Source organism: Paenibacillus taichungensis, assembly GCF_013359905.1.
Lineage (GTDB): Bacteria > Bacillota > Bacilli > Paenibacillales > Paenibacillaceae > Paenibacillus > Paenibacillus taichungensis.
Genome location: NZ_JABMCC010000112.1, coordinates 173015 through 230685, shown reverse-complemented (window position 1 = coordinate 230685; position 57671 = coordinate 173015). Strand labels below are relative to the sequence as shown.

Genomic DNA, 57671 nt, shown 5'->3' with positions numbered 1-57671 from the left:
TCGCAAATCACTTGTGAAGGAAGCGGTTAAATCCGTTTCCTTCGATATCGGCCCTGGAGAGTGCGTTGGATTTCTGGGTCCAAACGGAGCAGGTAAAACCACAACGCTCAAAATGTTGTCGGGCATTTTATATCCCACAAGCGGAGAAGCCGACGTACTTGGCTATGTGCCTTGGGAGCGAAAGAACGAATTCAAACGGCTGTTCTCCATTGTAATGGGTCAGAAAAATCAACTTTGGTGGGACCTTCCCGCGAGCGATTCGATTTATTTGAACAAATGTATTTATGACGTTGAGGATGATCTCTATCGTCGAAGTCTTGCCGAGCTATCGGAAATGCTTGATGTGAAAGACCTGCTGGATGTACAGGTTCGCCGGCTGTCCTTGGGCGAACGTATGAAAATGGAGCTAATCGCCGCTCTGATCCACCGACCAAAACTGCTTTATCTTGACGAGCCAACGATCGGCCTGGATTTCCCTTCTCAGAAGAGGGTGCGGGAATTTCTGAAATACTATAATGAGCAGTTTGGTGCCACGATCCTGCTGACGAGCCACTACATGAAGGACGTGGAGGACCTGTGCAAGCGGACAATCATTATTAACGAAGGAAGTCTTCTGTATGACGGAGATCTTCATAAGATTAACGATCTGTTTGGCGAGCACAAAATTGTAAAGTTGCAGTTCTCTGAACCGGTTGCCGAGCAGCGGCTGGCCAAATTCGGGAAAATGATCAGCGCAGACGACTACAGTGTTGTTCTGGAGTTGCCCAAACACCGTCTAAAAGAAGTGTCGCGCGCTGTGCTCGATTCGTTTCCAATCGTTGACTGGACGATTGAGGATGTGCCAATCGAGGAGAGTATCTCAATGCTCTACCAAAAGGAATCCGTCGGATGAATGGACGCAAATTGTATACAGCTGTTTTTTCGATGGGTGTGCAGCAATCGATGGAATACCGTTTTCACTTCTTTCTCGGTCTTCTCGGAGCCGCGTTTCCGATTCTTGTTCAGTATTTTATATGGACAGCGGTGTACCAACATTCTGGGGAAACGGCACTATTCTCGTATTCATATAATCAAATAATTTTGTATACGATCTTGGCGGGCTTGGTATCCAAACTAATCGCTACCCAGTTCGAGCACCAGATCGTCGACGATATCAAGAACGGTGGTCTAAACAAGTATTTAATCAAACCGGTTAGTTACTTTGGATATCGGCTAGTATCTTTTTTCGGACAGAAGGCGATCTATTACGGCGTTACAGCTGTGCTGCTTGTCGGGATTATCTGGATATCATCTGTCGGTGGTGTGCTTGAGTTCCAGGTCATACGGCTGATCTTGTTCGTCGTTACGTTATCGGGGGCGCTATTGCTCAATTTCTTGATCTCTTACTGCATCTGTGCAAGTGCTTTTTATCTGAACGAAATCTCTTATTTTTTCGTCATTACGAGTCTGCTCGTGAATATTCTGAGCGGAGGTATGTTCCCATTGGAGATTTTCGGGGATTCGATTGTGGAGGCACTTCAGTACACGCCGTTTCCGTATACCATTTATTTTCCGGTCAATGTGCTCAGCGGCAAAACGGAAGTGGCGGCGATGTATCAAGGATTGCTTATCCAGTGCGGGTGGATACTTCTGTTTTTATGGTTATCTCGTCTCACATGGCGCATATCCATGAAGAAATATTCAGCGGTTGGGGGGTAGCGGAGATCCCATATGTTTAGAGCCATGAGAAAATACGCACATTTGTACGGTATGTTCATCAAAAATTGTCTCATTGCCCAGATGGAGTTTCGGGGTAATTTCATGATGAGCCTGCTAGTGGAATCCGTCTACCTGCTTGCTAAACTGTTATATGTGCTCGTTGTGTTCCGCACCGATCTTCACGTCGACGGCATACCGCCCGAAGGGCTGCTTCTATTTATAGGCATGCACACCGTGGTGACAGGAATGTACGTTGGGTTGTTTTTCACCAATTTTACGAAAATTCCGGAATATATTAAGGACGGCTCACTTGATCTAATGTTAACGAAGCCGGTTTCTCTTCAATTTATGGCTTCTTTGCGTTATGTCGATCTGGCGCTTCCAATCCCCGATATTTTAGTTGGTTTCGTCATGATTGGTATTGGCTGGCATGCCATGGACATCCCCCTGACGTTTCTCCAGCTAGCCGGGTTTATGTTGTTGTTATTTGTCTCCGTTATCATCACATATTGTCTAATGATTATCCCTGCATTGCTGTCATTTCGGTTCGTTCAGACGGGCTCTGCATCGGAGATTGCTCATTCCGCCTGGGACGCCAACAATTTTCCAATGGCCATATACCCAACTTGGGTCCGGCGGATCGGTACCTTTGTCATTCCGCTGTTCCTGATTACCAATTTCGGACCAATGTTTCTGCTAGGACAGCTCAGCTGGCTCTATACAGGACTGGCGCTGGTCGCTTCAATTATACTCTTCACAGTAATACGATTGCTCTGGAAACAGGCTGTGAAGGGATATAGTAGTGCAAGTAGTTAAGGGGGGGAAAGAATGAATGCTGTTCAGCTGCCCGTGTTAAATCCGCCGCTTAAAGGATTTCTGCGGTGGGCTTACACGCTTTCGATTACCAGTGCACATGAGGAAACGATTCCTTGGTATTACAGCAATTTCATTCAGTTGTCCTGCAAGAAAACCTTTCTGGAGGATGGCAGACAGTTTTATATCGATTTTTTTCGGGGCAAACCCAACGAACTGAATTTCAATAATCCATTTCTACTCACTTGCTCTGTGAATTATACGATTCTGGAGCATTTGGCGCTGGACGCCTGGCCCCATTTTTTCGCGGATCAGATTCGCAGCGGCTATTATTGCGTCGTGTTTTTGGACGAAGCCAAGCTACCGCCAGCGGCGGCTTATCAGCAGGAACCGTTTCCTCATCATCTTTTTCTGTACGGTTTCGATTGGGACAAACGTTTCTTTGATGCTTCTATGTTCGACCATACGGGAGTTTACCGCAATGTACAGATTCCGTTCACGGAGTTCCTGGATGCTGTCCATTCCATGAGATATCTGCTCAGAGAGGGGCTCACCGCGGATCATCACACTTATTTTTACAAATACGAGCCGCATTCTCCTTATCCTTTCGATAGAATCGTAGCACTCGACCAACTGCATGATTACCTGAACGGAGACACTCATCTGAATCGCATTAATTACATTCCTGATGACGAACAGGCTTTCGGAATTGACGTCTACGACTATTTGCAAATGTACTATGATGCAGTAGAGAGCAACGATCCTCGTCTCGGTGACCGTAACGATGTGAGGCATCTTCATGTGCTCTGGGAGCACAAAAAAATGATGAGTGAACGGATTACCTACTTGATAGATGAGGGGATAATCCCTTACGACGAAGAACTTGTGAATGGTTATCAGGATATAGCCACTAGGGCAATGAAGCTAAGGGATCAATACATCCGTCATGAAATTCGTGAAGACAAGGCCGTGTTTGCGAAGGTAAGACTTCGGTTGGAGCAATTCCGCAAGGAAGAGCCTGTTCTGCTGCAAAGACTGATTTCATTGCTCGAAAAGTAAATCAAGAAGGCTATTCCTCTGGGAGGAACAGCCTTCTTGATTTATATTCATAGGCTAGACGTTAGCAGCCTTACTATGATTCTTTATGACTTATTCAAACTTGAAATCATCATCCGTCAGAGGTTCTACATTCAGAGTACGGATATACCCGTTGCCTTTTTTAGAGAAAAAGTCATGCTGTTTGGTATGTGTACTGATTCCATTTAATACAATCGGGTTGACTTCCTCGTCATCAAATAATGGTTCAAACCCGAGGTTCATCATCGCTTTGTTTGCGTTATAACGCAGGAAGGTTTCCACTTCTTCTGTCAAATGAATGGGCGTATATAATTCCTTCGTATATTGCAATTCATTCTGATGAAGAAGCTGTACTAGATCAACCAAACCTTGATACACATCGTTCCGCTGCGTTTCATCAAAGCTTGCGTATATTTCCTGGGCCAACACCCCCACATATACACCGTGAATACTTTCATCCCGCAGAATCAGATCAATGATCTCACCACTGCATGTAAGTTTGCCTTGTCCGGCTAAATAGAGTGGATAGAAAAATCCACTGTAGAACAAATAACTTTCCAAAAGAACGGATGCAGCCATTGCCATATACAGATCTTTTGAAGTTTCAATATTCATGTAATACTGACGTATAATCGTCGCTTTGGTTTGCAGATATGGATTTTCTTCCACCCATTTAAATACACTGTCAATTTCTTCGGTTGATGCCAATGTGGTGAAAATACTACTGTATGATTTCGCATGAATTTGTTCCATCATCGCCATAAAACTAAGTACGGCTTTGCGTTGCAGTCCATCGACATGCTCCATAATCTGCGGCATACCTACACCACCCTGGATCGTATCCAGAAGGGTTAAGCCGCCCAAGACTTTCATATAAGCGTCTTTTTCTATATCACTGAGCATGCCCCAGGTCATTTTATCATCGGATAAAGGAATCTCATCATCGGTCCAAAATTGCATAATATTCTGATTCCAGAACATCAGTGTGAAATCATCATCCGCTCGATTCCAGTTCACAGCTTGAATTGCCGGCATGGTATATCAAACTCCAATCGTAATACCCTAAAGGGAAATTATTTATATTGAACAAGCAATGCATTCTTCCATCGTCAGCTTGTTAGTTCTTGTATAATATAGAGATTTCAACCCTTTATGAGCAGCATACAGGTAGCAACGAGCCAATTCTCGCGTGGATACATCACTGTTTACATGAAGAATGGTTGAGATGCCTTGGTCCACATGTGGCTGAATCTCCGCAATCAAATCAATCACCTTGAATTGATCCATTTGATACGCTGATTTGTAATAGAAGACATTATCCTTTTGCAAATAGGGCATTGGATAATACGTCGTTGAATTGGCATAGGTCCGAGTCTCAATCTGTTCTACGATCGGCATCACACTGGAAGTTGCGTTTTGGATATAAGAGATGCTGGCTGTTGGAGCAATAGCCATGCGATAGGCATGATAGAGACCATTTTTCATCACTTTAGACTTAAGCTGGTTCCAATCCTCGGGAGACGGAACAGCAATGCCGTTAAACAATTCTTGTACTTTCGATGTCGTGGGACGGTAATCCGTAGTCACATAACGATCAAAATATACGCCAGTCGCATAATCTGATTGCTCAAATCCATAGAACCGTTGACCCGTTTGCTCTGCAAACTCCATACTTTTCTCCAGAGAATGATAATTCATGGTCATAAAGAAGGTACGTACAAAATCCTTGGCCTCCGAGCTTTCATAAGCAATCCTGTTTTTGGCTAAGTAACCGTGCAGGTTCATGGCACCCAAACCAACGGAATGCATTTCGGAATTGGCTTTTGCCACACCAGGAGCATTAGCAACATGCGTCATGTCGCTGACGGAGGTCAGTGCGATCATGCCCTCATGAACGGATTCCTTGATCTTGCCACTCTCCATAACATTAACAATATTGAGGGAGGCCAGGTTGCAGCTGATATCTTTGCGGATAATATCCGGTTGACCATAATCTGTAATTTCAGAAGTTTCCTGGAGTTGGAAAATCTCTGTGCAGAGGTTGGACATTTTGACTTGTCCTACGTTTTTCAAGGCATGTGCTTGATTGGCATTGGTTTTATTAATGATGTAGGGATAGCCGGATTCAAGTTGAGTCATTGCTATTTTGGTCAGCATATCTCTTGCGCTGAGGGATTTTTTCTTCTTCACCCTGTCGTCAGCCAGCAAGGTATCATACATTACGTCCAGATCCATATCATCCAAATGTGTTCCATACGCCTTATAGACACTATAAGGTGCGAAAAGGTACAGGGGTTCATTATCTTGAGCCAGCTTATAGAAACGATTAGGGACAATAAGTCCGATAGAGAGAGTTTTCAGCCGGATTTTCTCATCCGCATTAATCTTTTTGCTATCCAGCAGTTCCATAACGTCCCAACCGAAAATATTATAGTATGCTGCACCAGAACCTTTACGTTGACCCATCTGATCGGCGTAGGAGAAGCCGTCTTCCATCAGCTTGAGAACAGGAGTAATGCCTTTTGCAGCACCTTCAACACCTTTAATGACTTCACCACGAGCACGTAACTTCGACAGGTTGACAGCCACTCCACCACCGATTTTGGATAACTGCATACAAGTGTTTAGTACATAGTTTATGGAGTTCAGTGAATCGTCCATTTCAAGCAGGAAGCAAGAAACCAGTTCTCCGCGCCGACTTTTTCCTGCATTTAGAAAAGTAGGGGTTGCGGGCTGAAGGCGCTGCTCCATCATAGAACGAGACAGCAAACAAGCCGTATCAAAGTGTCCTCGACCCAGATGAAGAGCTACGGCTGCTACCCGATCCGAATATTGCTCAAGGTATGTTTTACGGTCATATGTTCTCAATGCATAATCAGTATAGAACTTGGACGCTGCCATATAGGAAGGAAAGTTATATTCATAGCCACGCGTAATTTCAAATACGGTTCTAACTTGGTCAACTGTATAGGAAGCATAGAAATCTTCGTAATAATCATGATCAATCATGAATTTGACTTGATCATCAATGTTGGCAAACGCCATGCTTTTATTTTTGATTTCTTTCATAAACTCCTCTACAGCCTCTTTATCCTTATGTAACTGGAAGAAGCCATCAGAGTCACGCTTTAGCAGCATGTTATTTAATTCAATATGTCGCAATGCGGCTCACCTCCTGTTCAAAATACTCCACGTCTTTCTTGGAACCTGATAATTCAAATTTACTGATAACCGGGACGTTATAAGATGCAGAGATCAAATCTGCACTTTTGGCAAAACGCTCACCCCAGTTACGGTTACCGCTGGCGGCCACGCCAATCAGGTATTTAGAATTTTTTTGCAAAAAAGAAGACACCTTATCAGGTATCTGTCCAAAACCTGTTGTATATGTCACAAGTACGTACGGTTCATCAATCGTCATTTGATTCTGAATCTGAACAGCCGGCAGTTGAAGCTTGGAAATAAACCTCTTAACATTCCCGGTTATCGAATCATACACAATTAGCACTATCATATCCTCCTTGACAAATGAAAGGTGATCAAAAACAAACACTATATATAGATTTATTTCTTAATTTTATATCAATATATAGCTTTGTCAAATGCATATTGGTATCAATTTTGTGAAAAACCTGATGAATGGGCTCTATTACTAGGTTTAAAAAATTTGTGGCTTAGTAGATATCCATATTCGAATACACGATATTTGGTGCATGAGAGAATTATGATTGACAGCCGTCACCGGAAAGAAATAAACCTGAACATCATCGTTCATACATTGTCTACAATTCAGAGATAGATTATTAAAGGCATGGCTCTATGGAGTCATGCCTTTTGAGTACGTTGAAGGTATGCTGATTACATCAAGTTCACTCACTGGCTTGAGGTTTTATAAAAAGAGAAACTAAGCAAACGACCCGAATATCGCAAAGATTTGGAGGTAAGACATGAGCGGGATCCTGCAGCAAAATAGAATATTGATTGTAGATGATGATAAACGGGTCCGTGGACTTCTTCGAAAGTATTTGGAGAAAGAACAATTTATCGTTGAGGAGGCTTCGCTGGGCTGGCAAGCCTTAAGCAAGCTTCATCATGACTCGTATGCCATGATCATTCTGGATTGGATTCTCCCTGATATTAAGGGGATTGAAATATGCCAATATCTACGGACCAACTTAAGCATACCCGTCATGTTTCTGACAGCCAAGTCAGAAGAGGGAAATCGGCTTGAAGCTTTCAAAGCCGGGGCGGATGACTTTGTCATGAAACCGTTCAGTCCGAGGGAAGTTGTGCTGCGCATCAAAACCATGATGGCTCGTTATAACGGATTAATCAAACCTGCGCCTAAGGACCATTCAGCAAGCGAGGTGTTGATCTCCTCTATTTTAATCAATCCTACTTCCCGAAGAGTCACAGTAGAAGACGAGGAGATTCATATGACTCCCAAAGAATTTGATTTGCTATATCATCTGGCGACACACGCGGAAATCGCATTCTCCAGGCAGGATTTGCTGAGAATTGTTTGGAAAGTGGAGCATGAGGAAGATCTGGATTATCGAACCGTAGATACCCATGTGAAACGGTTGCGTGACAAACTATCCGAGCATGTGCCGAATCGGGAAGATCTGATTCACACCCTGTGGGGGTTCGGTTATATTCTTCGTTTACCTCACTGATTCTTATCTTGCAGTTCAGGAGGGGAATATGTCTTATAAACAAATCAAGTGGATGATCTTGCTCATTCCCACCTTAACGGTTGGTCTCTGGGAATATGTACGACATCAGTTTCTACTCCCCTATATATCAATGAATTTGGGCAACTGGCTTACGCCTGTCATTGTATATGTTGTGAGTATAACGTTGTTAACTCGGCTGTTTCTTATCCTGGAACGTATTCAAAAAGAACTGGAGCATGAGCGTGCTGCCAAAATTGCGCTTGAATCCCGTGAAAAGCTGGCCAAGGAACTTCATGATGGAATCGCCCAATCTCTTTTCTTGTTATCGGTGAAAGTGGGGCGTTTGGAGGAACAAGCCAAGCAGGATCAACAGCTGGACGATGTGTATTCGATCAAGAAAACGGTCCATGAAGTCAATCGTTATGTGCGTCAGGCCATTGCCGATTTACGTTATGATCCTAACGTTGACAATACCTTCACTATGAACGAATCGGTCACACTACTTGGCCAAATTCGAAGAATTGCCAAAGATGTCCCCGTCCAAATCGAACTGGATTGGAGCATCCCGGATGATGCATTTACTGACAAAGAGAAAGTAGAACTGCTCGCTTGTATTCGGGAAGCTCTCTTTAATATTCAAAAGCATGCATCTGCTTCACAAGGATGGATTCAGGGGAACGGGCACAAGAAGTGCTGGAATATCACGATTCGAGATAATGGAAAAGGATTTGAGATGAATCCCTTTGAACGAAAGGATCGATATGGACTGAAAATCATGAGAGAGCGGATGAATGAACTGAACTTTAACATGCAATTCCGAAGGGAGCAGCAGCTTACTGTTGTCGAATTTTCAAAGGATGGTGAGATGTTATGAGCCATACTCGCGTACTTGTGGTAGACGATCACGCTCATGCAAGAGAAGCCATATGTGAAATTTTATCCATGGATCCCGGCTTCGAAGTGATTGGCGTCGTATCGGACGGTCAACAAGCGGTTGATTATACAGAACAGTGGCTTCCCGATCTAATCCTCATGGACATTCAAATGCCCATTATGAACGGTCTTGAAGCAACACAGCGGATCAAACTGGCCTTTCCTTATGTGAAAATTGTTATGATTACCGTCTCGGATGATGTACTCCACCTACTGGAAGCGTTGAAGCGGGGAGCTCAGGGTTACTTGCTCAAAAATCTGGAACCGTCCATGTGGCTGGAATATCTTCATTCCATTGTTACAGAAGAGGCTCCATTGAGCCGCGAGGTGGCTTACCAAATCCTGAAGGACGTCTCACTCACGGAGAAAAAAGAACCTGACGTTCCGCTAACGACAAGAGAAAAGGATATTCTGTATGGCGTGGCTGCAGGATGGACCAACAAAGAAATCGCTGTGAATTATACAATTTCAGAGTATACGGTCAAGAATCATTTGAAAAACATTTTGCAAAAACTGCAGGTTCAAAATCGTGTTCAACTGACACGTTATGCATTGGAGCAAGGGCTTATTACAGACCACAATCGTCTGTAATAAGCTCTTTTTACTATATCGGAGCGTTCTTTCTGTTTTTATGTATAAGTGGATGTCACTTTATTTGCTTTTCACCACAATGAACTCACAATTTGGACACAAAAGGTCCAACTCTATAGCCAGCTTGAGCTATATGGTAAAAATTTGTTTTTATGTACACTATGAGCAGTGTGTTTCATGAAGGAGGTTATGATGTTTCGCGAACGGATTGTCCTGAGCATGTTGCTGTTTATTGGGATACTGTCGATCCCGCTATCTTACCCGTTTGACACTGCAAACGCTGCTCCTGAAACCAAAGATGCTATTCCACTCCAGTCCATCATTGATGGTTCTAGCCCTGGAGAAGTGCTTGTGCTTGAGCCGGGTATTTATTCTGGTCCCGTAAGTATAGACAAGAATATATCTATTCGGGGGGACTCCTCCGTAACGCTATTGAATACGGAAGCTGAATCCACGATCACCATTCGTTCAGATGGAGTGACATTGCAGGGGTTCACGGTTCAACACTTAACAAACGAACCAACTGCAGCGATTCAGGTTGAAGGAGATCGTGTAGAGATCACGGGCCTGGATATTCAGAGTCAAAGTTTTGGAATCGTGCTGCGGGGTTCTGTCGATGGGCTCATACATAGCAATACCATTTCATGGGCTGGTCCGGAGTCTGCTTCCAGTGGTCAAAAGGGGAATGGCATTGATCTCTACAATTCCCATCGTACCCACATCGAAGACAACAAAATTACGGGCATGCGGGATGGTATCTATCTGGAGAACAGTCGCAATCTTATGGTGAAGGCTAACACGCTGTTACATACCAGGTATGGCATTCATTGTATGTATATCGATGGCTCCTCTGTTGTGGACAATGTGGGAGAGAACAACAGTACCGGAGCCATGGTCATGGGCGTCAAGAATACGGTTGTATCGGGAAATTCCTTTCGCAAACAGAACGAAAATGTGCATTCACAAGGGATTTTGTTGTATGACGTACAGCAATCCTCGGTTCATAACAATGTCGTGGAAGGTAATCGTGTTGGCATGAACATTGCTGAATCCTCAGGAAATGAAATTCGCGGCAATGTGGTGCTCCGGAATTTCATTGGAATTCAGCTCGTGCTTGCGGAGGATAATCAGTTTACCAGAAACCAATTTGTTTCGAATGTGATCGAAGCTTCAGCGATGGACAGCCGGAACAATGAGATGATGGAAAACTACTGGGATTCCTTTCAGGGTCTTGACCTGAACAATGATGGGATCAGTGAACTGTCCTATGGGATTAATCCTTTTTATGAGCAAGTGGTCAACCGAAATTCAGCCTATCAGCTTTTCTTTCAATCTCCAGGCATGATCTTTATGAGCAACTTGTTTACGGAAGGTAAGGCAGAGTGGACAAGCGACAGATCGCCATTAATGAGTATGGAAGCGGAATCACAGACGACGAAGTCAGGTACACAAGGTTCACAAGCGATCAAAGAGACAACTGGGGTTTGGATCGTCGGATGCATTCTGCTGGGCATGGCCACTTTTATTATGATCAATATGGGGGTATTACGAAAATGAGAATGAAAACACATTTGAAAACAGTCATGGTACTTCTCTTTGGGGTGCTGTTATTAACAGCTTGCGGAAAAAAATACGAGGCATTGCCTATTAATGAAGACGTGGATATCTGTGCCATTTGCAAAATGCAGGTGAAAGATGATGCTTATGCCACGCAGCTTACCACGAAAGACGGTAAAAATTATAAATTTGATGACATTGGTTGTATGCACCAGTGGAAAGAAGAGAACGGAACAGATAACATCGGGATGGATTTCGTTCGTGATTATAATGACAAGGAATGGATTGAGTACAGCAAAGCCACGTATGTATATGACGCTTCACTGCGTACACCGATGGCTTACGGGATCCTCAATTTCAAGGATAAACCATCTGCCGAAGCATTTGTTGCCGAGCAGGGTGTAGGAACGATCATGACCGCTGAAGATCTCGCCTACCACGACTGGAAACAAAACACAGAGACGATGGATATGATGGGTGAGCATGGGCATTCCGAAGAGGGAATGAGTGAAGGCGTACATGAAGAAACACATGGGGAAAGTGAATCAACGGAAGATTCAGGCCATAAGTAAATGTCCAATGAAGATGGTGATGCATGATGGGAGATATGTTACAAGTCGTTCGACGAGAAATGAAAATGGGATTTCGCAACCCCTGGTCATATTCATTTTTGATTCTTTTCTGCATATTTAGTCTGAGTTTGCTAATCATTAATTCTCAGAATTTTGTAACAGGCTACTCTGGCACGACAGGTTCCATGTTAAATCTTATTCTTTATCTGTTGCCGCTGATGACGCTCTTTCTGGGCTCGTTCTCGTTGACTTCTGAAAAGGAAGAGGGCAGCTGGCAACTGTTGTCCACATATCCCATCGGTACGATGTCTTTTATTGTTGGAAAATATCTGGGTCTGTCGGTTGTATTAGTGACTATAGTAACATTCGGTTACGGCCTCATGGGACTTCTTAGCGGATGGGTGGGCAGCCCTTTAGATGTTATGACGTACTTATTGTTTCTGGTATTCTCCTGTGGACTGGTGCTGCTATTTCTGATTATTGCACTGTTCATTGGTTCGTTATCCAAAAATCGGTGGCAAGCGTTAACAATATCCGTATCCGTTTGGTTTTTTGCTGTGATCGGATGGCCTACACTTCTAATCTCCGTGCTAGGACTTATGCCTTATCAGTGGATAAAACCCTTACTCACCGTTCTAACCTTCATCAATCCGGCTGAGCTGGTACGTTTGTTTGTTGTGATCAAACTTGGCGGGGGCTCTATACTGGGACCTGAATATTATCAGTGGGTAGATTGGGTGCAACCATCCAGTGGAAGCTGGATTTTTACAGGGATATGTCTGCTGTGGATTGCATGTTCTATCGTGGTAGTCTACGGGATCTGGGAAAGGGGGCGTTCCCATGGATAACGTGGAAGCAGAGATTATTGGACTGTATAAATCCGTAAAAAAACAACAGATCGTTGAAGATATATCCTTTCGCGTTTCTTCCGGTCATGTGCTTGCCTTATGTGGCGGAAATGGGGCCGGAAAAAGCACTGTTCTGCGTATGCTCGCAGGTATTCTTCAACCTACCTCCGGAGAAATCATTGTAAACAAGATGCGCTGGTCCAAAGAACGAAAGCGATATTCGGAACAGATCGGATATATGCCGGATGATTATCATTTCAACCAGGGTCTGACGGCAGAGGAAGTGCTCCAGTTCTGGGCGGCGCTTAGGAAAGTGTCCAAAGAGAGAGTAACGGAAGTACTGACTATGGTAGGCTTGGCCGATCAAAAAAAGAAGCGGGTCACGACCTTTTCCAAAGGTATGCGGCAGCGTGTGTTATTTGCCCAGGCTCTGCTGTCCAAGCCTCCGCTGCTGATCATGGATGAGCCGACGAATGGACTGGACCCCTTCTGGATGCAAGAGTTTACAAATCTGATAAAACAGATCAAGGAGGAGGGACATATGGTCGTGTTCTCCACCCACCAGCTTGAAATCGCAGATGATGTTGCGGATCAGATTGTTTTTATGAACCAAGGACGTAATGTGGGAGATGGCTCTACTGAGGAGTTTCGAGAGCAGTTCGGGTCGCTTCATGCTGCATTTCATCATAGTCTTGGCTTAAAATGAAGGTGAATCGATTGGAAATAAACAGTAAAAAAATGAGTGCGAAAATGAGACGTTTGCTTACTATCCTGATTGGAATGGCTGCTGTGCTGGCCGCTGTGTGGGCAATTTACCAGGGGACTTCATCATCCGACTCCAAAAGAACTGGTGCTATTAAAGCCGGTGCAACTGCTCCTGAATTCACTGCGATTAATTCAGCCGGAGAACAGGTGAAGCTCTCCGATTATCGGGGCAAAGTCGTCATGATTAACTTCTGGGCTTCATGGTGTACGCCCTGTGTGAGGGAAATGCCAATGATTAATCAGATTGCTCAGACGTATCAAAACGATGTAGAGACTCTGTTTGTCAACGTGGGAGAAGCGAAGGGCACCATTCGTGAATTTATGGAGAAACAGCAATTCGATTTCCCTGTTATCATTGATGTGACCGGAAAGGTCTCCGGCCTGTATCGTATCACCGGGTTGCCAGCGACCATAATCATCAATCAGGAAGGTATATTCAGTCACATTCTGCTCGGTGAGTTGACCAAAGATATTCCCTTGCAGCAATGGCTGGAGCAGACCGTACAGCAAAAGAATCGAAGCTCTGTTACACTTATGAACAAAAAAAGTCGAGAAGTCGCTCGCTATACGAGCGGCTTCTTTAGTTTTATTTTTCCCGAACATCTTGCACGCATAGTAGAATTGAAAATCGCAATACCACGGTTGTGTCCAAAGAATCAATAGCTCCTTTGGGTATTTTTTACGCTTTTCACCGAGTTGTCAGAAAGAGTTGATCCTTTCTTGAACATTTAGGGACGAAGACGTGTCAGTGATTGAATTGCTAATTCACAAAGATATAATAATTTTAACTATTAGGTCCTGTTAAGTACTTTGGCCCTTTAGTATCAGGTAAAACACAGCTCGCCAACCCATGCTCAGTCCAGTAACTATGTGTAGCAATGCACAATGATGGTGTTGTAAAGCTTCCTTCGTCTCTTACTTTGTGAAAAAATTCTCTTTGTACATACAACGATGGAGGAACCGCTTTATAGACAAACTCTGAACCTATTTCGTGGGACTTCTCTAAACCTGATATTAAACCAGCCCAAGGGATGACTGACCTAATAATTAGAAGTTTCAAATCAGCACGAAAATCGAACAGAGTTTGAAAGGAGGCAGTAAACAATGGCAATCGATACAGTGATGTGGAGCAAGCTGGTGACAGGCATGACGCTGGGCTTCCATGCTATTTTTGCGACGCTTGGCGTCGGTATACCTCTAATGATCGCAATTGCAGAGTTCATGGGGATTCGCAAGAGAGACCCCCATTACACACTGATGGCGAAGAGGTGGTCAAGAGGGTTTGTCATTTCTGTGGCGGTTGGTGTGGTGACCGGTACAGCGATTTCACTGCAACTGGCCCTGGTGTGGCCAAATTTTATGAAACTGGCAGGCAATGTCATAGCACTCCCGCTATTCATGGAAGTGTTTGCGTTCTTTTTTGAAGCCATCTTCTTGGGCATTTATTTGTATACGTGGGATCGATTCAAAAATCCATACATCCACTGGCTGCTGACGATTCCCATCGTCACCGGTGCAGGTATGTCGGCTGTGTTTATTACGACGGTGAACGGCTTCATGAACCAGCCTGGAGGCTTTGTCATGGAAGCAGGTCAATTCACTGCGGTTAACCCGGTGGAGGCGATGCTGAATACGGCGACATTCTCCAAGGTGTTCCATGTGTTAAGCTCGGCCTATTTGACAGGAGCTGCCCTGTTAGCCGGAATTGCAGCCTTTGCGCTACTGAGAAAAGGGGCATCCGCCTACCACAAAAAAGCCTTGAATCTCATGATGGCGGTGGTTCTGCTGTTCGGCTTACTGAACACATTAGCGGGAGATGTGTCCGCCAAATTTCTGGCCGATCATCAGCCGGAGAAACTTGCAGCAGCAGAATGGCATTTTGAGACAGAAAGTGGCGCAGATTTGATTTTATTGGGATGGCTGAATGCGGAGCATGAAATTATAGGAGCCCTTCACCTTCCGAAACTGCTTAGCTTCCTGGCCTTTAGTGACTTTAATGCCGAAGTAACCGGACTGGAGGAGTTTCCGGAGGACGAATGGCCGCCGCTGCTCGTTCACTACCTGTTTGATTTAATGGCGGGAATCGGATTTACGCTACTGGCTATCTCGGTTCTGTACTTCCTGTTTGTGTTCTGGAAAAAGCGCAATGAGCTGAACAAGTGGCTGCTTGGGATTATAGCACTAGGCGCACCCATGGCTTTTCTCGGAGTTGAACTGGGCTGGTTCTATGCTGAACTGGGGCGACAGCCGTGGATTATCCGGGGATATATGCGTGTTGAGGAAGCCGCCACTTCATCACCCAACATCAGAATGATCTTTTTCTTCTTCCTGCTTCTCTACATCGTTCTGGGAGTCATGTGTGTTCTCGTACTAAGACGTTTGTTCAACAATAATCCGGCAGAAGTCGAGATGGAGAAATGGATGAAGGAGAAGCGTAATCCGTCTACAGAAAAGGGTGAGCGTACATGAGTTACGAACTGATTGGCATCTCGGTGCTCTGGTTGTTCCTGTATGGCTATTTAATTGTAGCCTCCATTGATTTCGGGGCGGGTTTCTTTGCCTTTTATGCACGCTTGACGAAACAGGATCACCTGATTAATCGTCTGATTTCCCGTTATTTATCACCGGTATGGGAGATTACGAATGTATTTTTTGTCTTTTTCTATATTGGCATCGTTGGATTCTTTCCGGACACGGCTTATTATTACGGATCAGCTCTGCTCGTACCGGGCAGTATTGCGGTCATTTTGCTCGCCATTCGTGGGTCGTTTTATGCCTTTGAGAACTATGGTTCCAAAAATAATATCGTGTATCTGTTTCTATATGGAGCTTCGGGATTGCTTATTCCCGCTTCGCTATCAGTGGCGCTAACGCTGTCTGAAGGTGGTTTTATCGTGAAGCAGGGTTCGACGGTTTCGCTGGATTACTGGACACTGTTTACCAATCCGTTATCATGGAGCATCGTTGGACTCGCGATTGTGTCCGTATTGTTCATTAGCAGCTCATTTCTGACCTTCTATGCGTCGCGGGCAGAGGATCACTCTGCATTGAAGCTGGTGCGTAACTATGCCCTGTTCTGGAGCACACCGACGATTATCATCGCACTGACTGCATTTATTTATTTGGGACAGCACAATGAGCGACATTTTCAAAATATGATGGATTTATGGTGGCTACTTGCGCTTTCCGTTGCCTTCTTCATGATTGCGATGTGGCTGATCTATAACGGACGCCGCTACGGATTAGCGTTTATATGTATCATGCTGCAATTTTTCTGTGCCTTTTTCGCTTACGGAATTGGTCAATATCCTTATATCCTTGATCCGTTCATTACAATTCAAAACAGTGTAACCTCACCAGCGATGGGCTTCGCACTGGTTGTTGTGTTTATCGGTGGCATGTGCATGTTGATTCCTTCCTTAATTCTGGTTTTCAAACTGTTTCTGTTTGATGCGGATTATGTTAAGGGAAAAAAATAAATTGAATTTAATATGTGATGTAAGGGAGTAATCTCACAGGTTCATAGAAAGGAGGAGAGCTTACATGAAGAGGAAAACAAGCCTGATCTCTCAACAAATGTCTGGGCAACGAAAACGTCTCATGCTTCTTGCAGTGATTTCACTTGCGCTGGGTGCAGCGATTGTAAGTCAGGCTGCGCTGCTTGCTGAAGCAGTACAACGGATTTTCGTGGAGAAGGCTTCCCTTTCGTCGGTCATCATGCTGCTCGGGATACTCCTGGCTGTCATGGTCGTACGTACAGGGTTGTCTTATGGGAACGGAAAAGTTGGTTTGCATATGGCTTCCAGTGCGAAGACGAATATGCGAGCAGCCGTGCTGCAACATTTGACCCATGCCTCGATGCCATCAACCCTTCGTGGACAAACAGGCGGAAAGGTCAGTGTTGCTCTGGATGCTGTGGATGAGGCTGACAGTTATTTCAGTCAGTACATGCCGCGTATGATGGAGGCTGCCATCATTCCGATTCTAATTTTGGTGGTAACGTTTATGCAACATGTCAATTCAGGCTTTATTATGCTGTTTACGGCCCCGTTTATCCCCTTGTTCATGATTTTGGTGGGACTGAAAACAAAGAACAAATCAGAGGAGAAATATGCGCAGCTGGCCGAGTTCTCCGGTACGTTTCTGGATTCTCTTCAAGGGCTTGTTTCGTTGAAAATATTTGGACGGGCTCACCGTCAGCAGCAGGAGATTGAACGCGCTAGCCTCGGTTACCGCGATGCCACGATGGGCATTTTGCGGATTGCGTTTACCAATACGTTCATGCTGGAATCGATCGTAATGCTAAGCATCGGTATCGTGGCTCTTGAGCTTGCAATCCAGCTGCTTGTATTCAAATCGATAGCGTTCCATACCGCGTTTCTCGTGCTGCTGCTCGTTCCCGAGTTTTACAGTCTGTTGAAAAATACGGGAACGGCTTTTCACAGCGGGCGAACAAGTATGGGAGCGGTTCGTAAGGTAGAGCAGATGCTTGAGGAAACGGCTGGGGAGAGTATATCGGTAGATGGCAAAGAAGAATCCGGTATATCTGATGGAATTGACGAGGTCGATAACATGGATTGGATGGAAAGGGGAAACGGGATAGGGACATTGCAAATGGACCGTTCCAATGGCAGTTCCATACCGCCGACCATCATATTGAACCATCTCCGATTTCGGTATGCGCCCGAATCATTCGAGCTTGAGACTGGTCGAGCACAGCTTGATCCGGGAGAATACATTGCCATTGTCGGCAAAAGTGGTTCAGGGAAAACGACGTTACTCCATCTCATTGCGGGTTTGCTGAAACCAGCATCAGGAGAGGTTCTGGTAAATGGACAGCCGCTATTCAAATATGATGAGACTTCATGGTTCGAACAGGTTAGCTACATTACACAGCATCCCTATATTTTTGCAGGTACATTTGCTGAGAACATTGCGATTGGTGCTGGGCGAAATGTATCCAGGACTGAAATCGAGCAGGCGGCAGAGGATGCCGGGCTTGCCGAACTTGCTGCCCAATTGGAGCATGGCTTCGATACCTTGGTTGGTGAAGGAGGAAGGGGGTTGTCTGGTGGGGAAAAGCAGCGACTTGCCTTGGCACGTGCTTTTTTGAAGCGCCCATCCATCATATTGTTTGATGAACCCACGGTAGGACTGGATCTGCGCACAGAGCAGATATTGCAACATTCCATTGCCACATTGGCAGAAACCGCGACGATGATTACGGTGGCTCACCGGTTATATACGATTCAACATGCTGATCGTATATTGTTTATGGACGACGGTGTGCTAGTAGATTCGGGACGCCATGAAGAGCTTATGGCGCGCCTACCCCAGTATGCCGAGATGATTGATGTTCAACGAAAGGTGGCTTATCATGAATGAGCTAGCGATTTTGTCCAAAGCCATGATTCAGGAGCGCAAGGATATCATTCTTTCTATTCTAGGTGGGTTTATTGCCGGGATAGCAGGAGTGGCCCTCTTCTCGGCTAGCGGATATCTGATTTCGCAAACGGTCTTCGCGCCACCGCTTTACACCTTAATTGTACTCACCTCGCTGGTCAAGCTGCTTGGACTGCTTCGGGCGGCGAGTCGTTACGGAGAGCGCTTGTATTCACACCGGGCGACATTTTCCATGCTTAGCCGTTTGCGTACATCCTTTTTTGCCCGACTCATTCCTTTGACGCCGGGTATATTGAACAAAAAACGAAGCGGGGACCTGCTTGCGCGCATTGTTGGGGATGTGGAGAGTCTGCAACATTATTTTTTGCGCGTCGCTTATCCACCGATTATTGTTGTTATGGTCTTTTTGGCTACAGTGTTGTTTACTTCTGCTTTTTCATTCTGGATTGCGGTTTTGTTTGTAGTAGGTATGCTCACAACGACATTGGTTGTACCGGGAATAGTTTTGCTTGGGCAGCGAAAAATACATGGACATGTTCGCGAACAACGGGCGCTGCTTTCCACAGAAGTCACCGAAGTATTGTATGGGTTCCGGGATTTGAAAGTATACGGACAACTGGCTCAACGGGAGCAGCAGATGCAGAAGGCTTCTGTTGCGTTGACGGTCCAGCAGCAACGGGCTGCCGGACACCTACTGCGCGGGCAATCCATGCATGCTTTGGTTACGTTCCTTATTTCCTGGGGCGTGCTGACACTTGGTGCTTATCTGATTATCGATGGAGCGCTGGCTGGCGTGTTTCTTGCAATGCTGGTTATGGCCTCGCTAACCGTATTCGAAGAGGCTGCGGCAATGGCGACATTACCTTTGTATAAGCAGGATAGCGAATACGCAGCCAAACGTCTGACGGAAACCATACGGACCTCCGACAGGCAGTCTGTGTCTACACATCCAGAAGGAGTGTTATCTGCCAATCAGGCTGTTTCGCTTGATCTCTCCGATGTTACGTTTCAATATGAAGGGGAGTGGAGACCAGCGTTAAAGGACATTTCGCTGCATATTTTACCCGGCTCCAAAACGGCGATTGTCGGACCGAGCGGATCAGGCAAATCAACGATTATTGAACTGCTGCTTAAACTGCGTACACCTACAACTGGGGAGATTCAATTAAATGACATTTCGTTGAAGGAACTGGATGAGGCAAGCATTTGGCAGACGGCTAATGTTGTCTTGCAGCAAAGTCATTTCTTCCGGGGAACGATCCGGGATAACCTATTGTTGAATGATGAAGAACATTCGGATGAACAACTGGTAGATGTGCTGGGAAAAGTACAGCTGCCGAATACAGCTTTAACCGATGTAGTATATGAAAAAGGGGAAAACCTGTCGGATGGTGAGAAGCAGAGACTGGCTTTGGCACGGGCCATGCTTCGTAAGGGACGGTTATGGCTTCTCGATGAACCTACTTCCTCAATGGATTACGTTACAGAAGAACGTGTGATGAAACATCTCTACGCACAAGCAGCTGAGGATACGCTTCTCTTGATCTGTCATCGGCTTACCGGTCTGGAAGAGATGGACCGAATTGTAGTGCTGGAACAGGGAATGGTAGTGGAAGCAGGCTCCTATGCGGAGTTAATGGAGCAAAAAGGTTATTTTTATGAGTTGAAAAAGATAGAGTGGCAAATGATCGGAGAAATTGGAGTATAGAGAGCAAGATACACACAGATACGAATGAAAGAGTATGCGTCAATGCAGCTTAAACATTCACCTTACAAAAAAATACACTCGCACACGTTTATACTGTGTGGAGTGTATTTGTATTACCGTAAAGAAATGAGGGTAAGCATCAGTCAATTGAAGCTTCGATTAACAGCTTGTACTCCAGTACAATAGACCTTAATGGCCTCCTGTATTGGAAGCCCAGACAGGATACCAGCCTGCACTCGGTGTTTCTGTATTGTATAGCACCAAATTGCCGTCGTTTTGAACGATGAGCACGTTACCCCTGAGGTTGGGTGGCAGATTGTCCGCTCCATAGTACGAAGTAGACCATGCCTTGTTGTCTGACGTCCAGTAAGGTGTGTTTTGGGGATCCTGGAGCACTAGTTTTCCACTCCAATAATCAATCTTGAAATGATTTATTCTCGTGTCATTGGTCTTGGTGTTCCATAACATCGTGTGTGTGCGGTTATCCCAGAGCTGTAGGTCGCCGTAGACGCTGTATTGCAGAGAAAACCTGACGTTGTTGGATACGAGTGGAATCGAATTGTTATACATGATGTCATAAATGAGGCGGTCTCCAGCTGCAGATGCTGATGGAGCGCTGGAAAGCAAAAACATGAAAATTGCAGCAAATAGCAAAACAGCTTTTTTCATAAGATCCTCTTTTCTGGGATATATTTTAAATTACATACCAAATATATCATATCTCTCTATCAAAAATGTATAAAATTTCAAGTGGAAAGAAAATATTTTTGGGAGTTTTATATTTTTTCTTAACTTCGCGTAATAACTTATATTCGACATAGAAAACTAAAGGATTATTCTACCTAAATCAATCTATTTTAGGATAATACAACTTCCATGTTACACATCGTTATCGTTGACATGTCAGTTTGAAAATTGAGAAAGAGCTGGATACATTAGGCAGTAACTATTTAAAGATTTGCCATTATTATCAGATATGCCTAAGAGCGAAATGTGTGTTCCAAAATGATGAATAAATAAATTTTTAGAGATCGCTTGATTTTTTTTAATGTATCTGATATTGTAAGACCTGTGATTTTGGAAAGCAGATATATCAACATGAATCAGGTCTTTCCAGCAGATAATTTTTGACCACTTCTCTTAAGGAAGTTAAGGCCATACGGACAGCCGGGTCAAACGCCGATTGGCAACTTATGTTGCCTTATTGATTGAGTTAAAAGCTCAAATTTTATAAGTTGGTTACTTTACAACCAGTGCATCTGCACATCAACTTGTGAAACGGTCAATAAGAGTGGTAAAGGCGAATTATTTGCTATATAGACTCTGATCTGATATTGATATACATGAAGAAGCTTTCCGCTAGAGGAGTTCTTTTGAACTTTTTTAGTTATGGAAACTTTGCGTCTTTTTAATGATGTATATCGACAAGCAAGTGTGATGATGCGCGTTTGGGGCATTTTTCACCTTGCTTTTTTTGTTGGTTCAGAACGGGCGAAAAGTTGGAAAATGAGAAAAATAATGAAGTTAATTTAAAAAAAATTCATATTGGGTTAGGAGAATGGAAAATGGGAAAAGCACTAATCATCGGCGCCGGCGGCGTAGCTTCAGTAGCAGTTCATAAATGCGTTCAAAACAGCGAAGTATTTGAGGAAATCTGCATCGCAAGTCGTACGAAATCCAAATGTGACGATCTTAAAGCGAAGTTGGACGGCGGTAAAACAAAAATTACGACAGCTCAAGTGGATGCCGACAACGTTGACGAACTGATCGCACTGATCAACGAAGTTAAACCGGATATCGTCATGAACCTGGCATTGCCTTACCAAGACCTGACAATCATGGATGCTTGCCTTGCAACGAAAACGAACTACATGGATACAGCGAACTATGAGCCGGAAGATACGGCAAAATTCGAATATAAATGGCAATGGGATTACAAAGAGCGCTTTGAAAAAGCGGGAATTACAGCTTTGCTTGGCAGTGGATTTGACCCAGGTGTTACTGGTGTATTCTCTGCTTATGCCCTGAAACATTACTTTGACGAGATTGAATATATTGACATTCTGGATTGCAACGGTGGGGATCACGGCTATCCGTTCGCAACCAACTTCAACCCTGAAATCAACATCCGCGAAGTTTCGGCTAACGGAAGATACTGGGAAAAAGGTGAATGGATCGAAACGAAACCAATGGAAATCAAACGTGTCTATGACTTCAAAGAAGTTGGCGAGAAAGACATGTACCTGCTTTATCATGAAGAGCTGGAGTCCTTGGCTAAAAACATGCCTGGTCTGAAACGCATTCGTTTCTTCATGACATTTGGTCAAAGCTACCTTACGCACTTGAAAGCACTTGAAAATGTGGGCATGACTTCGATTGAACCTATTGAATACGAAGGCAAACAAATCATTCCGCTGCAATTCCTGAAGGCGGTACTGCCAGATCCGGCGTCCCTTGGACTACGTACTGTGGGCAAAACGAACATCGGTTGCATTTTCAAAGGTAAAAAAGACGGCAAAGACAAAACGTACTACGTTTACAACATTTGTGATCACCAAGAATGCTACAAAGAAGTTGGTTCCCAAGCCATCTCTTACACAACAGGTGTTCCAGCTATGATTGGTGCAGCAATGGTGATGACAGGCAAATGGAACAAACCAGGCGTTTACAACGTTGAAGAGTTCAACCCAGATCCATTCATGGAAGAGTTGAACAAATGGGGTCTCCCATGGGTTGAAGATTTCAACCCAGTACTCGTTGACGAATTGCCAGAAGAAGTCAAAGAATCGGAGCTTGTTCGTTAAGATGCGGTTTGAGCAATTACCGACGCCATGTTTTGTTGTTGACGAAGGACTTATCGAAAGAAATCTCAAAATCCTGAACGGTGTCATGCAACGTACAGGAGCCAAAATCGTGCTGGCTCAGAAAGCATTTTCCATGACCACGATGTATCCGCTCATTGGAGAATATCTGAGCGGTGCAACGGCAAGCGGGCTGTATGAAGCCCGCCTGGGTCATGAGGAGATGGGTAAAGAGAACCACGTCTTTGCCCCGGCTTATCGCGAAGATGAGATCGATGAAATCCTTTCGATTACTGATCATATTATCTTCAATTCATTCTCCCAATTGGAGAAATTCAAGGGCAAAGCGCTTCAGGCTGGTCGAAAAGTAGGCCTGCGTATTAACCCTGAATGCTCGACTCAGGAGGGGCATGAGATTTACGATCCATGTTCTCCTGGTTCAAGGTTCGGTGCAAAGCAAGAAGATTTCCGTGCTGAGCTGTTGGAAGGAGTCTCCGGACTGCATTTCCATACCTTGTGCCAGCAAAATTCAGATGATCTGGAAACTACGCTGAATGCGGTAGAAGAGAAGTTTGGACAATGGCTGCCACAAATGGAATGGATCAACTTCGGCGGTGGACACCACATCACACGCGAGGATTACGACATTCCTAGACTGGAAGCCTGCATTAAACGCATGCAGGAAAAATATGGCCTGGAAGTATATCTGGAGCCGGGCGAAGCGGTTGCGCTGAACGCGGGCTTCCTGGTGACTTCTGTGCTCGATTTCCACAAGAACGGTATGGACATTGCCATTCTGGATACCTCGGCAACATGCCACATGCCGGACGTGCTGGAAATGCCCTATCGCCCGCCGCTTATCGGTTCGGGAGAAGCAGGGGAGAAAGCCCACCTGTATCGTCTGGGTGGACAAACTTGCCTGTCAGGTGATGTGATCGGCGATTATTCGTTTGACCAACCGCTCAAAACGGGTGACAGACTGGTATTTGAGGACATGGCGATCTACTCCATGGTCAAAACCAATACATTTAACGGTATGCCGCTGCCAGCCATCGCAGTGAAAAGAAAAGATGGCGATTGCGAAGTGGTTCGCGAGTTCGGCTATCAGGACTTCAAAATGAGATTGGCTTAACTTCATTATTCCTTACTTTATACTGCGTTTTCAGACAGAATGGTCTATTTTATAATAAATCCGTTTCTGTTAGGAAATGATCCAATATAAGACGCTCCTAGTACCAATCCAATTGGGTACTAGGAGCGTCTTTTTTGTGTTTGACTTGAGGTATATTATTCCCGACTAAAAGAGCCAACGGTTACATTTTTATTTACATAAAATAAGTTTTGTGGACTAACTTTGAAGTAGATTTCAGTGATATGCATATCGTCTCCAATAATCGTCATAATAAGGAAAAGTTGCTGGAAGAAGGGAGGCTAGGGTAGTGGATGAACAATCTGCCATGATCAGGAAAGATGAAAGCATCACCAAAAGTTTAGACGAATCCATCCTTAGAATTGAAGAAATTTTCACAGATACTCCCGATCTGATCATTCGAAAGCTATATATAAAACAAACTGGAGAACAAGCTACCATCATCTATATGGAAGCATTGACTGACAAAACGTCGCTTAATCATGATGTTCTTGCTCCGCTTCAGCTCGAAACCGGAAACCCCTCCGAAGACTTCATAACAACGGTTGGATATATGAAGCCGTATACCAAGTGGGATGATCTCAAACTTTCCATTATCCTCGGCTATAGCGTACTGTTTATCGAAGGAAGAAGTATCGCCTATGCACTAGATACAAAAGGTTTGCCGCAGCGAGCGATTGAGGATCCTCAGCAGGAGCCATCACTGAAAGGAGCTCATCAAGGATTTACTGAGACCGGTTCTCAAAATATAGCCATGATCCGCCGTTATATCGCGGACAAAGAGTTAAAGCTCAAACGGTATATCGTTGGGAAGCGAGGCCAAACGGAAGTATCCTTGCTTTATTTGGAAGATGTGGCGAAACCGGAGATGATTAAAGTACTCGAAGAACGGATTCAATCCATAGATGTGGATGCCATTATTAACACTGGAGAATTAGCAGAATTTATTGAAGACCAACCCCTTGCTTTACTACCCCAAATCATTACGACAGAAAGACCGGATACAGCTGCTTCTCAAATACTGCAAGGACGATGTGTCGTTGTGGTCGATGGTTCGCCCAGTGTGTTGGTAGCGCCTGTTACCTTCATGTCCTTTTTTCAGACGGTTGATGATTACAGTTCCAGATGGTCCATTTCGTCGTTTCTTAGAGTTTTACGTATGTTTGCCTTTTTCATCGCCATTTTTTTGCCTGGATTTTTTATATCAGTCATTTCATTTCATTTTGAGATAATACCGATGAAACTGTTGTTAACGCTTGGTGAATCAAGGGGCCAAGTTCCATTCCCTCCATTCGTTGAGGCAATCATTATGGAAATCACACTTGAGATGCTAAGGGAAGCGGGGGTTCGGCTTCCAGCTCCGGTAGGGCAGACCGTAGGGATCGTGGGAGGTATTGTCATTGGACAGGCGGTTGTTCAGGCTGGGCTGATCAGCAATGTGATGGTTATCGTCGTCGCTTTTACAGCTATCTCATCTTTTATTATTCCTAATCCAGATATGATGGCAGCTGTACGCCTCATGCGTTTCATGATGATGATACTTGCTAACTGGTTTGGGTTCATCGGACTAGTCGTGGGTATGATGACCATCATCGGCCGATTAATAACATTAAACTCGCTCAATACCTCCTATAGCACACCTATAGCTCCATTTAGAGCTGCGGATTGGAAGGATACCTTATTACGGGTACCGTTGTGGATGATGAACAACCGTCCAGTAAGCACGCAATCACGTCAGTCAAGACGCCAGGGGAAAAGTAGAGGATGGAAGGAGAAAAACTAGCAAATGAAGACTTTTCGTCCGGTAACTATGCTTCAATTCATTCTTATTATTTCTACTTTCCAAATCAGCGTTGCTTTTTTGTCTCTTCCAAGAGAACTCGCAAGACATGCGGGGACGGATGGTTGGCTAGTGATTTTCTTGGGCTGGGGACTGGCGACGTTGGCCTCCATAGCGATCGTCAAGGTGATGAGATATAATCCAAACAGCTCAATACTAGAATTGATTCAGCGTTATATTGGCGTGTGGGCAGCAAAAATGGCTGCTTTTATATTTATGGCCTATTATTTGCTTCTGGCATATGACGGTTATATGGTTGCTTCACTTGTCATTAAATTATGGTTATTGCCGAGCACATATATCTATATTCTAGTCCTGCTGCTGCTCATACCCACATTTCAGATTGCGCAACATGGTTTCCAGGCGATTGGCCGGTATAGTGAAATTGTCACGATGCTCTCCGTTTGGATTCCGTTCATTTATGTATCTACGCTGAGTCATGCCCATTGGCTCTATTTACTGCCCATCTTTAAAGAGGGATGGTTTCCGGTTCTTTCATCCATAAAATTTATGATCTATCCGATGCTTGGCATCGGTTTAGTTTTGTTTCTCTATCCCCATCTAGTTAACAAAGAAAAGGCATTGCCTGCCATGATGATATCAAACACGCTTACTTGCATGGTTTACTTGGGAATCACGCTGATTTGTTACGTGTATTTTAGCCCAGATGAGATCGGGGAGTATAACGACCCGGTGATTAGCATTATGAAGTCCATTGAATTCCAGTTTATAGAGCGGGTGGAAGTGCTATTTATTGCATTTTATCTGTTTGTGTTCTCATGCATATGGATTCCCTCCATGTATCTGGTGTCGAAGTGCTCTGCATCGCTGGTGGGAAAGGGTCAGGAAAGATACCACCTTGCAGTGTGGTGTGTTGTCATTGAACTTAGCTTTTTCCTCTATCGGCCTAGCTTTATTGAATCAGCCCAAATAAACTATTCACTTAATTACATTGGATTTATGATGGAGTTTGCTCTGCCTGCGGGCATTCTTCTGTATGTAGCGATCCGCAAAAAGATGGGACGGGGGCGAGACTTATGAAATGGGGCGTAAAATTCATGATCTCGAGTCTGTTTTGTATTTTATTGGCTGCGCTCACAGGTTGCTCCAACGACAAAACCAATTTAGAAGATGCAACGGTTCCATTGGCTCTTGGTTTGGATGTCGTAGATAAAAAGCTCCATTATTATATATCTGCACCTGTATTCAGTAAAGACATTCAAAAGAAAAGCCGGGAAGGGGGAGGAATAGCAGAAGGTTTAAGGCAGTCGAGGAATCAGCAGGATGCCCAATTTCCGGGTTCGCTTGCGGGACGTAATTATCAAGTAATTATTATAGGAAACCAATTGCTTCAATATAAGGATTGGTTTAAAGTCCTTGATGTTACATTCCGTGATCCTCGGAATACGATTACCGATCGCATCGTTGCTTTTGATGGTTCTATTGCGGATATTTTTCAGTTTCAAGCAAAAGACCAACCGCCGTTACCTTTATTTGTAAAAGCGATTGTGGATTCAGGCAGTAGAAGTTCAGCTACTGTGAAAACAACCGCGCAGGAGCTGCATAGACAATTGAATGACCGAGCGATGACGCCTTCCATCTCGGAGATCAAGATCGAAAATAACAAGATTATGCTAAAAGGAACGACTCTTTTATCCCAAAAAGGGCAATACAGAACTTCTCTGTCTTATCAGGAAACGTCACTTCTTCATATTTTGAAAAATCAAGCTGAGCCAGGGGTCAGTTTAACTTTTCAGGTTGATGACCTACAACAAACATTGCCCTTTAACATCGACAAGGTGAGTTTTTCTTTAGGCGATATTTCCGTAAAAACTAAATCCTTTTATGAAAATGGCAGATTTCAATACAAAATTAAAGTAAAGTCGATCATTATTATAACTGAAAAGTTTCTTGAATTTGAACTTTTGGAAAATTCTGAGAAAATGGAAAATAAATTGAGTAAGGAAATGAAAAAAAACATTGAGGCGCTCATCAAAAAGTGCCAGGACTATGAAATTGATCCTTTCGGGTTTGGATTTTATGCCAGGGCATATCAATACCCCTTATATAAGGAAGCGCAGTCTAACTGGGGGCAAGAACTATCCCGAGCTGATTTTGATGTGGAAGTTGATCTTCGAATCGGCGCCACTGGAGCTGTGGAGTAATTGATACAATCAACAGAAGCAGTCCTGCTAATAAAGATTATTAATTTGCCAAAATAGTGATATTTATTATAGACTATTTTTTATCGGTTAATTGTCCAAGGGGGAAAAGGAATGAATCAAAGGAACGTGCAAAAATCGAACAAACTGAAAATCATCTCCAAAGTATTATTGATTATGATCGGGGCTTTTATCACCTCGTATGGACTGGAAGCCGTATTAATTCCAAACAATGTATCAGACGGTGGTGTGACAGGTCTTAGTATCGTTGGCTCACAACTGTTTGGTTTACCGTTAGGGATGCTGATTGGTATCATCAACATTCCATTTGTATGGTTAGGCTACAAACAAATAGGTAAGAGCTTTGCTATTTACTCCATTATCGGTATTGCCTCGCTAGCTGTGGGTACAAGCCTTATGCACCATGTACCCACGATTATTCAAGGGGATACACTATTAATTACCGTTGTGGGCGGGATTATCATCGGTTTTGGTATGGGTTTGGCGCTTCGTAATGGTGGGGCATTGGATGGAATCGATATGTTGGCTGTCCTGCTTTCACGCAAATTACCTTTTGGAACCAGTGATCTAATCTTATTCTTGAACATGTTTGTCTTTATTGTCGTATCAACTGTATTTGGTCTGCAAGGGGCGATCTTGTCCGCACTTGCATATTACATCGCTTCCAAAGTGATACATATCGTTGAAGAAGGTTTGAGCGGCTCCAAAACCTTTAAAATTATCACCAATCAACCAGAAATCATGGTCGAAACCATTCGTGACCGATTAGGTCGTGGAGCAACTTATACCGATGCTTACGGTGGTTATTCCAATGAACAATTCAAAGAGATTACCTGTGTAATCAACCGTATGGAAGAAAGCAAAATCAAGGATATCATTCACGAAATTGATCCCAACGCGTTTATTGTAGTGTATGACGTAGCCGAAGTGAAGGGCGGCAATTTCAAAAAGAAAGATATTCACTAATCACTACAATGAGCTGGAGTTACTGTCGCAGAGAAAAGGATTTAACATACTAACATAAAAAAGTCGCTAATAATTTAGCGGCTTTTTTTGTTATAAAGGTAGAAGTTATAGTATCAAGTCGTCGTATCCAATAACTTCTACCTTAAGGAGTTTATCATTCTTTGACAATCCGCAACTGTATTTCGGTCAGAAATTGCGCGGTAATGATCGTATCACGATTATCAATTTCATAGATTTCAAAAGGATCCCCCATTACACAGAGCCCTTTTTCATTCGCATAAGCAACGACCTCAAGCATTTTTTCATAACTTTGACGGTAGTTACCCCGATAAAAAAGGGAAAGATACTCACCAGCTGGCAGCATGTAATCGTAATCGATCGTTCTGGCTTCGTCAGGATCGAAGATAAAGAAGACGGAGTTAAAAACATCCTTCACGCCATGTTTTAGTTCCTCAAGCGACACGGATGCACCATATAATTGGTTTCCAAAGTCCGGAATATGACTTTTATGTTTTTGATGCAGCTTTTTAATGGCATAATCCATCTCCTCATCCCGAGTTATGCGTGTATTGAGCTGCAGACACGGCCGGTCAGGATACGTTTTGATACAGAAAACTCCTGTCTGAATTTTGCTGGTATCAGTTAACACCTTGATTCTGCCTTGAATAATACGCTGGGTAGTTTCGAGTTTGGCTATTTGTTCCTTAATCAGTTCCTGTTCAGTTAATAACAGTTCAAGTGTATTTTCGACACTTTGCTGATCTAAATAGGCTTTGATCTGTTGCATGGTAAAATTCAACTGGCGCAGGTCCCGGATGATGTTCAGCTTATACATATCTTGAAGGCTGTACAGACGATATCCGTTTCCGTCTCGCCGAGGCACGAGCAATCCTAATTTTTCGTAATAACGCAGCGCGTCAACACCTATTCCGTAAAGCTTCGAGATTTCATTGATTTTATAATCGTTTTTCATCGGTTTTCTTCCTCGTTTGCATTTAGCTATTATATGCGTGCGCGTATGCTGAAGTCGCGCCATACACTTCCTTATACAGCAATTTTCTCACCATTTCAAATTGTGTCGGGGTCAACTTTGCCGGATAACTCATGATCTGTAAAGGTAAGGTTTGCTGACTTACAGCACGAAGGGGTGGCTGAACATAAGAATGATCTCCCAGGCAGAATCCCAGGCGCTCATAAAATCCAATCCTTCTCCGCTTCAGCTCATCTTCTGGCAATTCAACTTCCAATATAACCGGCTTGTCTGACTGGTTCATGAAACGCTCCATTAATCGCTTGCCTATGCCGCCTCCACGAATGTTCGGAGAGACAGCCAAATGCTCAACATATCTGAACGACTCGAACTCCCAGCCTGCGAGAAAGCCAATCACTTCATTCTGCTCATTTTCCTCTGTAAGAAGGCGATAGCATGAGTGGGACAGCAGCTTCTTCTGTTCTGAATATTCCCGATATTCGGCTGCGGGAAACGATTGCTTCATAATTTTAAACACTTGGTCAAACTGTTTTTGCAACATCATCTTCATCCACTCCTGATTTGTAAAGCCATATTTGTTATACATCACGATAAACCCTGGTACGATACCAGAGTCAAGCCATATGGCGGAAAAGGTGGGGCAGACCGTAACTGGAGAAGGGGGGCGATTCACAATATCTAAAAGTTTACTTATCGCAACTTTTTTTGGCCGAGGTCAAACTCTTTCGTTGTACAGACATTGTTTTACTTGGTTCAAAACGTTTCTCTAGACCCACACAACATCGTGATGATACCATCGTAAAGTGCTAGAAAACAGTTGGGATCAGGGGGATTACGTTTCGTGGAGCAAATAAAGTATGACAACTTAAAACTAGGTGAAAAGGGAGCAATTATCAGTATTATTGCTTATATTTGTTTGACTGCAATCAAAATGATTATCGGTTATATGTCTAATTCTGAAGCTTTAAAAGCCGATGGGTTGAACAATGCTACCGATATTATAGCTTCGATCGCGGTTCTTATCGGTCTGAGACTTGCTCAACGACCTGCTGATAAAGATCATACATACGGACATTGGAAAGCAGAGACCGTTGCCTCACTGGTTGCGTCTTTCATAATGATGGTAGTTGGGCTGCAAGTGCTTTACGGAGCGATTACATCCGTCTTCCAGGGGAAAAGCGAATCTCCGGACATCATGGCAGCCTGGACAGGCATTTTATGTGCCGCTGTGATGTATCTCGTATACAGATATAACAAGAGACTTGCTTTGAAGATCAAGAGCCAGGCGGTTATGGCGGCTGCAAAAGATAATATTTCTGATGCCTGGGTTAGTATAGGGACAGTTATAGGGATTATTGGTTCACAATTCGGCCTACCATGGCTTGACCCATTAACAGCTGTAGCAGTGGGCTTTCTAATATGTAAAACCGCTTGGGACATTTTTCGTGAAGCAACACACCATCTTACGGATGGATTTGACGAAGAGCTAATCAAGGAATACAGGAGTACAATTGCCAGTGTAGATGGCGTAGAGGCGGTAAAAGACTTAAGAGCCCGGAATTACGGTAATAATGCCGTTGTCGATGTGGTAATTCTGGTACGATCGGATTTGGATCTTCAGAAAGCTCATGATATTTCAACAAATGTAGAAGACGAATTGTTAAGGGAACATGAGGTATACACTGTCCATGTTCATGTTGAACCAGACTCGGATGAAGCCCCTAACGAAGCACTTCAATGATAAAACATGAGTGGCAAATATAAGGACTTGCCAATAAACATGGACATACTCTTATTGACGCATGACCAAACAGGTAGCCCTCAGGCTGCCTGTTTTTTAGTTGGAAGGGTCACCGAACATGTCTTTTTGGTTTCTTTTGCGGAAACTTCTCGGAGATTCACCGACTGTTTTGGTAAATAGAATCGTAAAGTAGTTTGGGTTCTCGTACCCAACCAATTTGGAAATTTCCCATACTTTTTTCTTGGTTGAAACCAACAATCGGGTCGCTTCTCCCATTCTCCGCTGAATGAGGTAATGATAAGGGGAGGTACCGTAGCAATTTTTATACATATGAATCAAGTAATAGAAGTCGATATGGAATTGATCAGCCAAGTCTTTCAGCTTAATATTTTGACGATAATTCGTGTCCAGATAATCTTTGATACTTTCAGCGAGGGTATTGCTTCGAACGATCTCATTTGCTGTGCGCTGATGGTGAGACATGCGATTGATAATCAGCAAAACGGCATTCAGCAGATGATGAGAGATAGAGTTGTATCCTTCTTCCCGGATTGAAAATTCATTGAACATGGTCTGCATTAACGAACGGATCTCTTCGGAATAACGATTGGCACGAACAACTGGATCACTACCAGGTGGAACAACCCAATCATTGTTGACACGAGTACCCTCTTTGAAACGAAAGCCGCAATAAAAGGTGGATAAAGGGAATTCCGGGTCCGATCTTTCTTCGTGAAGTGTTCCCTTATTGTATACAAGAACATCTCCCTTTTGAGCCGAGTGCTTTGTCCCATCAATCGTGAACGAGCCCTGTCCCTCATTAACATAAATAATCTCATGCAAATCGTCATGCTTATGGGTAGGAAAACTCCAATGAGGATTATCTGCCAACTTCCCTACATAAATAATAATGCAATCTTGATCTTCATGCAGTCGGTCTGGCTCATGGCGTGTATTCATTAATGTCTTCCCTTCAAGATTCTATGGTGAAATGACAACATACATAATGTTTTGGATGAAGATCACAACAACCTTGATTGTCGCTTAGCATGTCTGACAGTACAATTTCACTATTCAATAATATGTACTATATATCGAATTGAAGGGATGTGAAAGCAAAATCTGTTAAGAAAGGAATCCATTTAAGAAAATGAAACGTTTGCAACATTAGAGAGAAATGTGAGGGCTTATTTTTGACTAGAAAAAGAGAAAATTTACTTATTTTAACACTTACATTGGTTAGCTTTGTATTGGGAACAACCGAATACGTAATTGTGGGCGTATTGAAGGAAATCGAAACTTATATGAAAGTGTCGCTGGCTGCCGCAGGCGCGCTCGTATCCGGCTTTGCTATTGCCTATGCGATCGGAACACCGTTTGCCGTTGCTTTCTTGGCCAAAATTCCCCGAAGAAACTCCATTTTAATCGGGTTTGCAGTCGTGCTTGCCTTGAACGTACTTACCATTTTCTCAACGACGTTCTATTCCTTGATGGTTATTCGGATCGTTTCAGCCGTAGCATGCGGACTTACGATATCGCTTTCGATCTCGATTGCAAGCGATGCAGTTAACCGGGAACGGAGAGGGGAAGCGATTGCCTGGATACTGGGTGGATTTTCCATTGCCAATGTGCTTGGCGTTCCGCTCGGAACCTTCATCGGACAGCATCTGAACTGGTCCATGACGTTTGTTGTTACAGCAGGCATTGGGGTTGTGCCATTCATATTCATGTTCCGGATTCTTCCGCGACAAACGACGACCATTGCGGGTTCATTCAGTGATCAGATGGCGCTATTTATGAAGCCGCGCATATTGCTGGCCTGCTTGATTCCGGTTCTTGGAAACAGTTGTATTTTTGTGATTTTCACTTATATTACTCCTTTGCTGGGGAACTCCATGGGTGTATCTGCACGTTGGATTAGCGTTGTACTCCTCATCTACGGAGCCTGCAGCATACTGAGCAACTGGGTCGGTGCCAAAATAGCCAAAGGAGATTTCTTGCCCAAGCTCAAATGGCTTTTCGTCATTCAAGCTGCAATCTTTCTGGGACTTAGCTTCACCGTGTCTCACCTGTGGTTGGGCTTGGCGTTCCTGTTCCTGATCGGTTGCCTGTCATCATCCATGAGCGCAGCGTCCCAGCTCTATCTGTTCGACGTCTCCGGAGCGATCGCGCCGAATTCCAGACCGTTTGCGTCCACATTGCTACCCGTGGCAGCAAACGTAGGGATAGCACTCGGTTCCGGAATTGGCGGGCTTGCTGTCAATTTAGGTGGTGTAAACTGGGTGCCACCAGTAGCTGTGATATTAGCTCTGATGGCTTTTGTGATCACAGCGATCTGCCAGCGGTCCATTCAATTAAAGCCGGAGGGAGCCACTGCTCCTAAAGTAGATTATTCGATTCCAAGTCCTAATTAGTAGCCCCTGAAGTCTGATTCTCTGGTCCACAAGTGTGACTTCATTGAGTAGGCAATTGAAACGACATAATCATACATGTTCGAGCACGGAAAGCCGCTAATTTAGCGGCTTTTTTTGTTTTTTTGGATACATTTCTAGCACAAAAATTATTGTGAAATTAAGCTGAACAGAACCTTTTTCCCATGGATCACTTTTTGTTCAAAAGCAGAATTGAAAAGGAAGAATTCAAAAAAACGGTTGACGAAGGAAGGTATCCTGTATAGAATGAAGCCGTGATTTAGTAAATTAGTAATTTAGTAAATTACTAAATCAAAAGTTGGGGAATAGGAGGAATAAAAATGAAAGAAGCAGTTGCTTTATGATGGAATGAATACTGAAAGGCTGCGAACGTTAGCAAAAATCTTAAAGGATATGGGGTATTAACATGTTTGCCAATCCATATGTTCGAACAATTATCCTTTCCCGGGTGCTCTTGCAGCTCGGAATTTGGATCCGGAATTATGCGGTGCTTCTTTATGTTTCCGAATTGACGCATAATAATCCGGTTGATATTTCATTGATTTCGGTAGCGGAATTTTCACCGATCTTTATATTTGGTCTGATTGGCGGTACCTTTGCCGATCGATGGCGGCCGAAAAAAACAATGGTATGGAGCGATTTATTATCAGGTTTGTCCGTTGCCGTTGTATTGCTTGCAGTCATAAATGGTGGATGGATTGCACTTCTGATTGGATCTTTCGTTTCTGCCAGTTTGTCACAGTTTTCTCAGCCTTCCGCGATGAAACTGTACAAACGGCATGTACCAGCCGAACAATTGCAGGGTGTTATGGCGATGTCCCAAACGCTTGTTGCTGTCTTTATGGTTTTGGGGCCAGTCATCGGCACGTTTATTTTCATTAAGTTTGGCATTAGCGTATCCCTCATCCTGACAGCGGTCATGTTTCTGGGCTCTTCGCTTGTATTATTATCGCTTCCCCGAGATGTAGAGGAGGAGAAATCAGGGAATCGTGGCGGCTTCGTTAAAGAGCTCACGGATGGCCTGCGTTATATCGGGGCGAATAAATCCTTGAGAACACTGGGATTAACCTTTTCGGCAGTTGGTTTGGCATCAGGATTGACTCAGCCGCTTCAGCTCTTTCTTGTCATTGAAAATTTGGGTCAGGATAAAGAGTTCTTGCAATGGCTGGTGATGGCGAATGGGGCGGCCATGTTGGTCGGAGGTGCAGTGATCATCGCAATCGCTAAAAAGGTGAAGCCACAGTTATTGCTTCTAGTCGGTTTACTTGTTAATGCAATCTGTACGGTTGGCATGGGCGCATCAACACAAATTTGGTTAACCATTATTCTGCTCGTAATTAGTGGTTTGTTCTTCCCGTGTATTCAAGGTGGAATTCAGACGCTTCTTGTGCGGAATACGGAAGGAGCATTTATTGGCCGGGTGTCCGGAGCGATCATGCCGATTTTTATGGGAATGATGGTGGTTGGCATGCTTACCTCCGGGTATCTCAAGGATACGTTTTCCCTGCTTAGTGTATTTATAGCGAGTGGTGTTTTTGTGATTATTGGTGCGCTACTATTGCTCCCTATTGTCATTGAAAGAAGAAATAAAGTTGCCGAGGGAACTCCATCACTATGACGGAAAGAGAATTGAAACGATAAGGAGAGAGAAACATGGATATGAATAAGCGCAGGGAGCTACTGGAGGAATATAAGCAGATCAAGACGTATATGGGCGTAGCTCAAATTAAAAACAAAGTAAACGGAAAAATCTATATCGACAGCTATCCCAACTTGAAAAACAAATGGTTTACTCTGCAGATGCAGCTGGATCAAGGAAGATTTGCAAATGCCGAGTTGCAAAAAGAATGGAGAGAATTTGGAGAAGAGGCATTCACTTATGAGGTACTGGAACAGAAGGACATCGATAAGGTGACGGATATACGTTGGGAACAAAAACAAATCCTGAAGCCGTGGTTTCAGAAGTTACAGCCTTACGGAGACAAGGGCTATAATAGACCGCCAAAGAATTAAATCATGTAACAGGAAACTGATTTGACTAACGGTTAAAATCAAGATAAGATGAAACCGTCGTTTAGTAAATTAGTAAAAAAGGTAAACGGAATGAGGGAATAAATTGAAAATACCTACAACGTTAAAACATAAACCTGTTGTCGTATCGGATAATTATGAAAAGGTTGACGGCCGTATGGCCGGAAACACGGACGCAAAAGGTCTTTCCCTGGGATTGGCCCAGTGGAACGATAGAGGAAAGGTTGATATTTCAGCCAAAGTATGGAGATATACCGGAGAAAAGTGGTCCAGACAATCTGAGGAACTGCCTCTCCATCGCGTGCTGGATTTGTCCATTCTGATCTGTCGGTCTTTGGAACATTTTCGTGAGGCCTATAGATATGAGAATTTATATGACCCAGAGCAGCCTGTCATCGATCGTGTTGGCCTACAAGGGGATGCAATGTCCGTGGAGATCTGTACGGACAATGAGAGAATAAATGAAGATATTAAACTGTTCAGCCAAGCTCTGAGCGATGACGATGAAATGATCGGCGAGCGTTTGCGTACATTATCCAAGATATTAAAGGATATGGGTTATTAACGATATAACGTCAAGCTAAAGTGGATTGAACAAAAAGAACCTAAACGTCTGACGTTTAGGTTCTTTTTTGTGAGTTAAATATAACGATTTTAGTTAGCAATGAAGTTCCCCATTCGATTGCTTTTATGAATCTCTTCCGTTCCAGCATCGAGAGCAGTCCTGTAATATGCACGTTTATGTTCAATAACTTCCATGGTCTTTCTAAGTTCTTCCATTTGTGCTTCTACACTAGCCTTGCGTTCGGTAAACATGTCATATCGCTCCTGCAAGGTGGAGTCACCCTCGGAACACCATGCAATAAAATCTTTGATATCCTTGATCGGCATGCCGGTAGATTTCAGACATTGAATGATCTTTAAAAAATCAATGTCTGATTCTTTGAAGTTTCGAGCTCCGCCAGGGGTGCGTTCTACAAAGGGCATGAGTCCTTCCTTATCGTAGTAACGCAATGTATATACGGTTAGATTCAATTCTTTAGCAACTTCGCTAATTGAATATGTCATTTATGTTCCCCTTTTCGTACTAATATAGACTTCGAGCTAACTCTAATTTCTTTTGGGATTTTACCATGCAGGTTGTAGGATGTCAAAAATCTCAAAAGACATTTGACCTAGAGTTAACTAGAGGGATTAAGATAGTTTTGCAAGAGAAAAGGAAGAATGACAATCTTAGGAGGTTTTATGATGATAACTGCTAAAGCACGAGCTGTTGACGGTCCGGACCAATCATTCCGGGCGGCTGAGATTAAACGACGCGATCTGGATTTGCACGATGTTCTGATCGAGATTAAATATGCCGGTATTTGCCACTCTGACATCCATACTGCTCACGGCGAATGGGGTCCCGTAAACTATCCGCTCGTACCTGGACATGAGATTGCAGGAATTGTCACCGATGTAGGAGCCGAAGTTTCAAAGTACAAAGTTGGTGACCGAGTAGGGGTGGGGTGCATGGTTGATTCCTGTGGCGAATGTGAGAACTGCCGCCAAGGAGAAGAGCAGTACTGTCTCAAAGGAAATGTTCCTACCTACGCGGGTGTCGATAAGTACGGCGAACCTACACAAGGTGGGTACTCCACTCACATTGTCGTAACCGAAGAGTTCATCGTTCGTATTCCGGACAACATCGAGCTGGATGTCGCTGCCCCTCTACTATGTGCAGGTATTACAACATACTCGCCGCTAAATCATTGGGGAGCGGGACCAGGTAAAAAAGTAGCGGTTGTAGGTCTGGGTGGACTGGGTCATATGGCTGTCAAAATTGCACATGCCATGGGCGCAGAAGTAACTGTTCTATCACAATCATTGAAGAAAAAAGAGGATGGTTTGCAATTCGGGGCAGATCATTACTATGCCACAAGTGAACCTGATACGTTCGCAAAACTCGCCGGGTCTTTTGATCTGATTATTAACACGGTAAGTGCAAATATCGACATCAATGCTTATTTCTCACTGCTCACACTGGATGGCACGCTGGTAAATGTGGGTGCTCCTGGAGAGCCGTTGGCAGTGAACGTGATGTCCCTTATCGGTCACCGTCGCTCATTTGCAGGTTCAATGATCGGGGGCATCCGTGAGACTCAGGAAATGCTTGATTTCTGTGCAGAACATAGTATCGTTCCTATGATCGAAGTCATTTCAGCTGACCAAATTGACGAGGCATACCAACGTGTATTAGCTTCAGATGTGAAGTACAGATTCGTAATTGACACTAGCACAATTTAAATTGTTTTATAATAGATTGTATGGGCCTTTACCATTTGAACTGCAACTATAAAAACAGAAAATCCAATCGCTCATAACATTGCGATTGGATTTTCTGTTGTATTAATGATACGACGAATTTATCAAAATATCGAGAATCATACCATTAACCCACTTGAACCGTTGGGCGAATAATCATTTCATTAATCGCTACATCCGATGGTTGCTCAATTGCAAATGCGATTGCACGTGCGATGTTATCTGCATTAATAGCGGATTTGTAGAACTCATCTAGGCCTGCTTTGGACTCAGGATCACTTGTCGTTTCCAGTAACTCGCTGCTGACAGCGCCTGGAGAAATATTGGTGACTCTGATATTTGTGCCGCTCATGGCTTCTTCCTGGCGCAAGCCTTCGGAGATGGCTGTGACGGCATGTTTCGTTCCACAGTATACAGTTCCACCTGGATAAATGTTATGTCCGGCAACAGAGGAAAGGTTCAAAATATGACCTGATTTCTGTTCTCTCATGGACGGAAGAACTGCTGCAATAGCATAGAGGACACCCTTAATGTTTACATCGATCATATTGTCCCATTCATCAACTTTTTTCTTGAAAAGAAAGGCTTGAGGCATGATTCCTGCATTGTTGATTAGAACATCAATTTTTTCAAATTCGCTTAGTGCATATTCAGCCAAATCTTCCATTTGAGTATGTGAAGTCACATCTGTTGGTTTGATAATAGCGTGACCACCATTGTTCTGAATTTCTCTTTGCAATTGTACTAAACGTTCTTCCCGGCGAGCTGCCAATACCAGCTTGGCTCCTTTCGAAGCAAGAACTTTCGCGGTAGCTTCTCCAATCCCACTGGATGCTCCCGTAAGAATTACAACTTTACCCGCAATATTAGACATATTCAATTTCATTCCTTTCATTTAGATACAGATTCCTTCGCCTTAGAGCGCGTTGTACCACTCATCATTCACAGGCTCTAACCATTCCGTTTGTCCTGGTGTCATAGCCAGATGCACAAACCAGCTTTCGGCTGTTGCCCCATGCCAGTGCTTAACGTTCGGAGCAATATTTACAACATCTCCGGTTTTAAGTAATTGTGCAGGTTTACCCTCTTCCTGGTACCAGCCTTCACCACCTGTAATAAGTAACACTTGACCTACAGCGTGTGAATGCCAATTATTGCGTGCTCCTGGCGCGAAAGTGACATTTCCAATGCTAGTGTTTAGTGGAGTTTCATCTGTAAAGACCATCTCCAGATACGCGTCTCCAATAAAATTGGCTTCTACTTTTTTTCCCAGCGGGAAGATGGTGCTGTTACTCAAATGTTCGTTTGTCATAATGGTTCCCTACTTTCTATTTTATTTAAAAATATCTTTTGCAATATTGAACGCAGACCATGCCTTAGGCCAGCCCACATAGAAGGAAAGGTGTGTAATCATTTCGGAAACTTCATTACGAGTTACTCCATTTTCCTTTGCTTTATGAAGGTGTGGGGTTAATTGTTCGAAATTTCCACCGGTAATAAGTGCAGAGACGGTAATCATACTGCGATCATGACTAGATAATTCTTCTACTCGTGACCATACCTCGCCAAACAGAATATCGTCATTCAACTCTGCAAATTTGGGGGCGAAGTCACCCAATATATCTCGTCCAGCAGTTTGTTTTTTTTCCATAGCTATATGATCCTCCATTCGTTGTACATTTAAGAATTATTTAGAATTTCCTTCTACTCGATAAGTCATCCACAATCCGTTATGTTCCATTGGTTCGACTCTTATCAATTCAAAATGAACGGGGAAGGTTTCTTTGAAACTCGAACTATTCTCAAACATGGTCAAAGCTGGAGAGCTTGCCTCTGCAAAAGGAACGAATACGAGACTCAGCTCATCGATCAAACCTTCGTTCAGGAAAGAACCGTTTAAGACACCGCCGCCTTCAAGCAGTAATCGATCGATGGAGAACAATGCTTTCAATTTTTTTACAACCGTCACAACGTTCAGCTCTTTCGTTCCACCAAAGATATAAGAGATGCCCAATTCTTGCAGATATGCGAGATAAGCATCGGGAACTTCTTCAGTCAGGACTTCAATGATGTGATCCGTTGTTCTGTTGCCATTCTCTTCGGATATATAATTGTGGTTCCAAGCCAATTTGCCGTGTGGATCTATAGCGACGGCATAAGTTTCAACGTCTTTCTGCGCAATATAGTCCGTTCGAGGAATGGGGGACTGCTTGTCTTGATTGGATGGAGGAATATATTCATGTGCAAAATGCTCTTGCATCGTGATTCGTCCGCACATCCAAGCATTACACTCGTAGCGGTCATGGATACGTTCATACTCATGAATGAAGTAGGCTGACCGATCATCTTCCAGAAAATCCCCGATAATTTTGCCATCCAACGAACTAAGCATATGACAAATCGTATAGGGTCTGTCCATCGTAGCATCTCCTTTCAACATGAATGGATTGCATGGGATAAAATGAATGGCATCCATTACTGTAGTAACACTGATGTGTAATTTAAATTTACATTTATACAATAATGAACATCTATCTATTATTATATAAGGGAGAAATGTATAATCAATTGTTAGATTCATTGAATTTGTTCAGAAATAAACAAAGAAGTGTGTATTGTAAATAAACGTCAAGATAGTATGACAAAAAAACGCTTTGGGAGTTGATTTCCCAAAAGCGTCCTAAGTTTATTTCTATTTAAATACCAATGGTCACCCTTTGACTGCACCTGCAGTAAGTCCGCTAACGATATATTTCTGTCCAAACAAGTAGAGGATAAACACAGGAAGTGAAGTCAGTACAAGATTTGCAAAAATCAAATTCCAATCGCGGCTGTATTTGCCGTAAAAATTATAGATCGAAAGCGGCATAGTCCACGTTGAACTATTCGTAAGGAAGTACACCGGAATCGTAATATCATTCCATACCGACATAAACACCATGATCGCTACCGTTGCGTTAACGGGCAAAATGAGCGGTGTAACAATACGGAAAAACACGCCGAATACGCTGGCACCTTCCAGAAACGCGACCTCGTCCAGCGCTTTTGGAATGGTTTTGATAAATCCGCTGTACAAAAATACGCTAAAAGCGGTATTAAGCGCAGCGTAAATCAGGATGACACTTGATATGCTGCCGTAAAACCCCAATCCCTGTACGACCCGAATCGTCGTAATGATCGACATCGGCGCAATCAGTCCCATGAAAAAATACATATATATTGTGTTTGAAAGTTTTGTGTCCCGACGTGCCAGAATGAAGGATGCTGCTGAGGAAGCCACAATGTTGATAATGGACGAGATCCCTGTAATCCAGATGCTGTTCAGGAATGCTCGGGACAGACCGCCTTCTTCAAATACTCGGACATAGTTTGAAAACTGCCATTTATCCGGCAAACTCAAGGAGAAGCTGAGTACTTCAGCGCTCGTTTTAAACGAACCTAATATTAGAATCACCAGAGGCAACAGAATGAGCAGAGAGGCGAGGAGCAGAAATCCTTCAACAACATAGTTGCGAATAGCGAGTTTGCGTGTATATCCCATGTTATTCCGTAACCTCCTTGCGCCGCATGAAAATCAATAGCGGTATAGCAATAATCGTGACCGCCACAAACAGAAGTGTGTTGACTGCGGTACCAAGTCCCCAGTTTCCTTCGCCGAAGGAGCGGAGAATAATTGTTCCCACAACTTGTGAAGCGTTGCCTGGACCTCCGCCAGTCATGACATACACTTCCGAGAATACTTTAAGCCCACCAATCAGCGTCAACATCAGATTGATATTGATGGCTGGCAGCAAAAGGGGCAGTGTAATTTTGAAAAAACTTTTCCAGGAGCTTGCTCCATCAATCGTAGCGGCTTCATAGTATTCTTGAGAAATGGATTGTAAACCAGCCAGATAGATGGCCATTTGGAATCCGGCGCTTTGCCAGATGGATACGATGGCAATCGTCCAGATGACAAGGGAAGGATTGGTCAACCAAGCCTGGCTCAACGAATGTAATCCGACTGCTTCCAATACACGATTGATTGTACCTTCTGTACGTAGCATTGGTGTGAACAAGATGCTGATGACCAGAATGCTCAGTATGGAAGGGGAGTAGAAAATTGCGCGCAGCAGGTTCTTCGTTTTTAATCTCATATTTAGGGCCACGGCTAATAGCAGACCAATAATATTTTTGCCAGCAACCGTAACAACGGCAAAAATTGCCGTATTTTTAAGCGCCAAAATAAGCGTTTTGTCTGAGAAAATTTTCTCGAAATTGTCCCATCCGATAAACTTCAGATCAATTCGATCCAGACGCCAATCCGTAAAGGAGTAGTAGAAAGCAGCAATTGCTGGAATAACAAAAAAGATAGAGTAGATGAGTAGTGCCGGAAATACCATGTAATACGAATATAAATTTTTAGCCCTTTTCATGTCTCACACTCCGTTATGGCTAGGCAGCACTTCATTCAGGAATGACATGCTGCCCTGTATTTCATTTCTTAGAAACCGGAAACGCCTTTATCCTGCATAAGTTGACTGAACTTCTCATCCCAGGATTTCAGAACTTCCTCCGGAGTCAAACCGCCAGCGAATTGATCCTGTAACAGTCTGTATAGCTCACTTCGATCTACCAGCATGTAAGCATCCGTGGTCAACACAGTTTTCTTGGGCAGGATGTAATTGTCGACGATATCCTGTTTATAAGCAGGTAACTCCGGTGTAGTAACGTCGCTAAAATTGGATACATAGCCCTTGGAATCGACGATTTGTTGCGCAATTTCCTTGGAGGCGATAAAGTCCAGGAACTGTTTGGCTTCATCCAAATGCTTAGCCTTTTTCGGAATGAACAGCTGTCCTCCAAGCGGACTTGCACCCAGTTTGGCATCATCGGAAGACGGAATTGGGAATACGCCGAGTTCCATGCTTGGATCCTGTTCTGCTACGCCTTCGATTAACCAATCTCCCATAAACATCATGGCGACTTCCTTGTTCAGGAATTTGCCAACCGCCATGTCATAGCTGTCGCTCAGCACATCCGTATTGGTATACCCCTTGGTGTAGACTTCGTATTGCTGCTGCAAAAATGTTTTGAACTCGGGAATATCGGACCATTTTCTTTTGTTGCTGTTGAGTTCATCAAAAAAAGACGGATCATTTTTGGCTACAAAATCGGCAAATGCTGCCGCTGGCCAAATGTTCGCAGCCCATGCATCTTTATAGGGCATGAATACAGGGGTGATGCCGCCAGCTTTAATTTTTTCACAGATCGCCAAAAATTGTTCGTAACTTGTAGGGATGGACAGACCAAGGTCAGCAAAAATCTGTTTGTTGTACACGACGCCTTGCATGCCCGTATCTTGGCTGACATGGAAGCTGTAGATATGACCGGCAGCGGAAAGTACATCTTTGTTTACAATTCTGCTGGCCCAGGACTCGTTATCCAGAATTTCGAAATTGCGCTCAAGATTCAAATCCGTAACCGCACTGGCCAAATTGTATTGAATGATGTCGGGCGTTTCGTCTACAGCCAGCTTGGTTTGCAGTACGGTCGTTGTTTGCTCAGCCGGAATGAGCTGCAGATTAACAGAAATATGGGTCTGTTTTTCAAATTCATCGAGAATATCCTGCTGGATAAAGGCAGAATCCTGTGAACTCTTCGAAATGGCCAATTCCAGTGTGACCTTGCTGTTCTTATTTCCACTGCTTGCAGACGTATCAGAATCAGTGTCACCTGATCCGCAAGCGGTCAGTGAGATGGACAACAAGCTCGCCAGTACAATGGATGCTGCTTTTTTTCTTTTATGCATATTCAACGTAAATCCCCCTCTGAAACATGTAATGAATCCGTTTACAAATTCAATTATAAAATCCACTTCTTCTCCGGTACATGTCTGTGCTTGAATATTTATGTGTAAAATCCTGAACTTGAAATCGCTATCATTTCATTCGAACCCATGCTACATTAAGACATGATCCAGACGAGTTTCACAGCATGACAAGACAGGAGGCTTCCCGCAGCATGGGTAAATTTATACATAGAGCCACACAATTCAGCTTGCAGACAAAAGTATTATTGACATTTCTCGCCCTTCTTTTGTTCGTGCTGGGCTGCTTTATCGTTTATGTGAACCTTGTCGTTATCCGCCCGCTTACACAAAAGACAGAGGAGGATATACTGGTCACTGCCACAAAGGTACGAGAACAGGTTGACCGATACGTAGAGCAGCAAAACCAGATGTCCCAGCGCATATTGTCCAATAAGGACATCTTCGCAACGATGGACAAGAGCTCTTCAGCACCAAGCAATTATGAAAGACTGAAGCAGATTCGGAAACTAAAAGATATCATGTTTCAGGCTATTGGCCCCAGCATGAACATCAAGGACATGTCCATTTATGATAAACAAGGTGTGCTGCTCACATCGTATCTGGGTTCAGGGCATCCTCCAACAATCTTAAGTGCCTTAACGGAAAAAAGTAGAAGTGGACGAGAGTGGACAGGGAACGGTTTTATTCTGCTTCGAGATGCAGACACGATCTCCTTTGTCCGTACGGTCAACGATCAGAATGGCAAGCTATACGGATATCTTAGTATTCAAATGGATCAAGCTTACATTCAAAACCTTACGGAAGGAATTACTGCAGGAGATGTATTCATTTTGAACAAGCAAGGTGAGCAAATGACTGGCTTGGAAATGAGAAAGAACGAATTGGAGTGGAAAGAACCATTATCCGACGAAGGACTGGCAGTTGATGAACAAAATAATTACGTTACGCATTCTACATCTCACCAGACGGGTTGGATTACTTTTATAATAACGCCGAAAGATTCGGTATTAGGCTCGATCCGTTCCGTACAAAGCATGTCCATTTTGCTGATTACAGCCTTAATGCTCATTTCTTTCGTGTACATTTTCTTCTCCACACGCAACCTGTTGCTTCCCATTCGTAAGCTTCGCAGCCAGATTTGGCGCATCAACTACAGCAATATGAAGCTGAAAGTTGATGAACGACCTAAAAATAACGACCTGCTGCTGTTGAATGAAGCTTTTCAGGACTTGATGGAACGTTTACAGCAGTCCATTGATCGTGAGAAGAAGGCGTTACATGAAGAAGTCACTGCGCGGAATTCCGCATTACAAGCTCAGATCGCTCCCCATTTCCTTCATAACGTCCTTTATTTGATCAGTATTGCTGCTCAAGAAGGGAGAACCCAGGTCGTGTCCGATATGTGCAAACATCTGTCAGACAGTTTACGTTATATTGTTTCATCTCCTTATGCACATGTGACGATGACGGATGAGCTTGAGCATACAAGACATTACTTGTCGTTGGTACAACAAAAGTATGAAGAAGATTTGGAGTGGAACATCGATGCTGATGAACTGACGAGTGAAATCCGGCTGCCGCGGCTGGTCATTCAGCCTTTTGTTGAAAACTGTATTGAGCACGCTTTCTTTAATACCACACCTCCCTGGCGTATCCAAATTACCGTGAAGCAGTATAACGGATTATGGGCATTGGAGATTAAAGATAACGGAGAGGGCTTCCAGCCAAACAAAATAGAAGAGATTTTGTCCAATATACAGAAGTCCGGCTCCGGAATGAATCAAACCCCTGATCGTCAGACAGCTCTTGGCAACATGGGGATCGTCAATAGCGTGAATCGACTTAAACTGATGTATAGCAATCGGCTTTTATTTAACATCTACAACAATCATTCAGACAAGGAAAAAGGAGCAACCATTCAAATCATCGGATCGATGACGAGGGATTTTTACTGAGCACAGGAGGGATAGACTATGTACAATATCATGATCGTTGAGGATAGCAAACCTATATTGCGCAATATTAAAATGCTGTTGGATAAGCTGGATTTTCCCATTCACGTGGCAGTTACGGCCACAAATGGGGAAGAGGCGTTAGAAGCACTTCAGAAGCAGCCTATCGATCTCCTGTTGACAGACATACGGATGCCCAAGATGGATGGCTTATCACTAATTGAGCAGGCGAAGCTTGCCCAGCCTGAGTTGAGGGTCATTCTAATTAGCGGGTATAGCGATTTTGAATATACACGAAAAGCATTGAATTTGCAGGTGTTCGACTATTTGCTGAAGCCCGTCGAGCCTGAGGCGCTGGAGGAAGTCATGGGCAGAGTTATTAAACAGCTTGAACAATCGAGGTCTAGGTACTTCCATGAGCTGCAGGAGATCGTTGATCCCCATAGTTATGCTGAACTTAAGCCAGGAGACCATGCTGCTTTTTTGGCCCAAATGATGATCATTCTGCGCAGGCAGCCCTTCACCTCGGAACGGGAACGATGGGGACAAAAGACGTTACAGGCTTCTTTAGAAGATTTTTTTGCTCCTCGTCCATGTAAAGTGTTTCTAAGTCAAACTCCGCAGCAATTCATCGTTTTTGTAAACAGGGGGATTCTTGATTTGTATTCTTCTGTACATGAGTGTCTCGAATCGTTGCGGCGTCATTTAGATGTAAAAGGTATGGACACTACAATCGCGGGGCAGCTGCTATGGTCTCAAGATGCAAATCTGTCTGAGCTTTATCATCAAATATCGTCCATCTTATCGATTCACCAGCGATTGAACAATGGATTGGTGCTGGATAGCGGAAATCCGGTTTCCATAACAAGAACTGAAGCAGGTTGTCTGGATTCCACACTGGAGTTGGCTTTTGTCCACATGATACAAGCTCGTCAGAAGGAGCAGTTTGCCCTTAAGCTGTCCGAGTTGATGAATCGATGGACGGAGGATAACGTACATGTGAAAGAATTGGAACGATTTATCAATTTAGTAGTGGATACATTCGCACATTTGGTTGAAGAGCAAGGGGCGGGAATTAGGCTTGGTTTGGAGCTTAGAGCAAAAAAACTGTTCGATGAAGAAACATATGGTGATTTCTGCCGTGAATTAACGGAATGGATTGGACAATGTTTTGATATGCTTCAATCCCATGGTCGGAAAAGCAGAGAAGATCTGTTTATGCAAATGGATGAGTACATCAAACGGAACAAGTACACCCAAATATCCATCAATGACATTGCAATGAAGTTTCACGTCAGCCCCTCCTACGTTAGCAGAGTCATTAAAAAAGTAACGCAAGTCACATTTGTTCAGTATTATACAAAGCTTAGAATCAAGGAAGCATGCAGACTAATGGAATGTCAACCGGATATGAAGTTTAAGGAGTTATCAGATCTGTTATCGTTCAGTGATCAGCATTATTTCTCCAAGGTGTTTAAGGAATATACAGGACTTAGTCCGACAGAATATAAAGAAATACTGCTTAAATAGACTGACCGAGGAAAACTTATTAAACATTCCGAAAACGTTTGCTACGTATTTTAATCTGCCTGGTCTCATTATTTTATGTTGCAAACTATACAAATTTGGAGTAGATTAAAAATATAATAAATGTTGTATTTGCAACAAAAAACTGAACTCTTTTCAAATAAGTAATTGATTCATAGAAGGAGAGATATATCAGAATGACAGTGGAAATAAGAGCATGCAGTCACGAGGATTTACTAAAATTACAAGAAATAAGTATAGAAACATTCAACGATACATTCAAAGATCAGAATTCCCTTGACAATATGAGGGCCTATCTCGAAAGAGCATTTAACGCTAAACAGTTGGAAGCCGAGTTATCTAATAGCTGTTCAGACATCTTTTTCGTCTACTACAATGATGAACTTGCCGGATATCTAAAAGTGAACAGAGATGGCGCCCAATCCGAACAAATGAGTGATGTTTCACTCGAAATTGAGAGGATTTATATCAGGAATAAATTCCAAAAGCACGGACTAGGTAAATATCTGCTAAATAAAGCGATGGATACCGCACTGGAACACAAAAAGAAGGAAATCTGGCTCGGAGTATGGGAAAAGAATGACAATGCCATTGCTTTTTACAAGAAGATGGGATTTGTGCAAACGGGCTCACACTCTTTTTATATGGGGGACGAGGAACAAATCGATTTTATCATGGTCAAGACACTCTAGTAATCGTACCGATTCTAAAATCGGTACAGATTGTCGAAAAGTTGCTTTCTATTAGATATGGTCAATGCATGTGAATGGTCGTATATTAATACTATGTGGGTCATGTGTATGAACACAGATCCACTATGTGCATTGATAAACGATTCTACATAGAAGGACGGGGAAATATGGACTTTAAACCGCTTGCGTCATTTATTGACCGCATCACATCATGGAGAATTCCGTGGGCAGAAGTCCTTGTGATGCATCAAAATGATACCGTTTTCCGTTACCGGAATGGTTACGCCAATCTGGAGGAGCAAACGCCCATCGGCGAGGGGGCGATCTTTAATCTCTACTCCATGACGAAAATTATGACCTGTGTGGCAGCACTTCAACTTGTAGAGAGAGGGCAAATGCTGCTGAGCGATCCGGTATCTGATTATCTGCCGGAATATGCCGAGATGACGGTGAAGAAAACTTTATCGAGCGGCGAGGTCAGATTGGAAAAAGCGACAAAGGCGATTACAGTACGCGACTTGTTTACGATGACTGCCGGGTTCTCCTATGATGTTGGCTCGCCAAGCATTCAGGAAGCTGTGCAGAGCACCAACGGAATATTATCGACAAGAGACTTCGCGAAAGCGCTTGCCAAGGAACCGCTTCTGTTTGAGCCAGGTACGCATTGGAACTATAGCATGTGTCACGATGTGCTCGGAGCTTTGGTGGAGGTTGTGAGTGGCAGACGTTTTGGTAAATATCTGCAAGAAGAAATTATCGGACCGCTAGGTATGAACGATACGGCATTCGACCTGAACGAGGAACAGCAGACTCGCCTGATTCCGCAGTATGCTTACAATGATGAGCTTGAAAAAGCCGTACGAATGGACGGAAACGGATTCCGGGTAGGCACGGATTTGGAGAGCGGCGGTGCCGGACTATTGTCCACCGTTAGCGACTATGCACTGTTTCTTAGTGCGCTGACGGGAAAAGGAACAAGTCCAAAAGGCGTTCGCATTCTGTCACAGGCTTCAATTGAGCTGATGCGCACAGACCATCTGAACGATCTGACCCGTAATGATTATTCCTGGGATCATATGGGCGGGTATGGTTATGGGCTGGGTGTACGTACGCATATCTCCAAAGCGGGCAGCGGTTCGTTAAGCCCACTGGGTGAATTCGGATGGAGTGGTGCTGCCGGCTGCATGGCCATAATTGATCCAGACTCTGAACTTACGGTTATGTATGCGCAGCATCTGCTGAACAATCAGGAGCCTTATGTTCATCCCCGCTTGCGTAATGTTGTTTACTCCTGTTTGTAGTGCGAAAAGTTGAGACTTAAATACAAAAAAAGGTCGCTCATTAGCGACCTTTTCTTGTATTTAGAGAGTACGGTCTTGTACCAAATCTTAGGTGGGGAGTCCCCATTCGTTTGGAAAGAAAAATATTATTTTGTTGAGATTACTCTATTGACCATATAAATACCGATGGATACAAAGAGCAATGCAATTAGGTTTTTGAATTCCAAAATCGTTTCTCCCAAAAACAACGCCGATAGCAATGCACCAAATACAGGGATAAGGAAGTTATACACAGATACTTTTCCCACTTTGTTGTATTTCAGAAGTAGATTCCACAAGCAAAATGCGGCTGATGAAAGCAAAACTAAGTAAATCAAGATACCCGTTGATTCAAGTGTAAAATGTGTAACCCGGCCGCCAAGCAGGAGTCCCAATATGGTGAGTGCCAGTCCGCCGACAAACAAGCTAACTCCGGTAATAACCAGGACGTCGATGGAGCCTGTTAAGTGCTTTGCATAGATGGCCGTAATGGAAAAAATAAGAGCCGCAATAATAACGAAACCTTCACCTGTGAGAGAGAAGGAGAATTCCAGCAGATTGGAGTGGAAATTTACAATAATTACACCAATAAATCCTAGCAAACAGCCGACTATTTTATTTTTGCTCAGTTTATCATTTTTATATAAAAAATGTGCTAGAACCACACTGAAAAAGGTCGTTGTCGCATTCATAATCGAACCTTTGACACCTGTCGTATTGGCTACACCCACATAAAAAAACATATACTGCAGACCCGTTTGGAACATGCCAAGCAATATTAAGCTTGAAAATTGTCGTCCAGACAGTTCAAATTTCCGTTTACTAATGACACGAAACAAGAATAGAAGCAGTAATCCTGCTAAAATAAATCGATAACCCGCAAATACAAATTTGGATGGAATATCTTCTGCCAAGATATCAAAAGCACTATATCCAAGCTTAATAAACGGGTAGGCACTCCCCCATAACAAGCAACATAAACTTGCAACTAGTGTCACAAATAAAGGATCACTAAACTTGTTCGGGTTCTCCAATGCTTTTATTTCATTCACTTTCAATCTTCTCCTCGCATGATATGTAAATGTGTACGGGCTGATCGCACCTCACTGACCATATCACAAACTGCGAGTAGCTGTAACAAAAAAATGAAAGTTCCGTTTCATAAACATACTTAGAGGCTATAATTAACGTCGAAAAAAATGATTGAGGGGATGAGTGCATGTTTAAATCTAAAGAGCTAATAGATAGCTTACTTGCTAACTTTGATAATATAGAGATTACAAACATCATTGAAGAAAAGCATAATAGAGAATATGAAGGAATGATTATCTATATTGGAAATTATACATATCGAAGTCGACTCGCCAAATTAACTCCTAAGAAAAAAGGGTTTTTTGTTGTATTTTGGGAAAAAGACGAAAACAATCAAAATCAACCGTACTCCTTTTTCGAAAGTCCAGACAAACTAATAATCTCAATTATGAATGGAGATATGAAGGGACAGTTTGTTTTTCCAAAATCTAAATTACTCGAAAAAGGAATTTTGAAAAACGAGGACACTAAAGGGAAGATGGCTATTAGAGTTTACCCCTCTTGGGAAAAAGAGTTAAATAAATCAGCTGCGCAAACACAAAAGTGGCAGCAAGAATATTTTATTGATTTATCTGATGGAATAGATGACCAAAAATTAATAGACTTATATTTTGGTCAGGTTTGAATGCTTAGATAATAACTGCCGTTCCGCTGACAGCGACCATGAGCATACCTTGACGAACAACTTCGTAGTTCAGTTCCACACCGATTACGGCATTGGCTCCCATCTGTGCGGCTTGCTCGGTCATTTCTTCAAAGGCAGCGTCTCTTGCTTCTCTTAGCTTGTTCTCATAGGTACGAGAACGGCCCCCTACAAGATCTCTAAATGAAGCGAGAAAGTCTCTCCCGACATTGGCAGCGATGATGACTTCACCTGTTACAACGCCGATATACTGCCTGACCGGGGAACCTTCAACTATTGCTGTTGTTGTAATAATCAAATGTTTTCCTCCTAAAATAAAATAGATTTGTCGCGAATCAGGTTTCTCATTTCCTATGCTAACAGCGTTATTGAAACAGAGCCTAAACGAGTTGCTGAACAATCGTTTAAGTTTGCCCAAGCCGTTTAGGTTCTGTTAATGTCAGTATGCTACTATGAAATGGGTGAAAACGATGACCAATCAAACGGATATTAAAATCGCAATTGTCGACGACGAACCCTCGATTGTCACCATGCTGCAAATGGTGCTTCGCAGGGCAGGGTTCCATCAGCTTTACGATGCTTCCACCTGTGCGGAAGCTCTCGATCTGGTACAGCGGGTTTCCCCGGATATCGTTCTGCTCGATATCACGCTCCCGGACGGGAGTGGTCTGGAGCTTTGTTCCAAGCTCCGTGAATATGGAAATCCGCATATTTTGTTTCTGACGGCTAAGGCATCCGATCTCGATGTGCTGAGGGGATTCGCCATGGGCGGGGACGATTATATCACCAAGCCCTTCAATCCTTTGGAGGTAGCTGCAAGAATTCAGGCGCGCATACGCCGTTTGGAGCCTGAAGCTCCAACTGTGAGTCAGGTGAAACGCCCTGAACCAGGGGTTTACCGATTCGGCCGCTTCACTGTGAATGAGGCGGAGGGGGAGTTAATCGTGGAGGGACAGCATGTCCCTTGTCCTGCACAGGTTTTCCATCTCCTGCTGCATTTCTGCAAGTTTCCGGGGGTCGTATTTTCCAAAACACAGCTCTACGATCAGGTGTGGGGGATCAACGGACAGGGAGATGACTCGACAGTAATGGTACATATTCGGCGCATACGAGAGAAGATCGAGATCGATCCAGGAAATCCAAAGCTGCTGCTAACCGTACGCGGGCTCGGCTACAAGCTGTCAAAGGAGTTTCAGGAGCAATGAAGATACAACAGCGCATGACATTTCACTTCACGTATCAATTGATCTTTTATGCCCTGATCATTCTGGCGATTACTCTCATTGCTTGCATTATATTCTTTCAAAACACGACCAATAGTGAGTTGCGCCGGAACTTTCCGGTGGGGGCCTTACAACTGATTGCTCAAGAAGCTTCTTCAAAAGACGGAACGATTCAAATCTCCCCCAAGTGGGATAAGCTTATTGAGGAAAAAGGAATGTGGATGCAGGTTGTAAATGCCGAAGGAGGGGTCATTTACGAAGTAAATACAAATTCGTATGATGGGCTGTCGCCATCGTACTCTATCGCCCAACTGCTCGATATTCAGGAGACACGGACACTTGGGACGTATGCTGTTCAAACTCATCTGAACTTTGCCTTTAATGTGCCGGTTCTGTATATCCTTGGCTACCAAAGTTCTGACCTTGATCAGCTCATGGCCTGGTTCCACGAATACGGGCAGCAAGGCATGGTATCTAGCGAAAAGCTTTCTTTTCTGGATCAGCGACTGCGTGAAACCGGCAGTTATCTCCAGGTAATCAATTCCACGGGTCATACCGAACAAGCCATCGGTGCTGGAACGTATTTGCAGAAGGGGTACCGTCCACTGGACATTCTGGCAATCCAGCAATCACCCAGCAACTATGATACGAATATTGTCGCCCATCGGGACCAGCGCAGTGGAATGACCTGGATCCTGTATACACCCAATCCAGCGGGAGGACCTTTGAAACATCCGGCGATGGATACGGCAACGCGTGGACTTATGTGGTTTGCAGGTCTAGCTCTTCTCTTGGCAGTACCCTTATCGGTCTGGCATGGCTACCGTTACGGTCAGCCGCTGATTCTGTTCGCAGGCTGGTTCGAACGTATGGGGCGTGGGCAGTACGATCAGGTACTTACCAACAAGGACAAACGCAAGATATTTCGCTCCAATGGCACAATGCGACACCGTTACAGGCTCTATAAGGAAGTCATTGAATCTTTCTATCAAATGGCTGATCAATTGGCCCGAACCGAGAAGGAGCGCGAGAGGCTGGAGAAAGATCAAAGAGAGTGGATGTCAGGAATTTCACATGATCTGCGTACGCCTCTGTCCACAATTCAAGGTTATGGATATATGCTGGAGAGTTTACCGGAACAATGGAGCCAAGAAGAGATGCGTACCATGGGGGCGACAATCCGGGAAAAAGGGGATTATATGCTTGAGCTGATCTCTGACTTTTCCATGATCCATCAGCTTAAGCAGGGCGATTCGATTATGGAGATTCGGAAAATCGATTTGGTTGAGCTGGTGCGCTGCTCCGTGCTGAAGTATGTCAATGACGCTACGCTGTCTGAATACCAGTTTCACTATGTTGGGGAGGAGCATGCCTTGTGGGTACAGGCTGATGAAACCTGGCTGCTGCGGTTAATGGATAACTTGCTGTCCAATGTCGTGAAGCATAACCCGCCAGGCGTGAACGTCACCGTCTCCATCGGCAGAATGAACAATAAAGCATGTATTCGCGTATTCGATAATGGCAAAGGGATGGACGAGGAAACGCTGCAGCATTTGTTCAATCGTTATTATCGGGGAACAAATACTGAGGAATCGACGGCTGGCTCTGGACTCGGAATGAGCATTGCCAAAACGATTGTGGAAGCACACGGCGGAGAAATTCATGTACAATCCAAAGTACGGCAAGGTACGAAAATTGAGATTTTTTTACCCTGTTGAACTGTTAACCATCTTTAAAAAAATGCATTACTGAAAAAAGCAGCCCAACCTCATTTGAGGGCAGGTTGCTTTTTTGTTGGCTTCTACAACTGTGATACATAACATGCTGCACGACAGAAATCTGGTTGAGGAGAGCCATGCTTCTATAGAATTAATAGTATTTGAAATCAAAAAAGAACCTGGGCAATCATCCCAGGTTCTTCGATATTGTATATAAACAAACACAATGATATAATCAGATTACATTTCTTCGATTTACGAAGACATAAATATCTTATCCTATATTTAAATCTTATCATGGCGGTAAACTCTTTGTCAAATGTTTTTTTCTCAATTTATTGGTTAGGGGAGATACGGAATGAGTTCTTTGGTTATCGGATTTCAGGAATTGGAAAAATTGCAGCATGCGCTCGTTGGTGGAAAAGGATTAAATCTAGCGAAGTTATCAAAGGTGGAAGGAATTCACGTTCCCGAAGGATTTTGCGTTACAACCGTTGGATATCAAAAAGCCGTTGAACAAAATGAAACATATCATGCTTTGCTGGATCAATTAACCTTGTTGAAAGTAGAAGAACGAGAGCAAATTAATGAAATCAGTAGGAAGATCAGGGAACTCATTATGGGCGTAGACATTCCAGCCGATGTTGAAAAAGAAGTCGCTCATTATCTCTCCACATTTGGAGAGGGTCATGCGTATGCAGTGCGTTCCAGTGCGACCGCTGAAGATTTACCACATGCCTCATTTGCCGGTCAACAAGACACCTACTTAAATATCATTGGGAAAGAATCAATCATGCACCATATCAGCAAATGTTGGGCTTCTCTGTTTACGGATCGCGCGGTAATCTACCGTATGCAAAATGGATTTGACCATGGTCAGGTTTATTTGTCCGTTATCATTCAAAAGATGATATTCCCAAAGGTTTCAGGAATTTTATTTACGGCTGATCCGATCACATGCAACCGGAAACTGCTTTCCATCGACGCAAGTTTTGGACTTGGTGAGGCGCTGGTGTCCGGCTTGGTATCTGCTGATTGTTATAAAGTACGAGAAGGTGAAATTGTCGATAAGAGGATAGCCGTCAAAACGTTGGCTATTTATGGAAGCGAAGATGGTGGAACGTATACACATCAGATCGATCCCGTGCTGCAAAAGACGCAAACACTTACCGATCAACAAATTTTAGAACTGGCACGCATAGGAAGACAGATCGAAGCTCATTTTGGTTTCCCGCAAGATATCGAATGGTGTTTGGCGGATGATATGTTTTATATAGTCCAAAGTCGGCCAATCACAACGTTATACCCGATCCCTGAAGCGAGTGACCAGGAAAATCATGTGTACCTGTCTGTAGGTCATCAACAAATGATGACTGATCCCATGAAACCGCTGGGCTTATCTTTCTTTCTATTAACGACTCCGGCACCCATGCGTATAGCTGGTGGAAGATTGTTTGTTGATATTACGCCTAGGCTGGCTTCGCCTGTCATGAGAGAAAACTTCATAAATACCATGGGACAATCCGATCCGCTTCTTAAGGACGCACTTACAACTGTAATCGAGCGCGAAAATTTCATTAAATCGTTACCTATTGAACAGCCATCACCAACTCCACGTAATAACCATAAACAGAGCGTGTCTGATGGTTTTCAAGCACATATTGAAAATGAATCGACTATCGTCTCTGAGTTGATTAAGAGTAATCAAGCCTCAGTAGAAGAGCTAAAACGTAACATCCAAAACAAGTCTGGATTGGATTTGTTTGATTTTATCCTTGAAGATCTGCAAGAATTGAAGAGATTTCTATCTGACCCACGAAGTTCAAATGTATTTATGACTGCCATGAATGCTTCAGCATGGATCAATGAAAACATGAAAGAGTGGTTGGGTGAGAAAAATGCAGCAGATACGCTCTCTCAATCTGTACTGAACAATATCACCTCGGAAATGGGTCTGGCATTACTGGATGTTGCAGATGTGATTCGTCCGTATCCGGCAGTCATTGCATATTTACAGCATGTGAAAGAGGATGACTTTATGGATGAACTGCTTAAGGTTGAGGGAGGACAGGAAACAAGGGAAGCTATCCATGATTATCTGGACAAATACGGCATGCGATGTGCCGGAGAAATCGATCTGACCAGAACCCGTTGGATTGAAAAACCCATTACACTTGTGCCATTGATTCTGGGTAACATCAAAAACTTTGAGCCTAATGCAAGCAAACGGAAATTTGAGCAGGGACGACAGGAAGCGTTGAAGAAAGAACAGGAAATATTGAATCGATTGAAGCTATTGCCGGATGGTGATCAAAAAGCCAAGGAAACGAAACGAATGATTGACCTGGTTCGCAACTTCATCGGTTATCGGGAATATCCCAAATACGGCATGATCAATCGTTACTTTGTATATAAACAGGCTTTATTGAAAGAAGCTGAGCGACTTGCACAAGCGGGTATTATTGCCGAAAAAGAAGATATATACCTCCTCACTTTTGAAGAACTTCGTGAAGTTGTACGCACCAATAAACTGGATGAGATGATCATTACCCAACGGAAAGAAGATTATAAAATATTTGAAAAGCTAAC

53 protein-coding genes (2 of these 53 running past the window's edge) are annotated in these 57671 nt (G+C 43.6%); 36 read left to right on the top strand and 17 right to left on the bottom strand.

What is annotated here, in order from left to right; all coding sequences use genetic code 11:
- The 4 genes in view from HP548_RS17095 to HP548_RS17080 are tightly spaced (at most 24 nt apart) and all read left to right on the top strand, a layout consistent with a single transcriptional unit that may run on beyond the window.
- Positions 1-892 carry the 3' portion of an ABC transporter ATP-binding protein gene (locus tag HP548_RS17095; protein WP_175382342.1) on the top strand. The gene continues 92 nt to the left of window position 1, outside the view, so 892 of the gene's 984 nt are visible here — the last part of the coding sequence; its start codon lies off the left edge, out of view; its stop codon occupies positions 890-892.
- The gene (locus HP548_RS17090; RefSeq protein ID WP_175382341.1) at positions 889-1698 is read left to right on the top strand and encodes an ABC transporter permease; all 810 of its coding nucleotides are present in this window, start codon (positions 889-891) and stop codon (positions 1696-1698) included. Before HP548_RS17095 ends, HP548_RS17090 begins: the two co-directional genes overlap by 4 nt.
- A 24-nt stretch (positions 1699-1722) precedes the next feature.
- Positions 1723-2514: an ABC transporter permease gene (locus HP548_RS17085; RefSeq protein WP_246318102.1), complete on the top strand. Its 792-nt coding sequence runs from the start codon at positions 1723-1725 to the stop codon at positions 2512-2514.
- Between the two features lie 12 nt (positions 2515-2526).
- Positions 2527-3570 (top strand): hypothetical protein, encoded by a 1044-nt coding sequence (locus HP548_RS17080; protein WP_099856234.1) that lies wholly within the window; start codon positions 2527-2529, stop codon positions 3568-3570.
- Between the two features lie 90 nt (positions 3571-3660).
- Here HP548_RS17080 and nrdF read toward each other — a convergent pair whose 3' ends face one another.
- From nrdF to nrdI, 3 genes are read right to left on the bottom strand one after another with little or no spacing between them, the layout of a single operon-like run.
- A complete protein-coding gene (nrdF, locus tag HP548_RS17075; RefSeq protein ID WP_090807055.1) occupies positions 3661-4623 on the bottom strand; it encodes a class 1b ribonucleoside-diphosphate reductase subunit beta in 963 nt (320 codons plus the stop codon).
- A gap of 42 nt (positions 4624-4665) precedes the next feature.
- A complete protein-coding gene (gene nrdE / locus HP548_RS17070; protein ID WP_175382340.1) occupies positions 4666-6750 on the bottom strand; it encodes a class 1b ribonucleoside-diphosphate reductase subunit alpha in 2085 nt (694 codons plus the stop codon).
- Positions 6737-7096 (bottom strand): class Ib ribonucleoside-diphosphate reductase assembly flavoprotein NrdI, encoded by a 360-nt coding sequence (gene nrdI, locus HP548_RS17065; protein ID WP_076289163.1) that lies wholly within the window; start codon positions 7094-7096, stop codon positions 6737-6739. Before nrdI ends, nrdE begins: the two co-directional genes overlap by 14 nt.
- 439 nt (positions 7097-7535) lie before the next feature.
- Between nrdI and HP548_RS17060 the strand changes: the two genes are divergently transcribed.
- The 12 genes from HP548_RS17060 (at position 7536) to cydC (ending at position 20641) form a co-directional block, all read left to right on the top strand.
- On the top strand, positions 7536-8264 hold the full coding sequence (locus HP548_RS17060; RefSeq protein WP_175382339.1) for a response regulator transcription factor: 729 nt from the start codon (positions 7536-7538) through the stop codon (positions 8262-8264).
- Positions 8265-8292: 28 nt separating this feature from the next.
- Entirely contained in the window at positions 8293-9138 is an 846-nt protein-coding gene (locus tag HP548_RS17055; protein ID WP_163757944.1) for a sensor histidine kinase, read from the top strand.
- On the top strand, positions 9135-9788 hold the full coding sequence (locus HP548_RS17050) for a response regulator (RefSeq protein WP_076289167.1): 654 nt from the start codon (positions 9135-9137) through the stop codon (positions 9786-9788). The genes HP548_RS17055 and HP548_RS17050 overlap by 4 nt, the downstream gene beginning before the upstream one ends.
- Before the next feature lie 192 nt (positions 9789-9980).
- Positions 9981-11345 (top strand): right-handed parallel beta-helix repeat-containing protein, encoded by a 1365-nt coding sequence (locus HP548_RS17045; protein WP_246318101.1) that lies wholly within the window; start codon positions 9981-9983, stop codon positions 11343-11345.
- Positions 11342-11917: a nitrous oxide reductase accessory protein NosL gene (locus tag HP548_RS17040; protein WP_246318100.1), complete on the top strand. Its 576-nt coding sequence runs from the start codon at positions 11342-11344 to the stop codon at positions 11915-11917. Before HP548_RS17045 ends, HP548_RS17040 begins: the two co-directional genes overlap by 4 nt.
- Positions 11918-11943: 26 nt before the next feature.
- On the top strand, positions 11944-12765 hold the full coding sequence (locus tag HP548_RS17035; protein ID WP_175382338.1) for an ABC transporter permease: 822 nt from the start codon (positions 11944-11946) through the stop codon (positions 12763-12765).
- Positions 12758-13471, top strand: a complete 714-nt coding sequence (gene ccmA / locus HP548_RS17030; RefSeq protein ID WP_175382337.1) for a heme ABC exporter ATP-binding protein CcmA — start codon at positions 12758-12760, stop codon at positions 13469-13471. The genes HP548_RS17035 and ccmA overlap by 8 nt, the downstream gene beginning before the upstream one ends.
- A gap of 32 nt (positions 13472-13503) precedes the next feature.
- Positions 13504-14193 (top strand): TlpA family protein disulfide reductase, encoded by a 690-nt coding sequence (locus tag HP548_RS17025; protein ID WP_246318099.1) that lies wholly within the window; start codon positions 13504-13506, stop codon positions 14191-14193.
- Positions 14194-14634: 441 nt separating this feature from the next.
- Complete coding sequence (locus HP548_RS17020; RefSeq protein ID WP_175382335.1) at positions 14635-15999, top strand: cytochrome ubiquinol oxidase subunit I; 1365 nt, start codon at positions 14635-14637, stop codon at positions 15997-15999.
- On the top strand, positions 15996-17009 hold the full coding sequence (locus HP548_RS17015; RefSeq protein ID WP_076289172.1) for a cytochrome d ubiquinol oxidase subunit II: 1014 nt from the start codon (positions 15996-15998) through the stop codon (positions 17007-17009). Before HP548_RS17020 ends, HP548_RS17015 begins: the two co-directional genes overlap by 4 nt.
- A 64-nt stretch (positions 17010-17073) precedes the next feature.
- Positions 17074-18915 (top strand): thiol reductant ABC exporter subunit CydD, encoded by a 1842-nt coding sequence (gene cydD, locus HP548_RS17010; protein WP_175382334.1) that lies wholly within the window; start codon positions 17074-17076, stop codon positions 18913-18915.
- Positions 18908-20641: a thiol reductant ABC exporter subunit CydC gene (cydC, locus tag HP548_RS17005; RefSeq protein WP_175382333.1), complete on the top strand. Its 1734-nt coding sequence runs from the start codon at positions 18908-18910 to the stop codon at positions 20639-20641. The genes cydD and cydC overlap by 8 nt, the downstream gene beginning before the upstream one ends.
- 189 nt (positions 20642-20830) lie before the next feature.
- Here the strand turns inward: cydC and HP548_RS17000 are convergent, their stop codons facing one another.
- On the bottom strand, positions 20831-21310 hold the full coding sequence (locus HP548_RS17000; protein WP_063562780.1) for an immunoglobulin domain-containing family protein: 480 nt from the start codon (positions 21308-21310) through the stop codon (positions 20831-20833).
- An 896-nt stretch (positions 21311-22206) separates the two neighbouring features.
- Between HP548_RS17000 and HP548_RS16995 the strand changes: the two genes are divergently transcribed.
- The 6 genes from HP548_RS16995 (at position 22207) to HP548_RS16970 (ending at position 29581) form a co-directional block, all read left to right on the top strand.
- Positions 22207-23445: a saccharopine dehydrogenase family protein gene (locus HP548_RS16995; protein ID WP_175382332.1), complete on the top strand. Its 1239-nt coding sequence runs from the start codon at positions 22207-22209 to the stop codon at positions 23443-23445.
- A gap of 1 nt (position 23446) precedes the next feature.
- The gene (gene nspC, locus HP548_RS16990) at positions 23447-24574 is read left to right on the top strand and encodes a carboxynorspermidine decarboxylase (protein ID WP_076289177.1); all 1128 of its coding nucleotides are present in this window, start codon (positions 23447-23449) and stop codon (positions 24572-24574) included.
- Positions 24575-24899: 325 nt separating this feature from the next.
- Positions 24900-26375, top strand: coding sequence for a spore germination protein (locus tag HP548_RS16985; protein ID WP_076289357.1), 1476 nt, complete (start codon positions 24900-24902; stop codon positions 26373-26375).
- A 3-nt stretch (positions 26376-26378) separates the two neighbouring features.
- Positions 26379-27473 (top strand): GerAB/ArcD/ProY family transporter, encoded by a 1095-nt coding sequence (locus HP548_RS16980; protein WP_076289178.1) that lies wholly within the window; start codon positions 26379-26381, stop codon positions 27471-27473.
- The gene (locus HP548_RS16975) at positions 27470-28597 is read left to right on the top strand and encodes a Ger(x)C family spore germination protein (protein WP_175382331.1); all 1128 of its coding nucleotides are present in this window, start codon (positions 27470-27472) and stop codon (positions 28595-28597) included. Before HP548_RS16980 ends, HP548_RS16975 begins: the two co-directional genes overlap by 4 nt.
- Before the next feature lie 111 nt (positions 28598-28708).
- Positions 28709-29581 carry a YitT family protein gene (locus tag HP548_RS16970; protein WP_076289180.1) on the top strand — a complete coding sequence of 291 codons (873 nt, stop codon included), beginning with the start codon at positions 28709-28711 and terminating at the stop codon, positions 29579-29581.
- A 154-nt stretch (positions 29582-29735) separates the two neighbouring features.
- Here HP548_RS16970 and HP548_RS16965 read toward each other — a convergent pair whose 3' ends face one another.
- Complete coding sequence (locus HP548_RS16965) at positions 29736-30554, bottom strand: MerR family transcriptional regulator (protein WP_175382330.1); 819 nt, start codon at positions 30552-30554, stop codon at positions 29736-29738.
- A 22-nt stretch (positions 30555-30576) separates the two neighbouring features.
- Positions 30577-31116, bottom strand: a complete 540-nt coding sequence (locus HP548_RS16960) for a GNAT family N-acetyltransferase (RefSeq protein ID WP_175382329.1) — start codon at positions 31114-31116, stop codon at positions 30577-30579.
- A gap of 297 nt (positions 31117-31413) precedes the next feature.
- On the opposite strand from HP548_RS16960, the gene HP548_RS16955 reads away from it, so the two are divergent.
- Positions 31414-32313 (top strand): cation diffusion facilitator family transporter, encoded by a 900-nt coding sequence (locus tag HP548_RS16955; RefSeq protein ID WP_163760503.1) that lies wholly within the window; start codon positions 31414-31416, stop codon positions 32311-32313.
- 96 nt (positions 32314-32409) lie between these two features.
- Here the strand turns inward: HP548_RS16955 and HP548_RS16950 are convergent, their stop codons facing one another.
- Positions 32410-33273 carry an AraC family transcriptional regulator gene (locus HP548_RS16950; RefSeq protein ID WP_099856195.1) on the bottom strand — a complete coding sequence of 288 codons (864 nt, stop codon included), beginning with the start codon at positions 33271-33273 and terminating at the stop codon, positions 32410-32412.
- A 233-nt stretch (positions 33274-33506) separates the two neighbouring features.
- On the opposite strand from HP548_RS16950, the gene HP548_RS16945 reads away from it, so the two are divergent.
- From HP548_RS16945 to HP548_RS16930, 4 genes are all read left to right on the top strand, one after another.
- Positions 33507-34727 (top strand): MFS transporter, encoded by a 1221-nt coding sequence (locus HP548_RS16945; protein ID WP_175382328.1) that lies wholly within the window; start codon positions 33507-33509, stop codon positions 34725-34727.
- A 424-nt stretch (positions 34728-35151) separates the two neighbouring features.
- Positions 35152-36363, top strand: coding sequence for an MFS transporter (locus HP548_RS16940; protein WP_175382327.1), 1212 nt, complete (start codon positions 35152-35154; stop codon positions 36361-36363).
- A gap of 35 nt (positions 36364-36398) precedes the next feature.
- The gene (locus HP548_RS16935; RefSeq protein ID WP_099856189.1) at positions 36399-36758 is read left to right on the top strand and encodes a GIY-YIG nuclease family protein; all 360 of its coding nucleotides are present in this window, start codon (positions 36399-36401) and stop codon (positions 36756-36758) included.
- A gap of 103 nt (positions 36759-36861) precedes the next feature.
- Positions 36862-37341 (top strand): DUF6530 family protein, encoded by a 480-nt coding sequence (locus tag HP548_RS16930; protein WP_076289188.1) that lies wholly within the window; start codon positions 36862-36864, stop codon positions 37339-37341.
- Between the two features lie 89 nt (positions 37342-37430).
- On the opposite strand, the gene HP548_RS16925 is transcribed toward HP548_RS16930, so the two are convergent.
- A complete protein-coding gene (locus tag HP548_RS16925; protein WP_076289189.1) occupies positions 37431-37844 on the bottom strand; it encodes a MerR family transcriptional regulator in 414 nt (137 codons plus the stop codon).
- A gap of 180 nt (positions 37845-38024) precedes the next feature.
- On the opposite strand from HP548_RS16925, the gene HP548_RS16920 reads away from it, so the two are divergent.
- Positions 38025-39065: an NAD(P)-dependent alcohol dehydrogenase gene (locus HP548_RS16920; RefSeq protein ID WP_076289190.1), complete on the top strand. Its 1041-nt coding sequence runs from the start codon at positions 38025-38027 to the stop codon at positions 39063-39065.
- A gap of 145 nt (positions 39066-39210) precedes the next feature.
- Here HP548_RS16920 and HP548_RS16915 read toward each other — a convergent pair whose 3' ends face one another.
- The 7 genes from HP548_RS16915 to HP548_RS16885 form a co-directional block, all read right to left on the bottom strand.
- Positions 39211-39957, bottom strand: coding sequence for an SDR family oxidoreductase (locus tag HP548_RS16915; protein WP_175382326.1), 747 nt, complete (start codon positions 39955-39957; stop codon positions 39211-39213).
- 42 nt (positions 39958-39999) lie between these two features.
- A complete protein-coding gene (locus HP548_RS16910; protein WP_175382325.1) occupies positions 40000-40395 on the bottom strand; it encodes a cupin domain-containing protein in 396 nt (131 codons plus the stop codon).
- Between the two features lie 21 nt (positions 40396-40416).
- Positions 40417-40734 carry a carboxymuconolactone decarboxylase family protein gene (locus HP548_RS16905; RefSeq protein ID WP_175382324.1) on the bottom strand — a complete coding sequence of 106 codons (318 nt, stop codon included), beginning with the start codon at positions 40732-40734 and terminating at the stop codon, positions 40417-40419.
- 36 nt (positions 40735-40770) lie between these two features.
- The gene (locus tag HP548_RS16900) at positions 40771-41502 is read right to left on the bottom strand and encodes a dihydrofolate reductase family protein (RefSeq protein ID WP_175382323.1); all 732 of its coding nucleotides are present in this window, start codon (positions 41500-41502) and stop codon (positions 40771-40773) included.
- A 291-nt stretch (positions 41503-41793) separates the two neighbouring features.
- Complete coding sequence (locus HP548_RS16895; RefSeq protein WP_076289194.1) at positions 41794-42624, bottom strand: carbohydrate ABC transporter permease; 831 nt, start codon at positions 42622-42624, stop codon at positions 41794-41796.
- 1 nt (position 42625) lies between these two features.
- Positions 42626-43498, bottom strand: a complete 873-nt coding sequence (locus HP548_RS16890; RefSeq protein WP_076289195.1) for a carbohydrate ABC transporter permease — start codon at positions 43496-43498, stop codon at positions 42626-42628.
- Between the two features lie 68 nt (positions 43499-43566).
- Positions 43567-44874, bottom strand: coding sequence for an ABC transporter substrate-binding protein (locus tag HP548_RS16885; protein ID WP_175382498.1), 1308 nt, complete (start codon positions 44872-44874; stop codon positions 43567-43569).
- Positions 44875-45086: 212 nt separating this feature from the next.
- Between HP548_RS16885 and HP548_RS16880 the strand changes: the two genes are divergently transcribed.
- The 4 genes from HP548_RS16880 (at position 45087) to HP548_RS16865 (ending at position 50388) form a co-directional block, all read left to right on the top strand.
- A complete protein-coding gene (locus HP548_RS16880; RefSeq protein WP_175382322.1) occupies positions 45087-46850 on the top strand; it encodes a cache domain-containing sensor histidine kinase in 1764 nt (587 codons plus the stop codon).
- A gap of 18 nt (positions 46851-46868) precedes the next feature.
- Positions 46869-48377: a response regulator transcription factor gene (locus HP548_RS16875; RefSeq protein ID WP_175382321.1), complete on the top strand. Its 1509-nt coding sequence runs from the start codon at positions 46869-46871 to the stop codon at positions 48375-48377.
- 194 nt (positions 48378-48571) lie between these two features.
- On the top strand, positions 48572-49087 hold the full coding sequence (locus tag HP548_RS16870) for a GNAT family N-acetyltransferase (protein WP_099856182.1): 516 nt from the start codon (positions 48572-48574) through the stop codon (positions 49085-49087).
- Positions 49088-49254: 167 nt separating this feature from the next.
- Positions 49255-50388, top strand: a complete 1134-nt coding sequence (locus HP548_RS16865) for a serine hydrolase domain-containing protein (protein ID WP_175382320.1) — start codon at positions 49255-49257, stop codon at positions 50386-50388.
- A 125-nt stretch (positions 50389-50513) separates the two neighbouring features.
- On the opposite strand, the gene HP548_RS16860 is transcribed toward HP548_RS16865, so the two are convergent.
- Positions 50514-51458, bottom strand: coding sequence for a DMT family transporter (locus HP548_RS16860; RefSeq protein WP_218642255.1), 945 nt, complete (start codon positions 51456-51458; stop codon positions 50514-50516).
- 167 nt (positions 51459-51625) lie between these two features.
- Between HP548_RS16860 and HP548_RS16855 the strand changes: the two genes are divergently transcribed.
- A complete protein-coding gene (locus HP548_RS16855; RefSeq protein WP_175382319.1) occupies positions 51626-52123 on the top strand; it encodes a MepB family protein in 498 nt (165 codons plus the stop codon).
- Positions 52124-52127: 4 nt separating this feature from the next.
- Here HP548_RS16855 and HP548_RS16850 read toward each other — a convergent pair whose 3' ends face one another.
- Complete coding sequence (locus tag HP548_RS16850) at positions 52128-52439, bottom strand: YbjQ family protein (RefSeq protein ID WP_175382318.1); 312 nt, start codon at positions 52437-52439, stop codon at positions 52128-52130.
- 154 nt (positions 52440-52593) lie between these two features.
- On the opposite strand from HP548_RS16850, the gene HP548_RS16845 reads away from it, so the two are divergent.
- The 3 genes from HP548_RS16845 to ppsA form a co-directional block, all read left to right on the top strand.
- Positions 52594-53346 (top strand): response regulator transcription factor, encoded by a 753-nt coding sequence (locus HP548_RS16845; RefSeq protein ID WP_246318098.1) that lies wholly within the window; start codon positions 52594-52596, stop codon positions 53344-53346.
- The gene (locus HP548_RS16840; RefSeq protein WP_175382317.1) at positions 53343-55082 is read left to right on the top strand and encodes a HAMP domain-containing sensor histidine kinase; all 1740 of its coding nucleotides are present in this window, start codon (positions 53343-53345) and stop codon (positions 55080-55082) included. The genes HP548_RS16845 and HP548_RS16840 overlap by 4 nt, the downstream gene beginning before the upstream one ends.
- A gap of 358 nt (positions 55083-55440) precedes the next feature.
- A protein-coding gene (gene ppsA / locus HP548_RS16835; RefSeq protein ID WP_175382316.1) for a phosphoenolpyruvate synthase crosses the window boundary here: on the top strand, positions 55441-57671 show its 5' portion. 385 nt of this gene lie beyond the right edge of the window; the window shows 2231 of its 2616 coding nt (coding positions 1-2231); its start codon is at positions 55441-55443; the stop codon falls past the right edge of the window.

Bases quoted from the DNA above. Each gene is read 5' to 3' on its own strand.
- HP548_RS16965 (WP_175382330.1), bottom strand. From the start codon at position 30,554: ATGAAAAACGATTATAAAATCAATGAAATCTCGAAGCTTTACGGAATA.
- nspC (WP_076289177.1), top strand. From the start codon at position 23,447: ATGCGGTTTGAGCAATTACCGACGCCATGTTTTGTTGTTGACGAAGGA.
- HP548_RS16985 (WP_076289357.1), top strand. From the start codon at position 24,900: ATGATCAGGAAAGATGAAAGCATCACCAAAAGTTTAGACGAATCCATC.
- HP548_RS16880 (WP_175382322.1), top strand. From the start codon at position 45,087: ATGGGTAAATTTATACATAGAGCCACACAATTCAGCTTGCAGACAAAA.
- HP548_RS16935 (WP_099856189.1), top strand. From the start codon at position 36,399: ATGGATATGAATAAGCGCAGGGAGCTACTGGAGGAATATAAGCAGATC.
- HP548_RS16855 (WP_175382319.1), top strand. From the start codon at position 51,626: ATGTTTAAATCTAAAGAGCTAATAGATAGCTTACTTGCTAACTTTGAT.
- HP548_RS16940 (WP_175382327.1), top strand. From the start codon at position 35,152: ATGTTTGCCAATCCATATGTTCGAACAATTATCCTTTCCCGGGTGCTC.
- HP548_RS16840 (WP_175382317.1), top strand. From the start codon at position 53,343: ATGAAGATACAACAGCGCATGACATTTCACTTCACGTATCAATTGATC.
- HP548_RS16900 (WP_175382323.1), bottom strand. From the start codon at position 41,502: ATGGACAGACCCTATACGATTTGTCATATGCTTAGTTCGTTGGATGGC.
- HP548_RS16865 (WP_175382320.1), top strand. From the start codon at position 49,255: ATGGACTTTAAACCGCTTGCGTCATTTATTGACCGCATCACATCATGG.
- HP548_RS16890 (WP_076289195.1), bottom strand. From the start codon at position 43,498: ATGAAAAGGGCTAAAAATTTATATTCGTATTACATGGTATTTCCGGCA.
- HP548_RS17090 (WP_175382341.1), top strand. From the start codon at position 889: ATGAATGGACGCAAATTGTATACAGCTGTTTTTTCGATGGGTGTGCAG.
- HP548_RS16995 (WP_175382332.1), top strand. From the start codon at position 22,207: ATGGGAAAAGCACTAATCATCGGCGCCGGCGGCGTAGCTTCAGTAGCA.
- HP548_RS17085 (WP_246318102.1), top strand. From the start codon at position 1,723: ATGAGAAAATACGCACATTTGTACGGTATGTTCATCAAAAATTGTCTC.
- HP548_RS16885 (WP_175382498.1), bottom strand. From the start codon at position 44,874: ATGCATAAAAGAAAAAAAGCAGCATCCATTGTACTGGCGAGCTTGTTG.
- HP548_RS17025 (WP_246318099.1), top strand. From the start codon at position 13,504: ATGAGTGCGAAAATGAGACGTTTGCTTACTATCCTGATTGGAATGGCT.
- HP548_RS16960 (WP_175382329.1), bottom strand. From the start codon at position 31,116: ATGATGTTGCAAAAACAGTTTGACCAAGTGTTTAAAATTATGAAGCAA.
- cydC (WP_175382333.1), top strand. From the start codon at position 18,908: ATGAATGAGCTAGCGATTTTGTCCAAAGCCATGATTCAGGAGCGCAAG.
- HP548_RS16925 (WP_076289189.1), bottom strand. From the start codon at position 37,844: ATGACATATTCAATTAGCGAAGTTGCTAAAGAATTGAATCTAACCGTA.
- cydD (WP_175382334.1), top strand. From the start codon at position 17,074: ATGAAGAGGAAAACAAGCCTGATCTCTCAACAAATGTCTGGGCAACGA.
- HP548_RS17035 (WP_175382338.1), top strand. From the start codon at position 11,944: ATGGGAGATATGTTACAAGTCGTTCGACGAGAAATGAAAATGGGATTT.
- ccmA (WP_175382337.1), top strand. From the start codon at position 12,758: ATGGATAACGTGGAAGCAGAGATTATTGGACTGTATAAATCCGTAAAA.
- HP548_RS16895 (WP_076289194.1), bottom strand. From the start codon at position 42,624: ATGGGATATACACGCAAACTCGCTATTCGCAACTATGTTGTTGAAGGA.
- HP548_RS16950 (WP_099856195.1), bottom strand. From the start codon at position 33,273: ATGAATACACGCCATGAGCCAGACCGACTGCATGAAGATCAAGATTGC.
- HP548_RS17060 (WP_175382339.1), top strand. From the start codon at position 7,536: ATGAGCGGGATCCTGCAGCAAAATAGAATATTGATTGTAGATGATGAT.
- HP548_RS16910 (WP_175382325.1), bottom strand. From the start codon at position 40,395: ATGACAAACGAACATTTGAGTAACAGCACCATCTTCCCGCTGGGAAAA.
- HP548_RS17080 (WP_099856234.1), top strand. From the start codon at position 2,527: ATGAATGCTGTTCAGCTGCCCGTGTTAAATCCGCCGCTTAAAGGATTT.
- HP548_RS16970 (WP_076289180.1), top strand. From the start codon at position 28,709: ATGAATCAAAGGAACGTGCAAAAATCGAACAAACTGAAAATCATCTCC.
- HP548_RS17045 (WP_246318101.1), top strand. From the start codon at position 9,981: ATGTTTCGCGAACGGATTGTCCTGAGCATGTTGCTGTTTATTGGGATA.
- HP548_RS17040 (WP_246318100.1), top strand. From the start codon at position 11,342: ATGAGAATGAAAACACATTTGAAAACAGTCATGGTACTTCTCTTTGGG.
- HP548_RS16920 (WP_076289190.1), top strand. From the start codon at position 38,025: ATGATAACTGCTAAAGCACGAGCTGTTGACGGTCCGGACCAATCATTC.
- HP548_RS17055 (WP_163757944.1), top strand. From the start codon at position 8,293: ATGTCTTATAAACAAATCAAGTGGATGATCTTGCTCATTCCCACCTTA.
- HP548_RS16845 (WP_246318098.1), top strand. From the start codon at position 52,594: ATGAAATGGGTGAAAACGATGACCAATCAAACGGATATTAAAATCGCA.
- HP548_RS16905 (WP_175382324.1), bottom strand. From the start codon at position 40,734: ATGGAAAAAAAACAAACTGCTGGACGAGATATATTGGGTGACTTCGCC.
- HP548_RS17050 (WP_076289167.1), top strand. From the start codon at position 9,135: ATGAGCCATACTCGCGTACTTGTGGTAGACGATCACGCTCATGCAAGA.
- nrdF (WP_090807055.1), bottom strand. From the start codon at position 4,623: ATGCCGGCAATTCAAGCTGTGAACTGGAATCGAGCGGATGATGATTTC.
- HP548_RS16975 (WP_175382331.1), top strand. From the start codon at position 27,470: ATGAAATGGGGCGTAAAATTCATGATCTCGAGTCTGTTTTGTATTTTA.
- HP548_RS16875 (WP_175382321.1), top strand. From the start codon at position 46,869: ATGTACAATATCATGATCGTTGAGGATAGCAAACCTATATTGCGCAAT.
- HP548_RS17020 (WP_175382335.1), top strand. From the start codon at position 14,635: ATGGCAATCGATACAGTGATGTGGAGCAAGCTGGTGACAGGCATGACG.
- HP548_RS17015 (WP_076289172.1), top strand. From the start codon at position 15,996: ATGAGTTACGAACTGATTGGCATCTCGGTGCTCTGGTTGTTCCTGTAT.
- HP548_RS16870 (WP_099856182.1), top strand. From the start codon at position 48,572: ATGACAGTGGAAATAAGAGCATGCAGTCACGAGGATTTACTAAAATTA.
- HP548_RS16980 (WP_076289178.1), top strand. From the start codon at position 26,379: ATGAAGACTTTTCGTCCGGTAACTATGCTTCAATTCATTCTTATTATT.
- HP548_RS16915 (WP_175382326.1), bottom strand. From the start codon at position 39,957: ATGTCTAATATTGCGGGTAAAGTTGTAATTCTTACGGGAGCATCCAGT.
- HP548_RS17000 (WP_063562780.1), bottom strand. From the start codon at position 21,310: ATGAAAAAAGCTGTTTTGCTATTTGCTGCAATTTTCATGTTTTTGCTT.